This is a genomic window from Streptomyces spiralis (assembly GCF_014654675.1).
Classification (GTDB): Bacteria; Actinomycetota; Actinomycetes; order Streptomycetales; family Streptomycetaceae; genus Streptomyces; species Streptomyces spiralis.
This window is the reverse complement of record NZ_BNBC01000035.1, coordinates 57,672-106,405: the sequence shown is the minus strand read 5'-3', so window position 1 is coordinate 106,405 and position 48,734 is coordinate 57,672. Positions and strand designations below refer to the sequence as shown.

Sequence of the window (48,734 nt, the reverse complement as noted above, 5' to 3'; positions counted from 1 at the left end):
CGCCCGCCGCACCGCCGAAGGCATGTCCAAGAAGGACATCCTCCGCTGCCTCAAACGCTTCATCGCCCGCGAGGTCTACGGGCACCTCACCCATCCCCACCACACGCCGAAACCACTCACACAGACCGCTTGACGGCCTATAGGAGCATCATCAACGACCCTGAACGAGGATGGACTGAAGCGACTCAAGTCGGGAAGCCAGGCTGGCAAGAGCGCCCGTCCCGGCAGGCCACCCCCGTTTAAGGACCGAACTCCTAAAGCGGATGTCACCAAGGTCACCAGGGAATCTTCCGCCCTGCTTCGGTGATGACGAGCGTGAGGCGACCCAGTCGGCTGGTGTTGGCCGTCTCTGGTCAGGTGGGGACGGGTCCGACCGGGCCGTGTCGAAGACGGCGGCCACGGCCCAGAGACGGCCAACTGCCAAAGGGGCGCCACGCAAGTACCGCCCCTCCCTCTCGGTACAGGTCACCTCACCCGATTCGGGTCGCCCAGCCCGTGCTCAGCTCAGCGCGTTGTAGGCGTTCCAGCCTCCACCGATTTTGGTTCGGGCGGCGTAGGGAGCGGACGCACTGCCCGTCCCCTTGTACAGCCACAGCACACCCGAACCGTCTCGGGCCACCAGATCCGCCTTACCGTCACCCGTCAGATCGCCCGCCGAGGTCAGGGAGTTGTACGTGTTCCAGCCTCCACCGATTTTGGTTCGGGCGGCGTAGGGAGCGGACGCACTGCCCGTCCCCTTGTACAGCCACAGCACACCCGAACCGTCTCGGGCCACCAGATCCGCCTTACCGTCACCCGTCAGGTCTGCGCCGGGGCTGGAAATGCGGGCGGGGATGACCCAGGTAGGACGTCCGTCGCCCTGGACGTCGGCACTGGTGATTGCTGTGCCCGGGCCCCCGGCAGCGGTGGCGGAATGGATCGTCAGCCGCATATCCGTGCCGCCGGCGAGGTAGGCCAGCTTGCTGCCATCGGGCGACCAGGACGGGTACATTACCCCGCCGAGGTCGTCCGTGATCTGTGTCTCGTTGCCGCTGGCCAGATCGCGTACGAACACCTGGGGCCCGTCCGACGCCTGCCGGGTGAAGGCGAGCTTGGTACCGTCCGGCGAGTACGCGGGCTGGAGGCCCGAGGTGAGCGGGGTGGGTGTACCGCCCTGGCGCGGGTCGTAGACCTCGATGGTGCCGCCGCGAAGGAAGGCCAGCGTGCCGTTCGGAGCGACCGAGGGCTGGCTGTCGAACACGTACGGCTGGTCGGGCAGCACGTAGCCGAACCCGCTGCCGTCAAGGTTGACCTTCATCAGCCGGAGGCGGTCGTGACCGGGCTTGGACTGGAAGCCCAAGTAGAGCATGTCACTGTTCGGGCCCCAGGCGAGCTGGGTCGCCCACCCGTCGGGGTCCTGCACGTCCATTGCGACAGGCCGCGCTCCGCTGCCGTCGGGGTTGGCGACCCAGATGTCCGCGAATCCGTCCTCGCTGATGAACGCCAGGTGCCGCCCGTCGGGCGAGAAGACCGGGCTGTCGTACTTGGCCTGCGGGAGTCCGTCACCAGTCGGAACCAGGGCCCGGCGGTCGGAACCGTCGGCGTTCATCGATACCAGCGAAAACGTCAGCATGCCGTCGACCGTCGCCGATTCCGAATACACAATGCGCTGCTGCGGCTCCACCGCCTGCGCCCTGGTCGCGGTTCCAGCGACTCCTACCCCTCCCAGTGCTAGCAGGGCCGCGGCGGCGCCCACGCTCACGTACCGGAGTAGAACGATTCTTGCCCGCATGATCCCCCCAGGATCGCCATGCCGGCCGTACCACTGCGCTCCGCGGGGCTCCGGCCGTCTGAGCACCGCACCCTACCCCACAGATCAGACAGCGCTTCCGCCCGTCGCTGGAAAGATCAGGATGCGCCAGCCTTCCGAACGACCCTGCCCCCACCTTGCCGAAGGTCATCCGCTTACCGCTGCCCACGCGGCGCAGCTCGAACCGTGGACCTTGGAGTCACAGCTCATCTCCCAACTCGACCTTCCGCTGAACCTCGACCAGAACCGCCACAACGCGTTCCACAGTTGCCAAAGAGCTACGGGCCCAAGCTCGCCGTCGCGTCCGAGCAGGTCGGTGGCCCGCTCGTGGCCGTCGTCCCGGATGGTGGTGCGGATCTTCTTCCCGCGTCGGGCGCCCTCAAGACCGAGGTCGCGCATCAGCCGGGCGACCGTGCAGCGAGCCACGAGGATGCCCTCGCGGTGCAGTTGCCGCCAGACCTTCCGTACTCGTAGACACCGTAGTTGTCCGTGTGGACGCGGCTGATCTGCGTCTTCAGCTCCGCGTCACGGACCGACCGTGCACTGGGGGCGCGGTTCTTGGCGGCGTAGTAGGTGCTCGTCGCGATCTTCAGTCCGTGGCTGGTCAGGACTTCGCAGATCGGCTCGACTCCGAACACCTTCCGGTGGGCGTCGATGAACGCTACGAGCGCTTCGACGGCCGGTCGAGCTCGGCCGCGAAGAAAGCCGAGGCCGCCTTGAGGATCTCGTTGGCCCGGCGCAGCTCGGCGTTCTCGGCCTTCAGCCGCTTGATCTCCGCGGCCTCCTCCGAGGTCACCCCGGGACGCCGGCCCGCGTCGACCTCAGCTTTGCGGACCCACGTCCGCACCGTCTCGGCTGCACCAATGCCCAGCTTCGCAGCGACCGCCTTCATCGCGGCCCACTCGGTCGGATAGTTCGGGCGGATCTCCGCGACCATGCGCACCGCTCGCTCACGAAGCTCTGCAGGATAAGGGGACGGACGGGCCATGGCTCGATCCTCCCAGGGAATCGAGCCTCCATCAGACCCGGAGCGCTTCAGGCACCGCGCCAGGCTCGGCGGAGGCAGGTTCCGCCCACGAGGTTCCAGAGGAGACCGGCATCCGGGCGGAGGTGGACGAACTCACCGGGGTCTGCAAGAACACGACCCGAGACACCGTGGCCTGGTCTTCCGCTGCAGGCCCTCCAGCGGCACCGCGCGCAGGTCCCACCGAGTCCAGCGCGGTCGAATCGTTTACGCCCGGCGAGGTCAGCAAGCGCATGGCCGAAGTCTTCGCGATCCGATTGCTGGACGCCTTGGACGGCAACGGCCCACACGTCCGAAGCCATGATGGTTGGTTGCGGCATCAATACACTCCTCTCTCGTCGGTAGTGGGGTTTGCTCAAGAGCCGGGGGATGCGGTGTCGGCAGCCATCGAGGTGCAGAGGGTGGGGAGGCTGCCCATTGCTGATCTCTGGGCAGGACGACGTGCTCTGTGGTGGACTGTCGGCCCTGCAGGGGAACTTGTCGTGCTGCTCGTCCATCGGCGTCAGCTCCGACGAAGCCGCTATGTCAAAGGCTGGGCGGGCTGGAAGCCGGAAGTCCCCTTTGACGGCGTGCTGGTCATCCGTCGAGCCGAGGGGTCAGTCCAACGCCGGAGGATCAACGATCTTCGTGTCCGGCCCAGTCACATTGCTCTTCTCCCTGACTCCCGGCTCCTGATAGTGAGCGGTCGCACGAGCAAGGAGGAATCGGGCTCATGGGAGCCAAACGCCGTGGTCTGCTCTTTGGAGGGCGAGCATCAGGGAACCTTCTGCATCGGCGATGACATCCCTGTCCTGATGACCGATCAAAATGAATCGGCCTGGACGCCTACGGTGACGAAGGCATCTACGGAGGCCATCCGGAGTCGGCAGCCGGGCTTGCGGGCTGGAGCACGGACGGCCGCGTCATGTGGGGCCCGGAAGGCCGCCTCCCCGATGCGTCCTTGGAAGGCTGTACCGCCGCTACCGAGGGGGACAGGACATGGCTGGTCTGGTACTCCGGCAGCAGCCGCGGAGGCACGTTCCTGACACGGATCACGCCCTCCACGGGTGAGGTGACCAGCTGGCCCAGCCCTGTACATGATCCGGACCGATTCGCGGTACGCGGCCGTCGAGCAGTTCTGACCAGGCGTGCCCACAATCGGCGGTCGACCGAAGTGGTTCGAGCCGAGCTGGTCGGCGATACGTGGAGCGCGACCGAGCGGCGCTCCATACGAGTGCCAGGGCGGGTGGTCATGCGCTGCGGTCAAGGACGTGACGGATCCCTTTGGCTTCGCGCCGGCGACACCTGGCTTCGTATCGAAGCTTGACAGCACTGGGGCTCGACAAAGGCGTCTCACTCCAGCGGGACAGAACTTTCCCTACTTCATCAAGGCACCCGGCTGCGCTGCGCGCTGCGCCGACGCGCGCCCGCTGAGTAAGCCCGAGGGCAAGAGTCGAGACCCGTGGACGCCACAGCCGCTCAACGACAAGACCATGCCTCCGGCGGGTGTGCTCAGACTCCGGGATGGACGGGTGACGTATGCGAGTGCCGGCACATCATGGCGAGTATCGGAGGCTGCCATCCCGACCAACTTCCCCCCAGGCAGAGCCGAGCAGACGCGGCCCAGAGCGTCATCTGAGGGCGCCCGGTCCGTGCCGCGCGCTCGCCGCCTCAGCTGTGAAAATCACTGTCCGATTGTCGGAACACGGTGATAGAGAGTCCATGTGACAACGACACTTGCGTTCCCCGTTCTGTTGCAACTGATCGACGAACGGTCGAACGCCTTCCGCGCCGCGGTCGCCTCCGCGCCCAGCCTCGACGTACAGGTGCCGACCTGCCCCGAGTGGACGCTGTTCGATCTGGCGCAGCACATCGGCGAGGGGCGCCGCGACTGGGCCGCCACCGTCGCCGCAGGGCCTGCTCCGGCCAAGTCCGCAGCGGAGGGCGCCCCGGCTGCGCCTCGGGAGCGCGAGGCCCTGCTGGCCTGGTTGGCGGAGTCCGTGGAGCAACTGCTGGACGCATTGCGGAAGGCAGGCCCGGATCGCGGTTGCTGGACTTGGTGGGGTGCGTCCCAGTCGCCGCAGACCTGTGGCGCCGTCGCCCGGCACCAGCTCCAGCAGATCACGGTGCACACCTACGATGCCCAGATCACCGTGGGTGCCCCGGAGCCGCTGCCGGCTGATGTGGCACTCGACGGTGTCGAGGAGTTCCTGTCCACCTGCGTCGCAACGACGAGTGCCTGGCCGCACAAGCCCACTGCCTTCGACTTCCACGCCACCGAGGGCCACTCCTGGCGCCTCACGGTCGACGGCGACGGCGCACGCTCCACTCGTATCCCCGCGCCCGGCACGACGCCTGTCGCCGCTGCCGACGAGGGCCCGAACGCGGCTGGCGTCTCCGTTCGCGGCACGGCCAGCGAGCTGGTTCTCTTCGTGTACGACCGTATCCCGGCGGACTCCCTGCGGATCGACGGAGACGCAGGTTTGTTCGACCTGCTCCGCGCGTGGGAGCCGGAGGAGTAGGACGGGTGCTGTAGAGCGGCGAAGTAAGCCTCGTCGCGACTGCATGCGGCGTCTGACACCAGCGGCTGACACCAACAAGCGCGAACCGCAGCGGTCAGCGCCGGGCCTCAGGGAACGATCGACCAAGGCGCAAGGGCCGTTGGCCGACGTTGACAGACCCCCGTGATCGACCTGACAGGGATGAGGCCAGATCTCGAGGCCGACATCCGGCACGGGCGCCGTCCATCAGCGAGGACGGCGCCCGTCAGCTTGACTCACTCATCGAGACCTTTCGGCATGTTGTCCTCGTCGTACTCCCCCTCGCTCACCTCGGGGATCTCGGACAGCAGCCCTCCGGCCACGACCTCCGCCTCGTTGCGCCAGTACAGCCGCGCCATCACCGGCCCGGGATCCTGCTCATGTATCAGCGCGCACCACACCAGCTGGAGCAGATTGTGTCTCCGGGCATCGTGGCTCCTCAAACGACGGGACTCTGTGGGCCCGTTAGTACGTGCCACCGAAAACCCCATGCAGCAACGGCCGCCTCATCACCCCCACAGATCTTCCCGCACCGGCCTCGCAACATAACCGCAGCGCTCTGGGCGGGCTTGGCGTCGCATGACACTCACCGACCGTCCTCGCCGAGCCGTACAGGCGACCGGCCAAGCAGAGGAACCTGCCGTCCTGGCTGGACGGCGGGTGCCTGCGCTACTTCCGGGGTCAGGCCCGCGTGCGGCGGCGCAGGGCCACGACGCCCAGTGACCCGGCTCCGGCCAGAAGGAAGGCGCCGGCTACCGCGGCGATCGTGGACGTCCCGCTGTTTCCGGTCTTGGCCAGCTGCGAGCTCGTCCTGGGCGTGCTGGAGGTCGTGCCTGAGTTTGCGGACGGGGCCTCGGCCGAGATGGACGGCGAGGCGGAGGGGGTCGGGGTCGGGGTCGAGGTCGAGGTCGGGGTGGGGGTGGGCGTGCCCCCGGTGGACCCGGTGGAGCCCGCCGCGCGCACGGTCAAGGTCGCGTGGTTTCCACAGGAGGTGGTACCGCTGAACGGTATCGACCCGCCGTTGACGAACACGCAGGGCTGCACGGTGGCCTTCCCGATGGGCGTGTCCTTGCGGTAGGTCACCCGGACCTTGGCGACCGTGCTGCTGTGCGCGGCAAGGGAGGCGTCCTTGCCGATCACGTCGAACCCGTACACATCGGCCTCGGCGTCCGAGGTGACCGGCGTGAGGGTCTTCCAGGTCCCGGAGCGAAGCACCTGCACGGAGGCGTACCTGTTGGTGATCAGCGTGTCCGTGACATTCTCGTACCTCGACGCGGTGGGGTTGGTCACCGTGGCCTCGAAGCTCACGGCCGGGCCGCCGGCGGTCACGGCAGCGGGAACGCCGGACAGCCCAGTGCTGAGGCCATCGACCTTGATGGTGTCGTGGTCGGTGGCAGGGGCTGCTCCGGAGGCGCCGTAGGAGACGAGAGTGGTCAGCTTCAGCTGCTGGGTGCCGCCGTTGCTGTCACCGTTGTGCGGGGTGCCCATGGGTACCCCGATGCGCAGCTGCACGGTGCGGGAGTGGCCCGCGGCGAGCGGGAAGGTCTCGGGCACCTCGCCGGAGAACTGCTCGTCGGCGTACGTCAGCGGCACTGTCTTCCACGCGGTGCCGCTGAGCCGGTACTGCAGGCTGACGGCGTTCGACGGCAGGCCGGCTCCCCCGTCGATCCGGTAGAGCAGCCGCGCCGACGAGGTGTCGTACGCGCCGGTGTTGGAGACCTTGGTGGTGAAGGCGACCGGCAGGCCGGCCAGTCCGACCTCCGCGGGCGCGGCGGTGGCGGCCGCCAGCGTCGGCGGCTGCGAGGCGTCGGCGGAAGCGGCCGGCGCGAGGCCGAAACCCGCGGCAGCCAGCAGCAGGGCCGTGCCCGAGACCGCAACCGACGAACGGACCTGGTGTGCAAGCGTGTTCAACGTATCCCCCGGTGTGTTTGTCGCGCGGTCTTGCCGCGCTCGATGACGGCGGGCAGTGTGCCGTCGTCACGCCCAATTGGACCCACCGGCCCGGCACCCAGTTGTCCTCTCCCGTGTGACAGTTCTGTCACCGAAGGATCAAGGTCAGCTCCTCCCATTCGGGACCGTACCTACTGGCGCCTCCACGTCGGACCATTTCCTCGACGGCCTGCTCGATGAGGTCGGCCTTCTGCGCCTGCACGCCCCTTTTGATCAGGACGCACGGCCGGCGGACGGAATGGAAGCTGGGGTGAGTGGTGGCGAAAAAAGGTTCGGCTGCGTCCTGCGCGCTGAAACGCCTGATCAGCCGTGGCATCCTCCCCGGGCCCGAGGCCAGCCAGTTCACCCGGCCCAGCCCATGACCCGGCAAGCGACTTGGCAGCGTCGCAGCCCCGCACCAGTCTCACGACCCGAAGACCACTTGAAGAACGACACCGATGAGTCCCAGTCCGGGGAGCGCGGCGACTGCCAGACACAACCAGGAGGCCGCCTTCGCAAGCCGCGTTCCATGCTCCCGCAGGACCGCGAAAGCTATCAACGCGACGCCGACCACGACAGCCGAATAGAAAAGCGCGGCCATGGTTCACCTCCCCAGTCCGCGAGACTCTTTCAGGCTATTGCAGCTCCGTGCCAGCGCCTTAGCCCCGTCCTCCTCGCCCTCCGACATCTGGGCAATGCCTGCGGCGTGTGGGCATCCGCAGAACACCCACGGCAGCGTGCCGGTAGGGCGTGGCGGCGCTTTCTCAGGACGAACCGACCGAGCGCCTCAGCCAGCTGGGCTTGACAGTGATGACTGCCGAGTCAAGGTACACAAGTCGTAGTCATCCAGGTCTCCCATATACACCCAAAGCTTGGGAGATCTGGAACTTCCCCCCGTTTCGTACTCCGCGGACATCTCTGAGTTGGAGAACCGGAGCGTTACTTCAGTTTTGGGCACGGACTCGTTGGGGGGTGTCCAGGTCATCGTTTCCCACGTCCCGTTTCCCGTTTTCGACTGGGCCACAGAGAGCCGGGGGCCGTCGCCCGCCCAGTCTGCGAAGTCACCACAGATCTTCTTGGCGGCAAAGGCGCCGCTCGCAGCGAAGGTGACGCTGCCGCCCGCTTCGTCCCGCCAGGTGCCGACGAGGTGGCCGTCGGTGATGGCTTGAGGTGTGCCCGGCGGCTGCGGGGGATCGTGGATTACGGCGGCGAGGCTGTAGCAGCCAGAGAGCAGGGCACACAACACTCCGCTCACCAGTGAGGTACCGAGCACTCTGCCAAGCCGAGCGATCTCCATCCCGATTCCCCCCGGCGCCCTCGCTGCACTTGCGCCACCGTGCCATGAAAATTGAACGCGTTCAAGATCTGGCTGGCCCAGCACATGGCGTTCGGGCCTTCTCGGCCGTCCAAGGTCAGCCGACGCCGGCCGACAACGACAGAAGCCCACGGCGTCTGAGCTGGTCAGGGCCGTGGACTTTGTCAGGCTCGCTGGTGAGCGAGACCGGTGATCAGTAGATCGGTACGGCAGGCTCGCAAGGTGTCGCACCCGACCGCAGTGACGGCAACCCTGACGGCAACGACGACGGACGGCAGCGGCACCGAGCGACCCGGCGCAGAAGCGGTGGGCGCGACCAGGCAAGCGTCCTCATGGTGCGGTGAACAATGCGGGGAAACCTGGCGCGAGCCAGGGCTTGCGCCCCCAGGAGAGGACCTTTCCGCGGGCGATGGCACCGATGGCGCTGCGCCTGCCCAGTGCGAGCAGGAAGAACGTGATCGGTTCGATCATGATCGTGCAGTCGGGACGGCGCGGGGGCTCGGCGTGCACGGCCACCGCGCCGTTGGTGAACGTCACCGTGAGCCGAGAGAGGCCGCGGACCCTCAGCTCGTAACAGGCACTGTGACCGGCGGCCGCTCGTACATCGACGACACGGGGCATCGCGGTGGTCAGAAACGGCATCGCCAAATCGACCCTGTCACGGTCGATCATGTGTGGTCGACCAAGTGCCGCTGCGATGTCAAAGCCGTGCCCGAGCATGTGTGTCAGCAGGTAGGAGCCAAGAGTCCCCAAGTCCATGGGCCCCAGCGGTGTCACCGTCGGTGTGTCGGCCGACCGCGTGCCGGCCGCCTCGGTGAATGCCCGCGCATGCCGGACGATGCCGCCCGCCAGGACGGATGTGTCGCGTTCGGGGAAGGAAACCAGCGAGGCGGCGTTGGCCGCCGCAAGTCCCCCTGGAGTGCCATCGCCATATATCTGCTCACGCCCTGCGGCAAGTTCAGCCATCAATTCGTTGGCCAGGACCAGATGCGCCGCGGACTCTCCAACCGTCCACTCAGCCCCAGGAATGCGCACCGTGTCATCTGTACACGACCGGAGCAACCCGGCTATCTCCTCGGCTACGGCACAAATAGCTTCAGGCAGCTGCGATCGGGTGGCAGCCTCACGACGAGGGGCGGTCATGGAAGTGAAGGGTGGACCAGCCCTTGGCATCTGTCCAGGTACACCGATCGACATCGGCGGACGACGGAGACCGCAAGCATGTGACCCGCACCAGCGTCGGAGACGCCCGCATCGTCAACGCATGGTCGCGCCAGGCGTCACAGCCCTGGGTATACGGACTGAGTCCGTAAGCGTCGGATCAGGCGAGCGCAGGCATGAAGCCACCTCGCGCCGTGCCCGAGGACAGCAAGGTGGACCAGTCGAGCACCTCGGGAAGCTGGTCCAGAGACAGGACGAGCGCTCCGCCGGCCTGCTCCGCATCCGCGCACCAGTCGTCCATGCCGCTCGATGCGGTGCCATCGTCCGCGCCACCGACCACCGGCGCGGCGAGAGCCGGGACGACCAGTCCGTGGTCGCCGGGTCCGTCCACGACGCACAGAGTGAGCCGAGGGACGATGCTCCACCCTTCGCACAAGGGCACCGCCCCGTCCGGCGCGGTCAGGAGCGGCAGGGCGTCATGGACGGGCGCGTCAGCCAGTAGGAGCACGGGCGTGGCACCACGGACGAACAGAGTGTTCTCGGGATCCAGCAGCACGGGCCCACTCTCGCAGGCCGGGGCACGGGGACTGCAGGTGGGTGCCGAGATGGGCGACGAGGGCCGGTGCTGACATCAGCGCACCTGGACCACGGACCACGGCTCGGGGCCGGCGCGCCAAATCGGGTACCGGCATGACCACTTCCCTGAGCACGTTGCCGACCTTCCTGGCTGTCCAGTGGCCTTGCGGCATGGCCCTCGACACGGATGACCGGCGCGGACGCCCACTGCCGGGATCGGCTCACAGCGCTTTTGCCGGTCAGGTCGGGTCCGGCTCGGCACAAGTGAGCCCCGGACGGAGTGATCACCCGTGACCGGGGTGGATGCGTCGCGTTGAACCGGAAGTGCGGTTGCGGACCCTGCTGCCGCACTCACCGAGTCAGTTAGGAGAACGTGATGTCTCGCATCGCGAAAGCGGCGGCCGTCGCTCTCGGCACCGGTGCCGTGGTGATCGGCGGGGCCGGTCTCGCCATGGCGAACGCCGGCGCTGAAGGGGGGACCTACGGGTCACCCGGTGTGGCCTCCGGCAACACGGTCCAGGTCCCGCTCCACGTGCCGATCAACCTGTGCGGCAACACCGTCGATGTCATCGCCGCGCTCAACCCGGGCTTCGGCAACGCCTGCGCGAACGCCGATCAGCCCGGCAAGGGCGACGACGACGGCAAGCCCGGCAACGGCTACGGCAGCTGACGCCTGACGCCGCACGCCCCCACCCATGAGAAGAGCCCCGGCGTCTCGAGCGCCGGGGCTCTTCTCATGGCTCACGCGTACCGGTAGATCCGGCTCATGTCCTCCAGCTCGTCCGGGGTGACGTCCCACGGCGGCAGCTTCTGGTGGCGGGCGAGGATCCGGCCGTGCTGCGCGTTGCCCGGACCGGGCGGGGTCGCGGGCAGGTAGCGGGCCCCGCGGTGGCGGCGCTGCCAGCGGGTCCACTGCAGGTCGATGAAGGCGTGGTGCAGCCAGAAGACCGGGTCGTTGACGGAGGCGGCGCCGAGCATGACGCCGCCGATCCAGCGGTGCACCCGGTTGTGGTTGAGCCAGGAGGCACTGCCCCGGCCGGTGCCCCATCCCTCCAGCTTGTTGCGGAACCCCTTCGTCACCGTCGAGTCCCAGGGCGCGACGTCGTAGACGGGGTCCGTCAGCGCCCACTCCAGCTCGCTCTTCGTGGGCAGCTGGATCGGGTCGTGGGAGCGGCCGAGGTCCCGGGTGAGGAACGCGCCGTCGGTCACGCCCTCCTTGAGCGTCCAGTTGCCGTGCGCGTAGGCGAACGGGCCGGTCGTCACCTGCTGGTCGGAGCGGCGCCCGGTGCCGCCCAGGAGGTCCTCGCTCCACGGCGCGGAGCGGGCCGTGCGGTCGCTTGTCCAGTCCCAGTACGGAACCGTCACCGAGGAGTCCACCCGGCGCAGCGCCCGCTCCAGTTCCAGCAGGAACTTGCGGTGCCAGGGCAGGAAGGAGGGCGCCATGTGCGCCGGGCGCAGGCCGTTCTCGCCGTCGGCGGTGAAGTACCGGATGTGCGTCCGCACGAAGTCGTCGTACTCGCCGCGCCGTTTGATCGTCAGCAGCGCGTTGACGAACCGTCGCCTCTCCTCACGCGTGAGCTTGCCGACGTCCTTACGCGTGTACGCCACTGTGCGCTCCCCCCATGTGCAGGCGCCGCAGTTCGTCCCCGACGGGCCCGGGGGCCAGGTCGCGCAGCCGCTGGCCGGGGCCCAGCTCGTCGACGGCGCCGCGGGCGGCCTCCAGGGGCGTGCGGTACGACTGGTAGTGGTCGACCACGCTCAGCCAGGTGCCGTCGGCGCGGCGCATCAGGTGCAGCGGTCGGTCGTCCACCGTGACGTGCCACTCCCCTGGCCCGGCGCCGCCGCTGCGGTGCGTCCACGTCACGCGGATGAGGCGGCCCCGGTAGATCTCCTCGAAGGCGGTGTCGCCCGGGCCGTCCCAGGTTCCGGCCACGGGGCGCGCGGGCCGGGAGGCACCGACCAGCGGGGCCATCACGGCGACGGCGGCGGAGGCGAGCAGCCGGCGCGTCACCTGCCGGCGCGTACTGCCCGCCGTGGTCCCTGTGCTCGTCGCCGTCGTGCTCGTTCTCGTCGTGGCCGTTCTCGCCGGGCTCGTTCCCGTACCCGTCTCCACTCGTGCTCCGCCGGTGCCGCCGACCATGGTGCGCTCCTCGTCCGGTTCGGTTGTCCGTAGCCGTAACCGGCGAACGCCCCGTTCGGTCACCGCCGTGCGGCCGAACGTGATCACCCTGGTCACCGTGGTCACCGTGGTGCCAGGCGCCGCGAGCCCGGCATGATCGGCGAGACACCCCCTAGAGGCCCGGGCCCGCCGTGAGGTCGGCGGTGGGAGCGGTTCGCAGCACGGGGCCGAGGACGCCCAGTTCCGGCAGCTTCAGGCCGGGCAGTCCGGCGTTGCCGGGCTTGGGCGCGGTCAGCGGGCCGTCCGCGGCGAGGCCCGGCGCCAGTGCCCGCACGTCGGACACGGGTGCGTCGACGGCGACGTGGTCGAAACCGTCGTCGAGGACGTGCGCGAGCGGGGCGCGCGCGTCCAGACCCGGCAGCCCCCCGTGCACCGGCAGCCGCGGCACCACGTCCTGTGGAAGGAGCCGCCCCCGGACGAAACGCGGTCCCCCCGGCGTGCCCGTCGTCGGTACCGGAAGCTCGCCGCCGACCTTGGGCAGTTTCATGCCGAGCGCGGTCTCGGCGCCGCCCAGCGGCAGCGGGACCGGGACCGCGCCCACCGCCGCTGCCGGGGTGGCGGTGGCGGCGCCGACGGCTGCCGCGACGCCCGCGACGACGACGGCAAGGGTTCCTCGGGTGGTCGACTTCATGACAGGCACGGTCCCTTCCAGGATGGGGAGCACAACGTCCGTACGGCCCAACGATCCCGAGGTGGCCGGCAGCGCAAGAATCCCCCGAGTGCCGCAGTAGTACGACCTACGACGGGCGGCCTCAGTTCTGCAGCGGCAGCCCGCCGAGCAGCGGGGCGTGGGCCTCGTTCAGGCTCTTGGTGGCGCTGTTCACCGTATGGAGCACCGAGTCCTTGTTCTCGGTGTCGAGCGCGTTCGACTGGTGCTTGACCGGCATCACGTCGATGGGGCCCTTGGTGAGGGTGTTCACGGCGCCGTTGAGGCTGGTGGGCGTCAGTTCCGCGGTGTCGTAGGCGAACGCGGGCGCGGCGGCGCCGGCGGCGACCAGGGACCCGGCAATGACGGCGGCAGCCTTCAGGGACTTCATCGTGTTCCTTTCGTTCGGCGACATACGTCACCGGCGGCTATGGGGTCGCCGTGCCTAACGAGTCCCGGGCGGGCCGGAAACCCCGGGGCGGGAGATTGCCGAGTCCTCATATGAGATTTCGCCCGACGCACCGCAGCCGCTGTGCCGGCTGCGGTGGCCGGCACAACGGCTGTTCGAGTTTTCGGGTTCTCGGGTGTGCGCGGGAGGTGTCAGGAGGTGTCCGGGAGGATTACGACGCCGATGCCGGCGCGGCGGGCGCGGCCGCTGCGGCGTCCGACGCCGTCCCTTCCGAAGCCCCCGCGGGAAGCGTGCTGGCGGTGGCGGCCGAGGCGGAGGTGCCGGGGGTGCTCGTCAGGCCGTCGTCCTTGAGCAGGGAGTTCACGAGGTCGAGCAGACCGTCGACCAGGCCGGTGACCGCCGGGAGCACCTGGCCGACGTCTCCGGACGTGAGCGACTTCAGCAGGTCCTCGATCGCCTTCTGTACGGCCGCCAGCGCGTCGCTCGCCGGATCGGCCGCCCGCTGAACGCCCGACGCCGCCTGGGCCGACCGCGCCGACCGGATCATCGCACTCGCCTCGGCGAGGGCGTCCTCCGCCGCGTCGCCGAGCCTCTTGGCGTCGGCCGGTGCCAACCGGCCGTTGTCGCTGGTGAGTACCGCGGTAGCCAGATCGCGGGCCGGGGCGAGCCGGCTGCCTGGTTCGCCGAGCCGGCTGAGGTCGCCCAGGCCGTCGAGCTCGGCGAGGAGCCGGTCGGCGCCCGGGAGCGACGCTCGGGGCGCCGCCGCACGGCTGTGTTCGCCGGCCGAGTCGGCCGCCAGGGCGGCCGGGCCGCTGATCCCGACCAGGAAGGCGGCGCAGAGTGCGGTGGAGGCGATACGCCGTGCGGACAGACCACGCATGAGGGTTCCTTTCGATGAGCGCCAGATCTGAGCTCACCGTGAAAGCGCTTGTCGTGGTCCGCAACCGATCAGCAGGCCTCTCGCCGCCGTCCATGGGCGGCGGCCACCTCTTCCCACCTGGCGCGACGGTGCGACGGGCACTGCTGCGGGCCGGAACGGCCGTTCGAGGGTACGGCCGTCGGCCACCCTCCCGAGGGGAACCGGAGCAATGCCGGGTTCCGGGAGAGCGGCCGACCGAAGGGGAACGCGAGGGCGTCAGGCGCTGAGGCAGGTGTCCCCGAACGCCGGGTTCAGCAGGCCGATGACGTCGACGGTGTCGCCGCACAGGTTGATCGGGAGGTGGACCGGGACCTGGACGGCGTTGCCCGAGGCGACGCCCGGCGAGTTGGCGGCGAAGCCGCCCGCACCACTGTGGGCGGCGGCGATGCCGGCACCGCCGGCGACAGCCGTGGCGGCGACAGAGGTAAGGACCAGGCCCTTGGCGATACGCGACATGGAGAAGTGCTCCTTGGGTTGACACAAAAACACCCGGGCGAACGCCCGGCGCCCTGTCAACGCCTGGCGGCCGTCCGGGTTGTGCCGCCAAAGGGGTGATCTCGGCATGGCACCGGGCTGATATCTCGGACAGATGCGCCTGATTTCACCTGATGCAGTCAGTCTGGTCGCTGGAGTCGAGAACCATGCCCGGCGGCGCGGCCGGACACGCGCGAGCCGCCGCGCCCGGCCCTGGAAGGGGTACTGGGCGCGGCGGCTCGCGTCGATGCGGTTCCGGCCGCTCGCGGTGCCCGCGCACGGGCGCCCGCGGTGCCGTTCCTCTAGCGGTGGGAGCCGGTGGTCCGGCCGCGACGGTAGAGGACGGCGCCGCCCGCGATCAGGGCCGCGCTGGCGGCCGAGGCCGCCAGCATCGCACCGGTGTTCGCGCTGCCGGTCTCGGCCATCTGCGGCGGCTTGCTGGGCTCGGCGGGCGGGGTGTGCACGCGCGGCGGGGTCTCGGTCCCCGTGGGCGGCGGGGGCGTGTACTTGGGCGGGGGCGTGTACTTGGGCGGCGGCGTGGTGCAGTCGCCGGACTGGCCGCCGTACCCGCCCTCGTCGCCGTACCCGCCCTGGTCGTCGCAGTCGTCGCCGTACGACGGGGTCGGCTTCGGGGTCTTCTCCGAGACATTGGCACACTTGTTGCCGAACGCCGGGTTGAGCGCCGCGGCACCGTCGACGGTGTTGCCGCAGGCGTTGACCGGCACCTCGACCGGCACCTCGACGGTGTTGCCGGACAGGACGCCGGCCGAGTTCCGGGAAGTGCCGTCCGCCTGCGAGTCGGCGAAGGCGGAGCCGCCGTACAGGGACAGCACACTCGTCGCGGCGGCCGCCACGAACACTCCCCTGCTCAGGGTCTGTCGCAATCTAGTTGTCTTCCTGCTCGAAGCCGCTCGGGGCGGCTTGAGAAACGTGACGATGTCGCAGGGCCGGCCTCGGGTCGCGGAGTTCGACGTCCGAGGCCGGCCCTGGAACAGCCGTGTGGCTGGTGCGCCCGCGCGGTCAGTCGTTGGCGCAGGCGTTGCCGAACGTCGGGTCCAGCAGGGCGATGACGTCGACGGTGTTGCCGCACACGTTGATCGGGGCGTGGATCGGGATCTGGATGGTGTTGCCCGAGATCACGCCCGCCGAGCCGGCGGCACCGCCCGTGGCCCCGGCGTCGGCGAAGGCGGGCCCCGCCACGCCGAGGGCCAGGACGGCGCCCGTCACCACAGCAAAGCTCTTCTTCATGAAAGGTCCCTTCTCTGGGGTCATTCCCCGATGACGGCCGGAGACCGAGTGGGCGCGACCGGGCGGTCGCGGCACTGAACGAGGAATAGACGCAATGGAAAACAGCAGAACGCATATCGCCCGATAATTCACTCGACTGCGCCGTGTATCCTGTGCCTCGTCCTCGGCTGCTCACGCGAAAAGGCTCTCCGGGAAAAGCCCGGGCAGCCCGCGCCGGAGCGGCGGACGGCCCGGGCCCACCGGAATCGGATCAGCTTCCGTCGGAGTTGGACGACAGGAGCGAGACGTCGCGCGCGACGTTCGCCAGCGCACCGTCCCGCTTGGCCTGGGTGGAGTTGTCGGCGCACTGCTGCTGCTCCTGGTCCGACAGGACCGGGATGTCCTGGGCCACGACGCCGATCAGGGCGGCGACGCCGGCGTCGACGTCCTGAACGCCCACGCACGGCTTGTTGAGCGTCCCCTGGACCAGCGAGAGCTGCGGGCTCATGTTGCCGTTAGTCGCCGAGTTGCCGAACGACGTCGAGGCGCCGGAGCCGTTCGTGATGGCCGGTCCGTTGTCGTTGTCGACAGCAAGCGCCATGGGGGCTGCCGCCACCGACATTCCCACGACAGAAGCGGCGGCCGCCACGGCGACCATTGCCTTCTTGAGCACTACGCGTTCCTTTCCTCGTAGCGACGCATGCCCTACGGCCTCATTCAACATGAGGTTTTCGGTTTGGTTGCGGACATTCACCCGGTTGGCTCGCGCCGCGGTCAAAAGGCCCTGAAAATCAGGAATCCCGGAAAACACACAAACACTTCGCCGTGTCCGCCGTCGGAGTGAACAGGAGAAACCGCTTCGCCACCTGGCAGTTGACCAGGGCACTCCGGTGGACGGGGTTTCCTCAGAAAGGACCGGTCAGTGATCAAGAAGATTGTTGCCACCGCGGCCATCGCCGCTTCCGCGCTCGGTGCCACCGCTGCCGCGGCTCCGCAGGCGCTGGCGCTCGGCAACGACGGCGGGCCGAACGCCGAGAACGCCACGGGTTCGTGGCAGAGCTTCGGCAACTCGACGACGCACGGGAACATGAGCCCGCAGATGGCGCTCATCCAGGGGTCGTTCAACAAGCCGTGCATCGCCGTGAGCGATCTGCCGATCGGCGCCGCCCTGCTCGGTGTGACCGCCCAGGACATCCCGATCCTGTCGGACGACCTGAACCAGCAGTGCGCCGAGAACTCCACCCAGGCCAAGCGCGACGGTGCGCTGGCCCACCTGCTGGAGAACGTGTCGCTGCTGTCCCGGAACTCCGAGAGCTGACCGCGGCAGAAACGACAGCGGGCCGCCGAGTTCCTCGGCGGCCCGTTTCGCGTCGGCTCCCCGCGGCGCCGCGCCGCTCCTACGGCACGCCCACGACACCGCGTCCTTCGCCTACGACACCACGTCCTTGCGGGCGAACCCGCGGAAGGCCAGGGCGAAGAGCACCAGGGCGTAGCTGACGGAGACCGCCGTGCCCTGGATCATCCCCGACCACTCGGGGTGCGGCTGCACGGCGTCGGCCCAGGCGAACTGCCAGTGCGCGGGCAGGAAGTCGCGCCAGTTCCCGAGGGCCGTGACGGCGTCCAGGACGTTGCCGACGATGGTCAGCCCGACCGCGCCGCCCACCGCGCCCAGGGGCGCGTCCGTCTTGGTGGACAGCCAGAACGCCAGTGACGCGGTGACCAGTTGGGACACGAAGACGTACGCCACGACCACCAGCAGCCGCTGGGCGGCGGTGCCCGCGTCGAGCGCTCCGCCGGTGGGTATCTGCAAGGGGCCCCAGCCGTAGGCGGCCGTGCCGACGGCGAGCGCCACCAGTGGCAGCAGCACCATGGCGGCCAGGCTCAGCCCCAGCCCGACGACCAGCTTGGACCACAGCAGCCGGGCTCTGGGCACGGGCGCGGCGAGCAGATAGCGCAGCGAGGACCAGTTGGCCTCCGAGGCGACGGTGTCCCCGCAGAACAGGGCCACCGGGATGACCAGCAGGAAGCCCGCCGACACGAACAGGTTGACCGCGGCGAAGTTGGCGCCGGAGGCGGTGGCCGTGTCCATCAGGGTCACCTGGTTGTTGCGGGCGCCCGGATCGCCGCCGATGGCGAAGGCGACCAGCAGGACGAACGGCAGCACGGCCAGGATGGCGCCCATGATCAGCGTGCGGCGCCGCTTCAGCTGCCGCACCAGCTCCACCCGCAGCGGGAGGGTGCGGCCCGCCCGGTAGCCGGTGGCCGTCTCGACGACGGCGGGCGTGCTCATGCGGAACCTCCGATCAGGGTGAGGAAGGCGTCCTCCAGGCGGCGGTGCGGGCCGACCGAGGCGACCGGCACCTCCAGCCGCACCAGCTCCACGACGAGGCGCTCGGCGGTGCCGCTGGGCTCCAGCCGGACCAGCAGGCCGCCCTCGGTGCGCACGGCGGAGGCGACGCCCGGCAGCGCGGAGACCTTCTCGGCCACGGGCTCGTCCATCGGCACGGCGGTGCCGACCAGTAGGGTGTCCCCGGAGCCGACGATCTCGCCCACCGGGCCCGCCTGCACCAGCCGCCCCCGGTCCATGACGACCAGGTGCGTGCAGGACTGCTCGACCTCGGCGAGCAGATGGCTGGAGACGATCACCGTGCGCCCGCCGGCCGCGTACCGGATCATCACCTCGCGCATCTCGCGGATCTGGGGCGGGTCCAGGCCGTTGGTCGGCTCGTCCAGGATCAGCAGGTCGGGCAGGCCGAGCATGGCCTGGGCGATGGCCAGGCGCTGGCGCATGCCCTGGGAGTAGGTGCGCACCGCGCGGGCCAGCGCGTCCCCGAGCCCGGCGATCCGCAGCGCCTCGTCGAGGTGGGCGTCCTCGGGTGGACGGCCGGTGGCCCGCCAGTACAGCTCGAGGTTCTCCCGGCCGGACAGGTGCGGCAGGAAGCCCGCGCCCTCGACGAAGGCGCCGACCCGGGACAGCACGGGCGCGCCGGGCCGGATCGCGTGGCCGAAGACGCGGATCTCGCCGCTGTCCGGCCGGATCAGGCCCATCAGCATGCGCAGGGTGGTCGTCTTCCCGGCGCCGTTCGGCCCGAGCAGTCCGAGCACCTGGCCCTGCTCCACCCGGAACGACACGTCCCGTACCGCGTACCGGTCCGCCGACCCGGCGTAGCGCTTGCTCAGGCCGGTGATCTGGAGCGGCACGTCGACCAGCTCCGGATCCGGGGCCGGGGCGCCCGTGCGGCGGCGGGCGGTCAGCAGCAGCGCGAGCGCGATCAGCGCGCCCGCGGCCGGCAGCCACCACACCCAGGCGGGCAGGGGCGCCGCGCCGGTGGTCACCGCGGGTGCCGTGGGCACCTTCAGGCCGCTCCTGAGGGAGACGGTGTACGTGGCCGGCGCGGCCGGGGAGGCGTAGCCGAGGTCGGTGGAGGCGAGGACCAGGCGGAGCCGGTGGCCCTTCTGCACCTCGTGGTCGATCGCCGGGAGGGTGAGGGTGACGTCCTTGCCGGCCTTGGCGCCCGTGACCCGTACCGGATCCACCAGCTGGGCGGGCAGCACCGGCCGCGCCCGGCCCGGTCCGACGTCGTAGAGCTTGGCGAAGAGCACGGCGTCCTCGCTGGTGGACGTGGCGCGGACGGTGACGGTCGGCGATCCGGTGATCCGCAGATCGCCGCCGACCGGGGCGGACTCGAAGCTCGCGTACTGCCCGGGGAAGTCCAGTGAGATGCCCACCCCGAGCGCGGAGAGCTGGGCGAGTGAGCCGCCCGAGCCGCCGAGGCCCGGCAGCGAGGACACGGCGGGCGGGTTGGCCCCCGCCGGGTTCTGGAACCGCTGCTCGCGTCCGGTCAGGGCGACGGTCCGCTGCCCGCTGGTCAGTCCCGGGTACGTGCTCGCGCTCGCGCCGCGCAGCAGGGCCGCGCCGTCGGTGGAGTCGACGCCTCCGGTGCGGGTGACGCGGAAGGCGGGGCCGGTGTCGGCGCCCGGGTCCTTCTTGAGGTACCGGTCGAACCAGGCCGTCACGCGTGCCTGGACCCGGTCGGTCTCCAGGTCGCCGCCGTCGTGCCCGCCCGCGATCCAGTCCACGTCGACGGGTGCGCCGTTCGCCCGGACGGCCCGCGCGGCGACGTCGGCCTGGCCGAGCGGGAAGAGCGAGTCGGACTGGCCCTGCACCAGCAGCGTGGGCACCCTGATCCGGCCGGCGACGGCGGACGGCGACCGCTCCGCGAGCATCCGGCGGGCCTCGGCGTCCGGCTTTCCGGACTCGGCGACCCGCTGGTACATCCGGCACAGCTCGGGCTCGAACCGCGCGCAGCCGCCACCGGTGTTGAGGAAGACGCCCGCCCACAGCTTCTTGAAGACGCCGTTCGGGAACAGGGCGTCGGCGAGGTTCCAGTACGTGATCGCCGGGGCGATGGCGTCCACCCGGTGGTCGTACCCGGCGGCGAGCAGGGAGATCGCGCCGCCGTAGGAGGCGCCGGCCACGCCCACGCGCGGGTCGCCGGGCCGGTCGAGGAGGACCTGGGGCTGCCGGGCCAGCCAGTCGATCAGCTTCGAGACGTCGGCGACCTCGCCCCGGGGGTCGTTGAGCCCGATCTTCCCCGTCGACCTGCCGAAGCCGCGCGCGGACCAGGTCAGCACCGCGTACCCGTCCCGGGCGAGGTCCTCGGCCTGCTGCCGTACGTCGTCCTTGCTGCCGCCGAAGCCGTGCCCCAGCAGGACCGCGGGGTGGCGGCCGGTGCCGCCCGGGGTGAAGTACGAGGTGTCCAGCCGCACCCCGCCGCCCATGCTCATGACCCGGTCGGCGCGGTGCACCGGGGGCGGGTCGTCGGAGGCGACCGCCGTCCAGGTGCCGGCGCCGGCAAGCACGGCGACGGCGGCCCCGGCGGCCAGCAGCCGCCGGGGCCTCCGAAGCAGCCCCCGGAATCCGGGCAGTCGAAGATCCATGGGTCCACGGTACGGGCCGCCACCGACAACGGGAGCAGCCCCGGGACCGACCCTGGCCACCTCCCCGGGGAGTACGACCCTGACGCGGCGTACCGCGCCCGCGGTAGCCCGTGGTGGGCCGTGGTAGGAAGCGGCATGGAGATCCGCCGAGCCGGCACCGTCGCCGAACTGGCCGCCGCCGAGCACCTGTTCGACAATCCGGTGCGTCCCGAGTGGGCCGAGCGCTTCCTGACCGCCCCCGGTCACCACCTCTTCCTCGCCTACGAGGACGGTGAGGCCGGCGAGGACGGCGAGCACGCCCCGGGCGCACCCGTCGGCTTCGTCAGCGGGGTCGAGACGGTCCACCCGGACAAGGGCACCGAGATGTTCCTGTACGAGCTCGGGGTCGCCGAGCCCTTCCGCCGCCGCGGCATCGGGCGGGCGCTGGTGCTGCGGCTCGCCGATCTGGGCCGGCAGCTCGGCTGCTACGGGATGTGGGTGGGGATCGACGCCGGGAACGACGTCGCCCTTGCCGCCTACCGCAGCGCGGGGGGCAAGGACGACGGGTCGTGCTCCGTGGTGACGTGGGACCTCACCTGAGCCGGGCGGGGTGCCGGGTCAGGCCCGGGCGTCCTCCGGGATGGAGACCAGCCAGCGGGTGTCGCGGCGCGGGCGCAGGTAGAGCGCCCAGTACAGCGTGGCCACCGCCACGATGCCGCCGGTCCACAGCAGGTAGCTCGTGTCCTGCTGGCTGAGGACGTACGCGAGCACCGCGATGAGCAGGACGGGCATGGCGGGCCACAGGGGCATGCGCCAGGCGGGCGTGTGCTTGTGCGCGCCGCGGCGGGCGAGCAGGGCGGCGACCGCGACGAGGAGGTACATGCCGGTCACGGAGACGCCGGTGACGCCGTAGAGGGTGTCGAGGTTGACGAAGCACAGCACGGCACCGGGGACGCCCACCGCGAGCGTGGCGACCCACGGCGAGCCGAAGCGGCCCAGCTTGGAGAAGACGTTGTTGACGGGCTCGGGCCAGGCCTTGTCGCGGGCGGAGGCGAACAGCACGCGGGAGTTCTGGATGACCATGACGATGCCGGCGTTGATGATCGCCAGGGCCACGCAGAGGCTGACGAAGGTGCCGACCGCGGAGTTGGACCACGCGGTCACCATCGAGCTGAGGTCGCCGCCGGTCAGCTCCTTGAGGTCGGAGGCGCCCATGGTGATGGCGACGACCGGCACCAGGATGATCACCGTGGAGATCGCGAGGGTGGCGAGCACGGTGCGGGCCACGTTGCGGCGCGGGTGCTCCAGCTCCTCGGAGAGGTACACGGCGGTCGAGAAGCCCTGGGTGACGAAGAGGGCGATGGCGAGGCCGGAGACGACGAGCATGGCCGTCACGGTGTCGGTGTGGCCGCCGGAGCCGGCCACCTGCATGGACAGGAGGCTGCCGACGCCCCGGTGGCTGTGCGTGAAGCCCAGCAGGGCGACCACGGCGGCGGCGATGACCTCCAGGACCAGGAAGATGCCGGTGATCCAGGCGTTGGCGCGCAGGTCCAGCAGACCGGCGAGGGTGGCAAGCAGCATCACTCCGGCGCCGGTCATCGCCGGGTCGAGGTGCACGATCGGGGCCAGGTAGTCGGCCGTCCCCATGGCGATCACCGGCGGGACGATCATGACGACCAGCAGGGACAGCACGAAGACCAGCCAGCCCGCCAGCCGCCCGGCCATCGTGGAGACCATGGCGTACTCGCCACCCGCGCTGGGGATCAGCGTGCCCAGCTCGGAGTAGCAGAACGCCACGGCGATACAGAGGAGGGAGCCGATGGCGATCGTCAGGGCGGTCGCGGTGCCGAGCGAACCGAACAGGTCGGGGACGACCACGAAGAGGGTGGAGGCGGGGGTGACGCACGAGAGTGTGAGCAGGGTGCCGCCGACGACGCCGATGGAACGCTTGAGCGTCTGGGGACTGTCGGACGCCTCCATGAGGTCGGTGTCGACAGGGCGGAGCGTGTCGGTCATGCGGCGGTTCCGATCGGCTTGAGCGGGTGAGGGTGGGGGACGGGAGCGCTATCGCCTCCGGCGGATCGTCCTAGCGTCTGTGTGTCGTCCGCTCCCGGCGCTGCATGGAACCCCGGCGAAAACCGCTGCGTCAATGGCCGATCACCTTCGGATTCCGCACTTACGGAACGGAAGGTTCGACATCACTTTCCCAGGCTGCGACGTCCTATTGGCGATACCATCAAGATTGTTTGCTGTGTGACCTTGTTTTCGAAGGTCATTGAGCCACGACTCCTTCACTACCCGTTTCGTCCGAGCTGAACGAGAACCGAAGCGAACGCGTCAAAAAAATGTCAACGCGTCCGGTATCCGGACGGCCTGGGGAGGTCCCGGGGCTGTCACTGCGCCCCGCTAGAGTCGGCGGCCACAGCCGAATCACAGCAACGGGTGGGGACTCATGAAGCTGAAGCACACCGCGGTGTGGGCGGGGTTCACGGCGGCGACGCTGCTCGCCGCCTCCGCGTGCAGCGCGGAGACGACGAAGAAGGCCGCCGAGGCCGCCGACGACGCGCAGGGCCTGATCAAGGCCGCGCTGACCCGGGCGACGGACCGGACGCAGAACCTCGGTTCGGCGGACGTGCGCATGACCACGGACCTGGGCAACGGCGCCGGTCCGGTCACCATGGACGGCACCTACTCCTGGGGCCACGGTTTCGCCTTCGACGTCGACATGGACACCAAGGCCGCCAACATGGGGCAGCTGCACGCCGCCCCGAAGACCCGCACGATCTTCGTGGACGGCGCCTACTACTACGACGTCGACCCGCAGCCCTCCGGCCCGCTCAAGGGCAAGGAGTGGATGAAGATCGACGCGTCGGCGATCTTGGGCGAGAAGGGCGCCCAGGCGCTCGACGGCAGCACCGGCGCGGGCAGCCCCGTGGCCTCCATGAGGGGCCTGAAGTACGCGAACAACGTCGACGACCTCGGCAAGGAGACCGTCGACGGACAGCGGACGCACCACTACAAGGCCGTCATCGACCGGGCGCACATGGGCAAGTTCAAGGAGGTCTACGGCAACCAGGACAACCCCTTCGGCGCCATGACCGGCGGCGCCGACTCCATCACGATGGAGGTCTGGGTCAACGACAAGGACCTGCCGGTGCGCCTGACGGAGGAGCTCGGCAAGGTCACGGTCACCATGGACTTCGAGAAGTTCGGCGCCACGGCGGCCGTCAAGGCTCCGCCCGCCGCGCAGACCGGCGACCTCACCGACGTGGTGAAGGCGCAGAAGCAGCAGCAGGGCTGACCGCACGACGGTGCCCCGCCCTCCGATGGAGGCGCGGGGCACCGTCGTCGGGGCCGGCTCAGTGGTTGCGCGGGAAGCCCAGGTCCACGCCCGCCGGGGCCTCCGACGGGTCCGGCCAGCGGGTGGTGACGACCTTGCCACGGGTGTAGAAGTGGGTGCCGTCGTTGCCGTAGATGTGGTGGTCCCCGAAGAGCGAGTCCTTCCAGCCGCCGAAGGAGTGGTAGCCCACGGGCACCGGGATCGGCACGTTGACGCCGACCATGCCGGCCTCGATCTCCAGCTGGAAGCGGCGGGCGGCGCCGCCGTCGCGGGTGAAGATCGCGGTGCCGTTGCCGAACGGCGAGGCGTTGATCAGGGCGACGCCCTCCTCGTAGGTGTCGGCGCGCAGCACGCACAGCACCGGGCCGAAGATCTCGTCCTGGTACGCCTTGGCGCTGGTCGGCACCTTGTCCAGCAGCGACAGGCCGATCCAGTGGCCGTCCTCGTAGCCCTCCACGGTGTAGCCGGTGCCGTCCAGCACCACTTCGCAGCCCTCGTCGGCGGCGCCCTTCACATAGGAGGCCACCTTGTCGCGGTGCGCCTTGGTGATGAGCGGGCCCATCTCGGAGGCCGGGTCGTCGCCCGGGCCGATCTTGATCTTCTCGGCGCGCTCGCGGATCTTCTCCACCAGCTCGTCGCCGATCGAGCCGACCGCGACGACGGCCGAGATGGCCATGCAGCGCTCGCCCGCCGAGCCGTAGGCGGCGGAGACGGCGGCGTCGGCCGCCGCGTCCAGGTCGGCGTCCGGCAGGACCAGCATGTGGTTCTTGGCGCCGCCGAGGGCCTGGACGCGCTTGCCGTGGGCGGCGGCGGTGGTGTGGATGTAGCGGGCGATCGGGGTGGAGCCGACGAAGGAGACCGCCTTGACGTCCGGGTGCTCCAGGAGGCGGTCGACGGCCACCTTGTCGCCGTGGACGACGTTGAACACGCCGTCCGGCAGGCCCGCCTCGGCCAGCAGTTCGGCGAGCCTGACGGACGCCGACGGGTCCTTCTCGCTCGGCTTCAGCACGAAGGTGTTGCCGCAGGCGATGGCGATCGGGAACATCCACATCGGGACCATCGCCGGGAAGTTGAACGGCGTGATGCCGGCGACCACGCCCAGCGGCTGCCGGATGGAGGCCACGTCCACCCGCGTGGCGACCTGCGTGGACAGCTCGCCCTTGAGCTGCACGGTGATGCCGCATGCCAAATCGACGATCTCCAGGCCGCGCGCGACCTCGCCGAGCGCGTCGGAGTGCACCTTGCCGTGCTCGGCGCTGATCAGCTCGGCGATCTCGTCGCGGTGGGCGTCCAGCAGCGCCCGGAACCGGAACAGGATCGAGGTCCGGTGGGCCAGCGAGCTCTGGCTCCAGGAGGAGAACGCGTCCTTGGCGGCGGCGACAGCCGTGTCCACCTCCTCCACGGAGGCGAACGCGACCTTCGTGGTGACCGCTCCGGTCGCCGGGTCCGTGACCGGCCCGTACGTCCCCGAGGCGCCTTCGGCGGTCTTCCCGCCGATCCAGTGGTTGACGATCTTCGTCATGCCGGGTTACTCCTTCGCAGATGGCGCAGATGGCGTCGTCGGGTCGAGACGTGCCGTTCGTACAGCTCGTGGGCCGTGGCCGCGGGCCCTCGGGTCGCGGTCTCGGCCACGTATCCATCCCACCAGGGGCCGCACCCCGGGCGCGCCCGACAGAGTGTCTGCGGTTGTGGTCGTCGCGTAGACACATGGGGCCGCATGGACACCGTGGGGAGTGTCCGGCGCCCACGGGCGGGGCGGGTCGTGCGGGAGGGGGCGGGTGACCTCCGGCGCGGGGCCGTAGCGGGCGGGGAGTCGGCGCTCGCACTTCGCTCCTGCCAGGGCGAAGCGGCCTCCCGCACCGGAGGCGATCGGTGGCCGGACGGCGCGGGGCCCGGGTGTGTCCACCCAACGTGCTCTGCCCGCCCGGCTCTTGGGACTGCTCGTCCGCTGTGCCGTGATGTATCTGGGTGTACCCGCACCGTACAACCGCCGCCCGTCCAAGACGCGCGCCACTCGCGGGAACGGCCGGCGAATGTGTGTGCGCGGCCGTCGCCCGGGCCACGCCGGACGGCGTACGGAACGCGGTCGGTCACCCGGCCCCGCCTCCTCCCCGCACCGCCCCGGCCTCCAGGGCGGCCTCCACCTCGGCCGGGGTGGGCATCGCGGAGGAGCACTCCAGCCGGGAGGCGACGATCGCGCCGGCGGCGTTGGCGTACCGCATGATGCGCTCCAGATCCCATCCGGCGAGCAGTCCGTGGCACAGCGAGCCGCCGAAGGCGTCGCCCGCGCCGAGCCCGTTGACGACGTCGACCGGGAGCGGCGGCACCTCGGCCGACTCGCCCGCGGCGCTGACGGCGAGGACGCCCTTGGGTCCCTGTTTCACCACGGCCAGTTCCACGCCGGCCTCCAGCAGGGCACGGGCGGCGGCGTGCGGCTCGCGCAGGCCGGTGGCGATCTCCACCTCGTCGAGGTTGCCGACCGCGACGGTGGTGTGCCGCAGGGCCTCGGCGTAGAAGGGGCGGGCGGCCAGCGGGTCGGCCCAGAACATGGGGCGCCAGTCCAGGTCGAAGACGGTGGTGCCGGCCCTGGCCCGGTGGGCGAGCGCGGCCAGGGTCGCCGTGCGGCTGGGCTCCTCGCTCAGACCGGTGCCGGTGACCCAGAAGACGCTCGCGTCGAAGACGGCGTCGAGGTCGAGGTCGTGGGCGTCGATCTCCAGGTCGGGGGCCTTGGGCTGCCGGTAGAAGTACAGCGGGAAGTCGTCCGGCGGGAACACCTCGCAGAAGGTCACCGGCGTGGGCAGCCCGGGCACCGGCGTGACCCAGCGGTCGTCGACGCCGAAGCCGCGCAGCGCCTCGTGCAGATAGACGCCGAACGGGTCGTCGCCGGTACGGGTGATCACCGCCGTACGGCGGCCGAGGCGGGCGGCGGCGACCGCCACGTTGGTCGCCGAGCCGCCCAGGAACTTGCCGAAGGAGGACACGCGGGCGAGCGGCACCCCCGTCTGGAGCGGGTAGAGGTCCACGCCGATCCGTCCCATGGTGATCAGGTCGTACGCCATCGGCTTCCGCGTCCCTTCACTCGACTCCCCCGGTTGTAGTGCCGTACCCGGAAGGCTGTCAATAGTTTGTCCGGACATTCGGACGAGCGAAGGGGGGAGCCCGAGATCGTCAAGGCGTTCCCCGGCCTCAGGTCTGTCACGAACGCAACTGTCCGGTCACACCTGTCTCAGGTCTACGGGCTCTTGGTCACGCCCGGTCGACAGGCGCTCGCCGCGGGCGCTCCGCGTCGTTTCACCGAGCACAGGCTTTGTGATCGCCGACGCGGCGCCCGGCTCCCCCGACGGCCCTCCGGCCGCCGCCGTGGCGCGCGCAGGGAGGTGCAGTCATGACCGACCGAAGGCTCTGGTCGTACAAGGACATCGCGGCGCACATCCGGGTGCAGCCGGACACGGTGCGGTCCTACCGCAAGCACGGTCTGCTGCCGCCGCCCGACCATGTGGAGGGCGGCAGGCCCTACTGGTACGCGGACACCGTCCGCGCCTGGGTCGCCTCCCGGCCGGGCAACCGGGGCCGGGGAGCCGGCTGAGACACGGTCCCGGCGCCCGTCGGCCCCTGCGCCGGCAGGTCCCGGTGCCGGCCGGTCTCAGCGCCAGGGTTCTATGACCGTGACCCCGGCTCCCGGCGCCGTCCCCATCGACGCGAGCGCGTCCGGCACGGCCGCCAGGGGGATCGTCGACGTCACCAGCAGATCGGGGCGCAGGACGCCCGCCTCGACCAGGCGCAGCATCTCCGGGTAGGCGTGCGCGGCCATGCCGTGGCTGCCGAGGAGTTCGAGCTCCAGCGCGATCGCCCGGGCCATGGGGACCGGGGTGGTCCCGGTCGCGGAGGGCAGCAGGCCGACCTGGACGTGCCGGCCGCGGCGGCGCAGGCCGTTCACCGAGGCGGCGCAGGTGGCGGGCGAACCGAGCGCGTCGAGGGAGAGATGGGCGCCGCCGCCGGTGACCTCGCGGATCCGCTCCGCGGTGTCCCGTCCGTCGGAGGCGTCCACACACTCCGTCGCGCCGAACTCGCGGGCCAGTTCCAGGGCCCGCCGCGATATGTCCACCGCCACGACCCGCGCCCCGCAGGCCGCCGCGATCATCACCGCGGACAGGCCCACGCCCCCGCAGCCGTGCACGGCGACCCACTCTCCGGCAGCGAGGCGGCCCTGCTGGACCACCGCGCGGTAGGCCGTGGCGTAGCGGCAGCCGAGCGAGGCGGCCGTGGCGAAGGAGAGCCCGTCGGGCACGGCGACGAGGTTCACATCGGCGTGGTCGAGCGCCACGTACTGGGCGAAGGAGCCCCAGTGGGTGAATCCGGGCTGGCTCTGGCGTTCGCACACCTGCTGGTCGCCCGCCGCGCAGGAGGGGCAGTTGCCGCACGCGCAGACGAAGGGCGCGGTCACGCGGTCGCCGGGGCGCCAGCGGCTCACCCGGTCACCGACCGCCTCGACGACACCCGCGAGTTCGTGACCGGGCACGTGCGGCAGCGTGATGTCGGGGTCGTGGCCCTGCCAGCCGTGCCAGTCGCTGCGGCACAGGCCGGTCGCCTCGACCCGCACCACGACGCCGTGCTCCGCGGGCCGCGGATCGGCCACCTCCCGGACCCGGGCCGGCTCCCCGTACCGCTCGAACACCACAGCCCGCATCCGTCGCCTTCCCATCGCCAGACCACCGCAGAAGATCATCGCCCGGAGATCACGCCGCCGGCGGCGACGGGGATCACCGTCCGGACGGAACGCTACTCGGTGAGCCGCGCCGTTCCTTTGGGTTCATACCCCCTAGGGGTATAGTCTGAAGAGAAGAGGGTCCCCGTGGGCCCCGCAGACCCCACATGCCCGACGTATGCCATGCGCGGGCACACCCGACGAGGAGAGCGACATGACCGCCCAGACCGAGACTCCGGACACCGTCACCACCGTCTACAAGGTGAGCGGGATGAGCTGCGGCCACTGCGAGGGCTCCGTCTCCGCCGAGATCTCCGGACTCCCCGGCGTCAGCTCCGTCAAGGCCGTCGCCTCGACCGGCGACGTCACCGTCACCTCCGCCGCCCCGCTGGACGAGGAGGCGGTGCGGGCCGCCGTGGACGAGGCGGGCTTCGAGCTCGTCGGCCGCGCCTGACCCCGGCGTCCGGGACACACACGTATCTCTCGACACCGGGCCGCATCGACCAGCTGATACTGGCTCCGTGCGGTCCGGTCCGTTCTCTGGAGTACGGACATGACCAGCGTCACCAGCACCACCACCGGCAGCGGCACGGCGGCGTCGGCCGCGTCAGCGGCACCGGCGGCATCCACGAAGACCGGCGTACAGACCAGCGCACAGACTGGCACGCCTGACACCCCGGTGTCCCAGGTGGAGCTGCTCATCGGCGGGATGACCTGCGCCTCCTGCGCGGCCCGCGTGGAGAAGAAGCTCAACCGCATGGACGGCGTCACCGCGACGGTGAACTTCGCGACGGAGAAGGCCAGGGTCATCTACCCCCGGGGGGTACAGGTGTCCGACCTGATCGACACCGTCGTGAAGACGGGGTACACCGCCGAGGAGCCACCGCCGCCGGACCCGGCACCCGCCACGCGGGAGGCCGAGCCGGCGGTCGCCTCGGACTCCGAGGCGACCGCCCTGCGGCAGCGGCTGGTCGTCTCCGCGCTGCTCGCCGTACCGGTGATCCTGCTGTCCATGGTCCCGCCCCTGCAGTTCGACAACTGGCAGTGGCTCGCGCTGACGCTCGCCGCGCCGGTCGTGGTCTGGGGTGGCCTGCCCTTCCACCGGGCGGCCCTCACCAACGCCCGGCACGGCGCCGCCACCATGGACACGCTGGTCTCGGTCGGCACGCTGGCCGCGTTCGGCTGGTCGCTGTGGGCGCTGTTCCTCGGCGACGCGGGCATGCCCGGCATGCACGACGAGTTCCGTCTCACCGTCTCCCGGATGGACGCGGCCTCCACGATCTACCTCGAGGTCGCCTCCGGAGTCGTGGCGTTCATCCTCCTCGGCCGCTATCTGGAGGCACGCTCCAAGCGGCGGGCGGGTGCCGCACTGCGGGCGCTGCTGGAGCTGGGCGCGAAGGACGTGGCCGTGCTCCGGGGCGGCCGGGAGATCCGGGTCCCGGTGTCCGAACTGGCCGTCGGCGACCGCTTCGTCGTCCGGCCCGGCGAGAAGATCGCCACCGACGGCACGGTCGTGGAGGGCGCCTCGGCGGTCGACGCCTCGATGCTGACCGGCGAGTCGGTGCCGGTGGACGTGGCGCCCGGCAGCACGGTCACCGGCGCCACCGTCAACGCCGGCGGCCGGCTGGTCGTCGAGGCCACCCGGGTCGGCGCCGACACCCAGCTCGCGCGGATGGCGAAGCTGGTCGAGGACGCGCAGAACGGCAAGGCACAGGTGCAGCGGCTGGCCGACCGGATCTCGGCGGTGTTCGTGCCGATCGTCCTCCTCATCGCCGTCGGCACCCTGCTGACCTGGCTGTTCACCACCGGTGACGTCACGGCCTCGTTCACCGCCGCCGTCGCGGTGCTGATCATCGCCTGCCCGTGCGCCCTGGGTCTGGCCACGCCGACCGCGCTGATGGTCGGCACGGGCCGGGGCGCCCAGCTCGGCATCCTGATCAAGGGTCCCGAGGTGCTGGAGTCCACCCGCCGCGTCGACACGATCGTGCTGGACAAGACGGGGACGGTCACCACCGGCCGGATGACCCTCCAGGCGGTCCACGCCGAGGAAGGCACCGACGAGAAGGAGCTGCTGCGGCTCGCGGGCGCCCTGGAGCACGCCTCCGAACACCCGGTCGCCCGGGCGATCGCGGCCGGCGCCGAGGAACGCGTCGGCCCGCTGCCCCCCGTCGAGCGGTTCGAGAACGTTCCCGGACGGGGCGTGCGTGGGCATGTGGACGGCCATGACATCGTGGTGGGGCGGCTGATCGAGGAACTCGGGGAACTGCCCGACGAGGTGGCCCGGGCCCGCGGCGAGGCCGAGGCGGAGGGCCGTACGGCCGTCGTGGTCGGCTGGGACGGGATGGCACGCGGTGTCGTGGCCGTGGCGGACACGGTCAAGGAGACCAGCGCCGATGCGGTACGGCAGCTGCGCGCGCTGGGGCTGCGGCCGGTGCTGCTGACCGGCGACAACCGCGCGGTCGCCGAGTCGGTGGCGCGGACGGTCGGGATCGACCCCGGCGACGTGGTCGCCGAGGTACTGCCCGAGGACAAGGTCGCGGCGGTCGAGCGGCTGCGGGCCGAGGGGCGGACCGTGGCCATGGTCGGCGACGGCGTCAACGACGCGGCCGCACTGGCCACCGCCGACCTGGGCCTGGCGATGGGCACCGGCACGGACGCCGCCATCGAGGCGGGCGACCTGACCCTGGTGCGCGGGGACCTGCGGGTGGCCGCGGACGCGATCCGGCTCTCCCGGCGGACGCTGGCCACGATCAAGGGGAACCTGGTGTGGGCGTTCGGCTACAACGTGGCCGCTCTGCCGCTGGCCGCCGCGGGGCTGCTCAACCCGATGATCGCGGGGGCGGCGATGGCGTTCTCCTCGGTGTTCGTGGTGACGAACAGTCTGCGGCTGCGGACGTTCCGTTGAACCGGAAGTACTCGGGACCGAAGTAAGAGTCCCCCTAGAGTCCGACGCACTCCTCACATAAGCTCTTCACAAGGCTCGCGCATCATCTTTACGCTTGGGCCTCGATCGCCATACCAGGCCTCTTGCGCACCTATGGGGACATAGGCAAGAGACACAGATCACAGTGATGTGAACGTAACCATCTAAGGGGTTCGAAGGTCTAAGTTGGCGATGTCAGGAAGGCGTCTTGGGGGGCGCCGACTGACATCTGGGGATGTCTTGGGGGACTTCCTCAGAGATGCGTTGCCGGGGCACGTACACCGGGAAGCTTTGAGCGGCCCTCCCGGGCGTGCGCTGTCCCGGCAGATCGCACGTCCGTGCGGCCGTACACGCGGCCGTACGGCAGTGCTAGGGGGACGGCGAGTTCTGCTCGCCGGGCTCACAGCGGTTCAGGCGCTGGTTCTCACAGACGCCCGGCCGGATCCCGTGGGGGGAATCCGCACCGGGACACGGGAAGGCGCCCTGGCCGCCGGCCCGTGGGGGGACCGGCGCACCGGGGCGCCTTCCGCTTTTGTTTTTGGCTCGGTTCGCCTCCGGGGCGCCACAGCCGGTGTCGAGACGACGACCGCGCTCGGCCCTTCGGACCTCCGTGCTCCCCCACGCTCGAATCCGCTCGCGCGGGGGGACCCCATCGCCCTCGACACCGACGCGCCCCTCCGGCTCACTCGCCGCTGGAGGGGAGAACCTCAGTTGGTCGAGATGTGCAGTGCCGCTCAAGCGGGGAACGGAACCACAGTCACCAAGGAGCACCGCCCGAGCGGCGCCCCTCACCGGCCAGGTGTCAGCGCTCCTCGACCGGAACGAAGTCCCGCTCCACCACACCCGTGGCCGTGCCGACCCGGGGGACACCCCCCGGACCCCCGGCCACCCGAAGCCGCCGGCCACACCCAGGAAACCGGCCCGCCACCGCAGCCGAGGGCAACAGTCACCAAGGAGCACCACCCGAGCGGCGCCCCTCACCGGCCAGGTGTCAGCGCTCCTCGACCGGAACGAAGTCCCGCTCCACCACACCCGTGTAGATCTGGCGCGGGCGGCCGATGCGGGAGCCCGGCTCCTTGATCATCTCGTGCCACTGGGCGATCCAGCCCGGCAGGCGGCCCAGGGCGAACAGGACCGTGAACATCTCGGTCGGGAAGCCCATGGCCCGGTAGATCAGGCCGGTGTAGAAGTCGACGTTCGGGTAGAGCTTGCGCTCGACGAAGTAGTCGTCGGAGAGGGCGTGCTCCTCCAGCTTCAGGGCGATGTCGAGGAGCTCGTCCTCCTTGCCCAGAGCCGAGAGCACGTCGTGCGCGGCGGCCTTGATGATCTTGGCGCGCGGGTCGAAGTTCTTGTAGACCCGGTGGCCGAAGCCCATCAGGCGGACGCCGTCCTCCTTGTTCTTCACCTTGCGGATGAAGGTGTCGACGTCGGAGCCGGAGTCGCGGATGCCCTCCAGCATCTCCAGGACGGACTGGTTGGCGCCGCCGTGCAGCGGGCCCCACAGGGCGTTGATGCCGGCCGAGATGGACGCGAACATGTTGGCCTGCGAGGAGCCGACCAGGCGGACCGTGGAGGTCGAGCAGTTCTGCTCGTGGTCGGCGTGCAGGATCAGCAGCTTGTCCAGCGCGGAGACGACGACCGGGTCCAGCTCGAACTCCTGGGCGGGGACCGAGAAGGTCATGCGCAGGAAGTTCTCGACGTAGCCGAGGTCGTTACGCGGGTAGACGAACGGGTGACCGATCGACTTCTTGTACGCGTAGGCCGCGATCGTCGGAAGCTTGGCGAGCAGCCGGATGGTGGAGAGGTTGCGCTGCGTCTCGTCGAACGGGTTGTGGCTGTCCTGGTAGAAGGTGGACAGCGCGGAGACGACCGACGACAGCATCGCCATCGGGTGGGCGTCGCGCGGGAAGCCCTTGTAGAAGTTCTTGACGTCCTCGTGCAGCAGGGTGTGCCGCGTGATTTCGTTCTTGAAGGAGCTGAGCTCGTCGACGGTCGGCAGCTCACCGTTGATCAGCAGGTAGGCCACCTCCAGGAAGGTGGAGCGCTCGGCCAGCTGCTCGATCGGGTAGCCGCGGTACCGGAGGATGCCCTGCTCGCCGTCGAGGTAGGTGATGGCGGATTTATAGGCCGCGGTGTTGCCGTAGCCGCTGTCGAGTGTCACCAGACCGGTCTGGGTGCGGAGCTTCCCGATGTCGAAGCCCTTGTCGCCGACGGTGCTGTCGACCACCGGGTAGGTGTACTCGCCGCCGTCGTACCGCAGTACTACAGAGTTGTCGCTCACGTCTTCCCTCACCGACGTAGTGCCTCATCTTCGAGGTGCCCTGACTGTCTCTACCATCCCCCATTTGGCTCAGGAGAGTGCACTCGGGGTCGACCATTGGGCCTATTGGCGGCACTCAGTGCCGTCAACCTGCTCATCCTGCCCCCTCGATCCGGTGACGGGAAGTGCTCTGTGACCTTTGCGACTCGTTTGATCGATCATTTTTGTTGGTGCCCGGGCCGACGCCCGGACGGTCGGGGGTCTTCGGGCCGGTCAGGGCCCGGTCCGAACCGGTCAGGATCCCGCGAGCCGGAAGTCCAGGGCCGTGCAGCGCCGGCCCGCCGAGACCGTGCGCACCGCCTGGCCGATCGCCTTGCGCGAACCGACGAGGACGACCAGCTTCTTGGCCCGTGTCACCGCCGTGTACAGCAGGTTTCGCTGCAGCATCATCCAGGCGCCGGTGGTGACAGGGATCACCACGGCGGGATATTCACTTCCCTGTGAACGGTGGATGGTGACCGCGTACGCGTGCGCCAGTTCGTCCAGTTCGTCGAATTCGTACGGAACCTCCTCGTCCTCGTCCGTCAGTACCGTCAGGCGCTGGTCGACCGGGTCGAGCGAGGTGACCACGCCCACGGTGCCGTTGAAGACACCGTTCTTCCCTTTCTCGTAATTGTTGCGGATCTGGGTGACCTTGTCGCCGACGCGGAAAACCCTTCCGCCGAACCGTTTTTCGGGCAGATCGGGCCGGCCGGGGGTGATGGCCTGCTGGAGCAGGCCGTTGAGCGTGCCGGCGCCGGCCGGGCCGCGGTGCATGGGCGCCAGCACCTGCACGTCCCGGCGCGGGTCGAGCCCGAACCGGGACGGGATCCGGCGGGCCGCCACGTCCACGGTGAGCCGGCCCGCCTCCTCGGTGTCGTCCTCGACGAAGAGGAAGAAGTCCTTCATGCCGTCGGTGACCGGGTGCTGCCCGGAGTTGATCCGGTGCGCGTTGGTCACCACGCCCGACTGCTGGGCCTGGCGGAACACCCGCGTCAGGCGCACGGCGGGAACGGGACCGCCGTCGGCCAGCAGGTCCCTGAGGACCTCGCCGGCGCCGACGCTGGGCAACTGGTCGACGTCCCCGACGAACAGCAGATGGGCCCCCGGCGGCACCGCCTTGACCAGCTTGTTGGCCAGCAGCAGGTCCAGCATGGAAGCCTCGTCGACGACCACCAGATCGGCATCCAGCGGTCGGTCCCGGTCGTAGGCCGCGTCCCCTCCGGGCTTGAGCTCCAGCAGACGGTGGACGGTGGAGGCCTCCGCGCCCGTGAGCTCGGACAGGCGCTTGGCGGCCCGCCCGGTGGGCGCGGCCAGCACGACCTTCGCCTTCTTGGCCCGGGCCAGCTCCACGACGGAGCGCACGGTGAACGACTTGCCGCAGCCGGGGCCGCCGGTGAGCACGGCCACCTTCTCGGTCAGCGCCAGCCTCACGGCCGCCTCCTGCTCGGGGGCGAGGTCCGCCCCCGTACGCCCCCTGAGCCAGCCCAGGGCCTTGTCCCAGGCGACGTCCCGGAAGGCCGGCATCCGGTCGGCGTCGGTGCGCAGCAGGCGCAGCAGCTGGGCGGACAGGGAGAGTTCGGCGCGGTGGAAGGGGACCAGGTAGACGGCGGTGACCGGTTCGCCGCCGTCGGCGGCGGGGACCTTCTCGCGCACGACACCGGGGTCCTCGCCGTCCTCGCCCGGCTCCGCCAGTTCGGCCAGGCACTCGATGACCAGACCGGTGTCGACCTGGAGCAGCTTGACGGCGTCCGCGATCAGCCGCTCCTCCGGCAGGAAGCAGTGCCCCTGGTCGGCGGACTGCGACAGCGCGTACTGCAGGCCCGCCTTGACGCGCTCCGGGCTGTCGTGCGGGATGCCGACGGACCGGGCGATCCGGTCGGCGGTGAGGAAGCCGATGCCCCAGACGTCGGCGGCCAGCCGGTAGGGCTGGTTCTTCACCACGGAGATGGAGGCGTCGCCGTACTTCTTGTAGATGCGCACCGCGATCGACGTGGAGACCTCGACGGTCTGGAGGAAGAGCATGACCTCCTTGATCGCCTTCTGCTCCTCCCAGGCGTCGGCGATCTTCTTCGTCCGCTTGGGGCCGAGGCCGGGGACCTCGATGAGCCGCCCCGGCTCCTCCTCGATGATCTTCAGGGTGTCCAGGCCGAAGTGCTGGGTGATGCGGTCGGCGAAGACCGGGCCGATGCCCTTGACCAGACCCGAGCCAAGGTAGCGGCGGATGCCCTGGACGGTGGCCGGCAGGACCGTCGTGTAGTTCTCGACCAGGAACTGCTTGCCGTACTGCGGGTGGGAGCCCCAGCGGCCCTCCATGCGCAGGGACTCGCCGACCTGGGCGCCGAGCAGCGCGCCGACCACCGTGAGCAGATCGCCGCCGCCGCGGCCGGTGTCGACCCGGGCGACCGTGTAGCCGTTGTCCTCGTTGACGTACGTGACGCGCTCCAGCACGGCTTCGAGCACGGCCGTCCGCCGCTCCCCCGCCCCCGCCGCCCGGGCACCGGCTGCCTGATTGGACATGATCCGACGTTACCGCCCGGGTACGACAGCGCGGTCCGCCTGTGGACGACGGGCACCCCCGGCGGTGGACGACGAGCGCCCCGCCTGTGGACAACTTCATCACGATCCGGTCTCAGGGGCTTGTTTCCGACCGTGTAATCGTTTCCAATCCTCCGTGTAATCGATTCCACGAGGAGGTGGAACGACGATGGCGAGCATCAAGGACGTCGCCGCCGAGGCGGGCCTGTCCGTCGCCACGGTCTCGCGCGTCCTGAACGACCACCCGTCGGTGAGCCCCGAGGCGCGCACCCGTGTGCTGGCCGCCGTCGCGACGCTGGGCTACCGCCCGAACGCCGTCGCCCGGTCCCTGCGCACCGACACCACCCGCACCCTCGGCCTGGTCATCAGCGACGTACTCAACCCGTACTTCACCGAACTGGCCCGCTCCGTCGAGGAGGAGGCCCGCGCGCTCGGCTACAGCGTGATCATCGGCAACGCCGACGAGCGGCCCGACCTCCAGGACCACCACGTCCGCACCCTCCTCGACCGCCGGATCGACGGCCTGCTGGTCTCCCCCACCGACGGCGGCTCCCCGCTGATGCTGGACGCCGCGCGCGCGGGGACCCCGATGGTGTTCGTCGACCGCTGGATCAAGGGCGTGGACGTGCCGGTCGTCCGGGCGGACGGGCAGTCGGCCGTGCGGGACCTGGTCGCGCACCTGTACGCGCTCGGGCACCGGCGGCTGGCGATCATCGCGGGGCCCGCGGCCACCACCACCGGCCGCGAGCGCGTGGACGTCTTCCGCGCGGCGCTGGCCGACTACGACATCCCCCTCCCCGACGCCTACACCGGCCAGGGCGACTTCCAGGCCGAGAGCGGCCGGCGGGTCACCGAGGGCTTCCTCGACCTGCCCGAGCCGCCCGAGGTCGTCTTCGCCGCCGACAACCTGATGGCGCTCGGCGCGCTGGACGCGATCCGCGCGCGCGGGCTGCGGGTGCCCGACGACATCGCGCTCGCCGCGTTCGACGACATCCCGTGGTTCGTGCACACCGATCCGCCGATCACCGCCGTCGCCCAGCCCACCGGCGCACTGGGGCGTGCCGCCGTACGGGCCCTGGTCGACCGCATCGAGGGCCGCACCCCCCGGTCCGTCACCCTCCCCGCCCGTCTCGTCGTACGCCGCTCGTGCGGCGAGCCCCCCGCAACGAACAGGAGCAAGCCGTGAGCAACCCGGACGAGTTGCTGCGCATCGAGGGCATCCGCAAGACCTTCCCGGGCGTGATCGCGCTGGACGGCGTCGACTTCGACCTGCGCCGCGGTGAGGTGCACGTGCTGCTCGGTGAGAACGGCGCGGGCAAGAGCACCCTGATCAAGATGCTCTCCGGCGCCTACACCCCCGACGCCGGACGGATCCTGGTCGGCGGCGAGGAGGTGCGCATCCAGGGCGCCCAGGACTCCGAACGCCTCGGGATCGCCACCATCTACCAGGAGTTCAACCTGGTCCCCGATCTGACGGTCGCCGAGAACATCTTCCTGGGCCGCCAGCCGCGCCGCTACGGGATGATCGACCGCAAGCGCATGGAGGCCGACGCCGCCGTCCTCCTGGAGCGCGTCGGCGTGAACGTGTCGCCCCGCGCGCGTGTACGGGACCTCGGCATCGCCCGCCTTCAGATGGTGGAGATCGCCAAGGCGCTCAGCCTCGACGCCCGCGTGCTGATCATGGACGAGCCGACCGCCGTGCTCACCTCCGAGGAGGTCGACAAGCTCTTCTCGATCGTGCGCGCACTGCGCGCGGACGGCGTCGGGGTCGTGTTCATCACGCACCACCTGGAGGAGATCGCCGCCCTCGGCGACCGGGTCACGGTCATCCGCGACGGCCGCAGCGTGGGCCAGGTGCCCGCGTCCACGCCCGAGGACGAGCTCGTACGGCTCATGGTGGGCCGCTCCATCGAGCAGCAGTACCCGCGCGAGCGCCCCGAGACCGGTCCCGCGCTGCTGACCGTCGAGGGACTCACCCGGGACGGCGTCTTCCACGACGTCAGCTTCCAGGTGCACGCCGGCGAGGTCGTCGGCATCGCGGGCCTGGTGGGCGCCGGCCGTACGGAGGTGGTCCGCGCGGTGTTCGGCGCCGACCCCTACGACAAGGGAGCCGTGAAGGTCGCGGGCGCCCGGCTCAGGCGCCACGACGTGACCGCGGCCATGGCGGCCGGGATCGGGCTCGTGCCCGAGGACCGCAAGGGCCAGGGCCTGGTCCTGGACGCCTCCGTCGAGGAGAACCTCGGGCTCGTCACCCTCCGGTCGGCCACCCGCGCGGGCCTCGTCGACCTCAAGGGTCAGCACGAGGCGGCCGAGCGGATCGCCGGGCAGCTGGGCGTCCGGATGGCCGGCCTCGGCCAGCACGTGCGCACCCTGTCCGGCGGCAACCAGCAGAAGGTCGTCATCGGCAAGTGGCTGCTGGCCGACACCAAGGTGCTCATCCTCGACGAGCCGACGCGCGGCATCGACGTCGGCGCCAAGGTCGAGATCTACCAGCTCATCAACGAACTGACGGCCGCCGGAGCCGCCGTCCTGATGATCTCCAGCGATCTGCCCGAGGTGCTCGGCATGAGCGACCGGGTGCTGGTGATGGCCCAGGGCCGGATCGCGGGCGAACTCCCCGCCGACCAGGCCACCCAGGACGCCGTGATGGCCCTCGCCGTCAGCACCCCCACGACCACCACGACCCCCACCACGTCCACGACCGGAACGGAGACCTCCCGTGGCCACTGACACGCTCAAGAGCACGACGGGCGCGGGTGGCGCCTCGGGCGGCCTGCGCCGCCTGCTGCTCGACAACGGCGCGCTCACCGCGCTCATCGTCCTCGTCATCGCGCTGTCGGCGCTGTCCGGCGACTTCCTGACGACGGACAACCTGCTCAACATCGGCGTCCAGGCGGCCGTGACCGCCATCCTCGCCTTCGGTGTCACCTTCGTCATCGTCTCCGCGGGCATCGACCTGTCCGTCGGTTCGGTGGCGGCGCTGTCGGCCACCGTGCTGGCCTGGAGCGCCACCTCGGCCGGGATCCCGGTCGCCCTCGCCGTCGTCCTGGCCGTCGCCACCGGCATCGCCTGCGGCCTGGTCAACGGCATCCTGATCTCCTACGGCAAGCTGCCGCCGTTCATCGCGACGCTGGCCATGCTGTCGGTGGGCCGCGGCCTGTCCCTGGTCATCTCCCAGGGCTCCCCGATCGCTCTGCCCGACTCCGTCTCGCACCTCGGTGACACCCTCGGCGGCTGGCTGCCGGTGCCCGTGCTGGTCATGCTCGTCATGGGCCTGATCACGGCGTTCGTGCTGGGCCGGACCTACATCGGCCGCTCGATGTACGCGATCGGCGGCAACGAGGAGGCGGCCCGCCTGTCGGGTCTGAAGGTCAAGAAGCAGAAGCTCGCGATCTACGCGCTGTCCGGTCTGTTCGCCGCCGCCGCGGGCATCGTGCTCGCCGCCCGGCTGTCCTCCGCTCAGCCGCAGGCCGCCAACGGCTACGAGCTGGACGCGATCGCCGCGGTCGTCATCGGCGGCGCCTCGCTGGCGGGCGGCACCGGCAAGGCCTCGGGGACGCTCATCGGCGCGCTGATCCTCGCGGTGCTGCGCAACGGCCTCAACCTGCTGTCGGTGTCCGCCTTCTGGCAGCAGGTCGTCATCGGTGTCGTGATCGCGCTGGCCGTGCTGCTGGACACCGTGCGCCGCAAGGCCGGGGCGACCGCGCCGGCCGCGGGCACGGGCAGCGGCGGCGGCAAGGGCAAGCAGGCGGCGACGTACGGGCTGGCGGCCGCGGTCACCGTGGCAGTGGTGGCCGCGACCTCCCTGCTGCACACCGGCTCCGGCTCCACCACCCCGAAGATGGGCCTGTCCCTGTCCACGCTGAACAACCCGTTCTTCGTGCAGATCAGGTCCGGCGCGCAGGCCGAGGCCAAGAAGCTCGGCATCGACCTGACCGTCACCGACGCCCAGAACGACGCCTCCCAGCAGGCCAACCAGCTCCAGAACTTCACCAGTTCGGACCTCGGCGCGATCATCGTCAACCCGGTGGACTCCGACGCCGCGAGCAACTCGGTCAAGGCCGCTGACAAGGCGAGCATCCCGGTGATCGCCGTCGACCGAGGCGTCAACAACGCGAAGACGGACGCCCTGGTCGCCTCCGACAACGTGGCCGGCGGCGAGCTGGCGGCCAAGACCATCGGCGAGAAGCTCGGCGGCAAGGGGAAGATCGTGATCCTCCAGGGCCAGGCGGGCACCTCCGCCGCCCGCGAGCGCGCCGCCGGCTTCGCCCAGGGCCTCAAGGCCTACCCGGGCATCAAGGTCGTGGCCCAGCAGCCCGCCGACTTCGACCGCACCAAGGGCCTGGACGTGATGTCCAACCTGCTGCAGGCCCACCCCGACGTGCAGGGCGTGATCGCCGCCAACGACGAGATGGCGCTCGGCGCGGTCAAGGCGCTGGGCTCGAAGGCCGGCAAGTCGGTGCAGGTCGTCGGTTTCGACGGCACCCCGGACGGCCTGACCGCCGTGAAGAACGGCACGCTCTACGCCTCCGTGGCACAGCAGCCGAGCCAGCTGGGCCGGATCGCCGTGGACAACGCGCTGAAGGCGGTCCAGGGCAAGAAGGTCGAGTCGACGGTGAAGGTGCCGGTGAAGGTGGTAACGAAGGAGAACGTGGCCGGCTTCAGCGGCTGACCCGGCGGCCCGCCCCCGGCGCGGGGGCGGGCCCTGTGTGAGGAGACACATGTACGACTACGACCTCCTGGTCGTGGGGTCGGCCAACGCCGACCTGGTGATCGGCGTCGAGCGGCGGCCCGCGGCCGGGGAGACGGTGCTCGGCTCGGACCTGGCCGTCCACCCCGGCGGCAAGGGCGCCAACCAGGCGGTGGCCGCCGCCCGTCTCGGGGCCCGTACGGCCCTGCTGGCCCGGGTCGGCGACGACGCGCACGGCCGGCTGCTGCTCGACTCGCAGCGCGCGGCCGGTGTCGACCCGGTCGGCGTGCTGGTCGGCGGCGCGCCGACCGGTGTCGCGCTGATCACGGTGGACCCGTCCGGGGACAACAGCATCGTGGTCTCGCCGGGCGCCAACGGCCGGCTCACACCCGAGGACGTCCGGGCGGCGGCCGGGCTGCTGCGGGCCTCCCGGGTGGTCTCGGCGCAGCTGGAGATCCCGCTGGAGACGGTGGTGGAGGCGGTACGGAACCTGGCGCCCGGCAGCCGTTTCGTCCTGAACCCCTCGCCGCCGCGCCCGCTGCCCGAGGAACTGCTCCGGGCCTGCGATCCGCTGATCGTCAACGAGCACGAGGCGAAGGTGATCCTGGGCGGCGAGGAGGCGGGCGACAGCCCGGAGGACTGGGCGCGGGCCCTGCTCGCCCACGGCCCGCGTTCGGTGGTCGTCACCCTGGGCGCCGAGGGCGCGCTGGTGGCGTCCGCCGAGGGCGCGACCCGGGTGCCGTCCGTGAAGGTGGAGGCCGTGGACACCACGGGCGCGGGCGACGCGTTCACCGCCGCCCTGGCCTGGCGGCTGGGCTCCGGGGCGTCCCTGGCGGAGGCGGCGGCCTACGCGGCCCGGGTCGGCGCGGCGGCCGTGACCAAACGGGGCGCGCAGGAGTCGTACCCGACGGCGGAGGAGGTCGACGCCCTGTGCTGTGCTGACCCGGGGGCCACCGCATCCGACGGCCGCTTCGCGGCGGGCCGGACCCCCGGCCAGGAGTCGGGCAGCGCACCCGACGCTTCCGGGCGAGGTGGATCGCTGTGAAGAAGGCGGGCATCCTCAACCGTCACCTCTCGGGCGCGCTGGCCGAACTCGGCCACACCGACGAGGTGCTGGTGTGCGACGCGGGCATGCCGATACCGGACGGGCCACGCGTGGTGGACCTGGCGTTCCGCGCCGGGGTCCCGTCGTTCGCGGAGGTCCTGGACGGCCTGCTGGCGGAGCTGGTGGTGGAGGGAGCCACGGCGGCCGAGGAGGTGCGTGGCACCAACCGCGCACTGCTGGAAGGCCGCTTCCCGGACCTCGCCCTGGTCCCGCACGAACGGCTGAAGGAGCTGTCCCGCGGCGCGCGCCTGGTCGTACGCACCGGCGAGGCCCGGCCGTACGCGAACGTGCTGCTGCGGTGCGGGGTGTTCTTCTGAGCCGTCCGGTCACCGGATGACCGGACAATACGAGGGGGCCTGGTCCGTGGACCGGGCCCCCTCGGCTTTCCCCTCCTGCTTCCCCCACCTGCATCGGAATCCCTCTGTGATCCCCCCAGATCCCATCGAGGAGTTCCGATGACAGGTACGACACCCGACGTGCCGGAAGGGTTGCACCGTCGTCGGGATTATTTTTCCGGGGTCCGGGTCCGGGTCACCGGCGTCCGGGTCCGAGTCCGGGTCAGGGTCACCGGCCCGCGTACGCGGCAGGCCGGATCGCGTGCTCCACGAAGCGCTCCGCCGTCTCGGCCAGCACCTCGCGGCCGTCCCGGGCCCACAGTCCCTCGTTGAACAGCTCGACCTCGATGTGGCCCGTGTAGCCGGCCGCCTCCACGTACCCCTTCCACTGCCTCATGTCGATGGCGCCGTCGCCGATCTGACCGCGGCCGTTGAGGACGCCGACGGGGAGGGGGGTGGTCCAGTCGGCGAGCTGGAAGGTGTGGATGCGGCCGCCGGCGCCCGCGCGGGCGATCTGCTCGGGGGCCCGGTCGTCCCACCAGATGTGGTAGGTGTCCACGGTCACGCCGACCTGGTCGGCGGGGAAGCGTTCGGCGAGGTCGAGCGCCTGGGCGAGGGTGGAGACCACGCAGCGGTCGGCCGCGTACATGGGGTGCAGCGGCTCGATGGCGAGGCGCACGCCGCGCTCGGCCGCGTAGGGGCCGAGGACGGCGAGGGCGTCCGCGATGCGCTCGCGGGCCCCGTGCAGGTCCTTGCTGCCGGCGGGGAGTCCGCCGGAGACCAGCACCAGGGTGTCCGTGCCGAGCGTGGCGGCCTCGTCGATCGCCGCGCGGTTGTCGTCCAGCGCCCCGACCCGCTCGACCGGGTCGATCGCCGTGAGGAAGCCGCCCCGGCACAGGGTGGTGACGGTCAGGCCCGCGTCCCGCACGAGCTTGGCGGCGGCCTCCACGCCGTACGCCTGTACCGGCTCGCGCCACAGGCCCACGCCTCCGACGCCCAGCTCGCGGCAGGCCTCGGCCAGTTCGGGCAGCGGCAGCTGCTTCACCGTCATCTGGTTGATGGAGAAACGGGACAGCTCCTGGTCGTTCATGCGTTCACTCCGTACAGCGACAGCAGGTTCCTCATCCGGTCCTCGGCGAGCCCGGGGTCCGGGAACAGGCCGAGGCCGTCGGCGAGTTCGTAGGCGCGGACCAGGTGCGGCAGGGAGCGGGCCGACTGCAGGCCGCCGACCATCGTGAAGTGCGACTGGTGTCCGGCGAGCCAGGCCAGGAGGACCACGCCCGTCTTGTAGAAGCGAGTGGGGGCCTGGAAGAGATGGCGGGAGAGTTCGACGGTCGGGTCGAGCAGCGCCCGGAAGCCGGCCGTGTCGCCGGTGTCCAGGGTCCGGACCGCCTCGGCCGCCAGGGGACCCAGCGGGTCGAAGATGCCCAGCAGCGCGTGGCTGAAGCCCTGCTCGTCGCCGGCGATCAGCTCGGGGTAGTTGAAGTCGTCGCCGGTGTAGCAGCGCACGCCCTGCGGCAGGCGGCGGCGCAGCTCGACCTCGCGCCGGGCGTCCAGCAGGGAGATCTTCACGCCGTCGACCTTGTCCGGGTGGGCGGCGATGACCTCCAGGAAGGTGTCGGTGGCCGCGTCCAGGTCGGCCGAGCCCCAGTAGCCCTCCAGGGCCGGGTCGAACATGGGACCGAGCCAGTGCAGGATCACCGGTTCGGCGGCCTGGCGCAGCAGGTGGCCGTAGACCTCCAGGTAGTCGTCCGGGCCCTGGGCCGTGGCGGCGAGGGCGCGCGAGGCCATCAGGATCGCCTGGGCGCCCGCCTCCTCGACGACGGCGAGCTGCTCCTCGTAGGCGGCCCGGACCTCCTTGACCGTGCCCGTGGCGAGCTGGTCGGTGCCGACGCCGCAGGCGATGCGCCCGCCGACGGCGCGGGCCTCCGCCGCCGACCGGCGGATCAGCTCGGCCGCGCCCGCCCAGTCCAGGCCCATGCCGCGCTGAGCGGTGTCCATGGCCTCGGCCACGCCGAGTCCGTGGCTCCACAGATGGCGGCGGAAGGCGAGGGTGGCGTCCCAGTCGACGGCGGCGGGCGCGTCGGGGCCGGCGTCGGCGAACGGGTCGGCGACGACGTGCGCCGCGGAGAAGACCGTACGGGAGGTGAGCGGGGTGCCCGGCGAGATCTCCAGCGGCCGGGTGCGGGGCTCGTAGGTCCGCAGCCCGCCCTGGAAGTCGGGGAGTCGGATGGTCACAGCGCGATCTCCGGTACCTCGATGCGGCGGCCCTCGGACGCGGACTTGAGGCCCAGCTCGGCGAGCTGGACACCGCGGGCGCCGGCGAGCAGGTCCCAGTGGTAGGGGGCGTCGGCGAAGACGTGCCTGAGGAACAGCTCCCACTGGGCCTTGAAGCCGTTGTCGAACTCGGTGTTGTCGGGCACCTCCTGCCACTGGTCGCGGAAGGCCTCGGTGGCGGGGATGTCCGGGTTCCACACCGGCTTGGGGGTGGCCGAGCGGTGCTGGACGCGGCACTTGCGCAGGCCCGCGACGGCGGATCCCTCGGTGCCGTCCACCTGGAACTCCACCAGCTCGTCGCGGTTGACGCGGGCCGCCCAGGAGGAGTTGATCTGGGCGATCGTGCCGCCGTCGAGCTCGAAGATGCCGTAGGCGGCGTCGTCGGCGGTGGCGTCGTAGGGCTTGCCGTTCTCGTCCCAGCGCTGCGGGATGTGGGTGGCGATGAGCGTCTGGACGGACGTCACGCGGCCGAACAGCTCGTGCAGGACGTACTCCCAGTGCGGGAACATGTCCACGACGATGCCGCCGCCGTCCTCGGCGCGGTAGTTCCAGGAGGGGCGCTGGGCCTCCTGCCAGTCGCCCTCGAAGACCCAGTAGCCGAACTCGCCGCGCACGGACAGGATCCGGCCGAAGAAGCCGCCGTCGATCAGGCGCTTGAGCTTCATGAGGCCCGGCAGGAAGATCTTGTCCTGGACGACGCCGTGCTTGATGCCCTTCTCGTGCGCGAGCCGGGCGAGTTCGAGGGCGCCGTCCAGGCCCGTGGCGGACGGCTTCTCGGTGTAGACGTGCTTGCCGGCGGCGATCGCCTTGCGGATCGCCTCCTCGCGGGCCGAGGTGACCTGGGCGTCGAAGTAGATGTCGACGGACGGGTCGGCGAGGACGGCGTCCAGGTCCGTCGAGTAGTGCTCCAGGCCGTGCTTCTCCGCGAGTGCCTCGAGCGCGTGCTCGCGCCGGCCGACCAAGACCGGTTCCGGCCACAGCACGGTGCCGTCGCCGAGGTCGAGTCCGCCCTGCTCGCGCAGGGCGAGGATCGAGCGGACCAGGTGCTGGCGGTAGCCCATGCGCCCGGTCACGCCGTTCATGGCGATCCGCACCGTCTTGCGTGTCACGTCAGTCCCTCCGTACGCCGTCGCGTGCCGCAGGGCCCCAGCGGTCTCCCTGGCAAACCTGGCAGCAAGCGCTTTCTATCCACTGAGAAGCTAACCTCTCCGCAGTGGTGGGGACAAGAGCCCGCGCGGACCGTCTTGTTCGAGGGGGCGAACAGGCGGTTGTATACGCCCGACGAGTTGCGCGACCGGAGGACGACGAGATGACGGTGACCCTGGCGGACGTGGCGGCCCGCGCCCAGGTCTCGCCCGCGACGGTGTCGCGCGTGCTGAACGGCAACTACCCGGTGGCCGCCTCCACCCGGGAGCGCGTCCTGAAGGCCGTCGACGAGCTGGACTACGTGCTCAACGGGCCCGCGAGTTCCCTCGCCGCGGCCACCTCCGACCTGGTCGGCATCCTGGTGAACGACATCGCCGACCCGTTCTTCGGGATCATCGCGAGCGCGATCCAGTCCGAGATCGGCGGCCCCGGAGGCCGGGCGGGCGGGGAGAGGCTGGCGGTGGTCTGCAACACGGGCGGCTCACCGGAACGCGAGCTGACCTACCTGACCCTGCTGCAACGGCAGCGGGCCGCCGCCGTCGTCCTGACCGGCGGGGCCGTGGAGGAGGGGCCGCAGGCGGCGGCCATCGCGGCGAAGCTGCGCAAGCTGGCCGACGCCGGCACCCGGGTGGTGCTGTGCGGCCGGCCCCCCGCGCCGGACACCCGGGCCATCGCCCTGACCTTCGACAACCGCGGTGGGGCACGGCAGCTGACCGAGCACCTCATCGGCCTGGGCCACCGGCGCCTCGGCTACATCGCGGGACCGGAGGAGCGGACGACCACCCGCCACCGCCTGGAGGGACACCGCGAGGCGCTGGCGGCGGCCGGCGTCGAGGAGGACCCGCGCTGGACGGTGCACGGCCGCTACGACCGCCGCTCCGGCTACGAGGCCACGCTGGAACTCCTGCGCCGCGACCCCACGCTCACGGCGGTCGTCGCCGCCAACGACTCCGTGGCGCTGGGCGCGTGCGCCGCCCTGCGCGAGTCCGGGATGCGCATCCCGGAGGACGTCTCGGTGGCGGGCTTCGACGACCTGCCGTTCAGCGTCGACGCGGTCCCCTCCCTCACCACCGTCCGCCTCCCTCTCGCGGACGCGGGCGCCCGGGCCGGCCGCATCGCCATGAGCCGCGAGGACCCCCCACCCGGCGGAATCGCGACGATCCGGGGCGAGCTGATGGTGCGGGGGTCGTCGGGGGTTCCGCGGGGCTGACCGACGGCGCAGGGCCGCGTCCCCGTCGAGTGGGTGGGTGCGGGATCTGTGCGGGGTCCGCCGGGAAAGCCCCAGGTCGGGTGAGCACCGACGTGGCACAAATCCTCCATTCGCCTCCCGTCGTGGACGTGTGGGCCGGGTGGGCGCGGGTAGGGTCGCGGGGTATGAAGCTGGCGTTCTCCACGCTCGGGGTTCCCGGGCTGCCCGTGCCGGATGTGGTGCGGCTGGCCGCCTCGTGCGGGTATCACGGTGTCGAACTGCGCGCCCATCCCGAGGAACCCGTGCATCCGGGGATCGGGCCCGCGGAGCGGGCCGAGGTGGCCGGGGCCTTTTCGGCCGGCGGGGTGGAGATCCTGGGGGTCGCGGGGTACGCGCGGGTCGCCGCGCCCGGTGACGACGACGCCGTACTGCAGGACATCCGCGAACTGGTGCGACTGGCGGGGGATTTGGGCGCGTCCTTCGTCCGGGTCTTTCCGGGGGGCGAGCCGGGGCGGCCGCGCGAGGAGGGGGACGCCGTCGCCGCGCGGCGGATGGCCACGGCCGCCGAGTACGCCGCCGAGCTCGGGGTCCGCGTCCTGCTGGAGACGCACGACTCGCACCGCACCGGCGCCGACGCCCTCCGCGTCCTCGGCCCGGTCGGTCATCGCGCCGCCGGGGCCCTGTGGGACGTGATGCACACCTGGCTGGGCGGCGAGCAGCCCTCGGACACCTTTGCCGCCCTCTCCCCGTATCTCGGATACGTGCAGGTCAAGGACATCGCGTCGGCCGAGGACACGACACCGCTGCCCCTGGGTGCGGGGGTGCTGCCCCTCGCCGAGTGCGTGGACGTGCTCTCCCGCGGCGGCTGGGACGGCTGGCTGTGCTGGGAGTACGAGAAGCGGTGGTACGAGGCGGCGGCCCCGCTGCCCGAGCTGCTCGGCCCCGGCCGGGAGCATCTGGCCCGGCTGCTCAACGAGTCGGCGTAGCCTCGTCCCGCCCGGTCCTGCGCACGGCCTTGCGCACCCTCGCCTCCAGGTGCGCCCTGGCCTGCGGCCAGTCCGCCGCCGTGATCGAGAAGATCGCGGAGTCCCGCAGCCGGT

Annotated in this window: 45 protein-coding genes and 3 pseudogenes (1 of these 48 only partly in view); 18 read left to right on the top strand and 30 right to left on the bottom strand. The window is 70.9% G+C overall.

The features are described 5' to 3' along the window. Positions 1-133 (top strand): annotated as a pseudogene (locus tag IE318_RS46875) (IS110 family transposase); the annotation flags it as partial. Positions 134-499: 366 nt separating this feature from the next. On the opposite strand, the gene IE318_RS30345 reads toward IE318_RS46875, so the two are convergent. Beyond that, positions 500-1,663 carry an FG-GAP-like repeat-containing protein gene (locus IE318_RS30345; protein WP_189905463.1) on the bottom strand — a complete coding sequence of 388 codons (1,164 nt, stop codon included), beginning with the start codon at positions 1,661-1,663 and terminating at the stop codon, positions 500-502. Between the two features lie 351 nt (positions 1,664-2,014). Continuing rightward, a pseudogene (locus IE318_RS45345) lies at positions 2,015-2,777 on the bottom strand (IS3 family transposase); the annotation flags it as partial. A gap of 71 nt (positions 2,778-2,848) precedes the next feature. Here IE318_RS45345 and IE318_RS45340 point away from each other — a divergent pair. Together IE318_RS45340 and IE318_RS30325 are read left to right on the top strand one after the other, a co-directional pair. Then, positions 2,849-3,121 (top strand): annotated as a pseudogene (locus IE318_RS45340) (NUDIX hydrolase); the annotation flags it as partial. A gap of 1,395 nt (positions 3,122-4,516) precedes the next feature. Further along, positions 4,517-5,314 carry a maleylpyruvate isomerase family mycothiol-dependent enzyme gene (locus tag IE318_RS30325; RefSeq protein WP_189905457.1) on the top strand — a complete coding sequence of 266 codons (798 nt, stop codon included), beginning with the start codon at positions 4,517-4,519 and terminating at the stop codon, positions 5,312-5,314. 254 nt (positions 5,315-5,568) lie between these two features. Here IE318_RS30325 and IE318_RS30320 read toward each other — a convergent pair whose 3' ends face one another. The 7 genes from IE318_RS30320 to IE318_RS30290 all read right to left on the bottom strand — a co-directional run bounded on the left by IE318_RS30320 (position 5,569) and on the right by IE318_RS30290 (position 10,293). Then, positions 5,569-5,775 (bottom strand): hypothetical protein, encoded by a 207-nt coding sequence (locus tag IE318_RS30320; RefSeq protein ID WP_189905477.1) that lies wholly within the window; start codon positions 5,773-5,775, stop codon positions 5,569-5,571. A gap of 238 nt (positions 5,776-6,013) precedes the next feature. Continuing rightward, positions 6,014-7,243 carry a hypothetical protein gene (locus tag IE318_RS30315; protein ID WP_189905455.1) on the bottom strand — a complete coding sequence of 410 codons (1,230 nt, stop codon included), beginning with the start codon at positions 7,241-7,243 and terminating at the stop codon, positions 6,014-6,016. 127 nt (positions 7,244-7,370) lie between these two features. Then, complete coding sequence (locus tag IE318_RS30310; RefSeq protein ID WP_189905453.1) at positions 7,371-7,628, bottom strand: hypothetical protein; 258 nt, start codon at positions 7,626-7,628, stop codon at positions 7,371-7,373. A gap of 57 nt (positions 7,629-7,685) precedes the next feature. Then, on the bottom strand, positions 7,686-7,862 hold the full coding sequence (locus tag IE318_RS30305; protein ID WP_189905451.1) for a hypothetical protein: 177 nt from the start codon (positions 7,860-7,862) through the stop codon (positions 7,686-7,688). A gap of 186 nt (positions 7,863-8,048) precedes the next feature. Further along, the gene (locus tag IE318_RS30300; RefSeq protein WP_189905450.1) at positions 8,049-8,558 is read right to left on the bottom strand and encodes a hypothetical protein; all 510 of its coding nucleotides are present in this window, start codon (positions 8,556-8,558) and stop codon (positions 8,049-8,051) included. A 348-nt stretch (positions 8,559-8,906) separates the two neighbouring features. Beyond that, positions 8,907-9,719: a maleylpyruvate isomerase family mycothiol-dependent enzyme gene (locus IE318_RS30295; RefSeq protein ID WP_189905449.1), complete on the bottom strand. Its 813-nt coding sequence runs from the start codon at positions 9,717-9,719 to the stop codon at positions 8,907-8,909. 178 nt (positions 9,720-9,897) lie between these two features. Next, entirely contained in the window at positions 9,898-10,293 is a 396-nt protein-coding gene (locus tag IE318_RS30290; RefSeq protein ID WP_189905448.1) for a hypothetical protein, read from the bottom strand. Between the two features lie 396 nt (positions 10,294-10,689). Between IE318_RS30290 and IE318_RS30285 the strand changes: the two genes are divergently transcribed. Further along, positions 10,690-10,983 carry a chaplin gene (locus IE318_RS30285; protein WP_189905447.1) on the top strand — a complete coding sequence of 98 codons (294 nt, stop codon included), beginning with the start codon at positions 10,690-10,692 and terminating at the stop codon, positions 10,981-10,983. Positions 10,984-11,054: 71 nt separating this feature from the next. Here the strand turns inward: IE318_RS30285 and IE318_RS30280 are convergent, their stop codons facing one another. Both IE318_RS30280 and IE318_RS30275 read right to left on the bottom strand, forming a co-directional pair. Further along, entirely contained in the window at positions 11,055-11,921 is an 867-nt protein-coding gene (locus IE318_RS30280) for a tyrosinase family protein (RefSeq protein WP_189905446.1), read from the bottom strand. Further along, positions 11,905-12,324, bottom strand: a complete 420-nt coding sequence (locus IE318_RS30275) for a tyrosinase family oxidase copper chaperone (RefSeq protein ID WP_373311318.1) — start codon at positions 12,322-12,324, stop codon at positions 11,905-11,907. The genes IE318_RS30280 and IE318_RS30275 overlap by 17 nt, the downstream gene beginning before the upstream one ends. 22 nt (positions 12,325-12,346) lie before the next feature. Here IE318_RS30275 and IE318_RS30270 point away from each other — a divergent pair, with 22 nt between their 5' ends. After that, entirely contained in the window at positions 12,347-12,589 is a 243-nt protein-coding gene (locus tag IE318_RS30270) for a hypothetical protein (RefSeq protein WP_189905475.1), read from the top strand. Positions 12,590-12,604: 15 nt separating this feature from the next. Here IE318_RS30270 and IE318_RS30265 read toward each other — a convergent pair whose 3' ends face one another. The 7 genes from IE318_RS30265 to IE318_RS30235 all read right to left on the bottom strand — a co-directional run bounded on the left by IE318_RS30265 (position 12,605) and on the right by IE318_RS30235 (position 16,840). Beyond that, positions 12,605-13,123 carry a hypothetical protein gene (locus IE318_RS30265; protein ID WP_189905445.1) on the bottom strand — a complete coding sequence of 173 codons (519 nt, stop codon included), beginning with the start codon at positions 13,121-13,123 and terminating at the stop codon, positions 12,605-12,607. 121 nt (positions 13,124-13,244) lie between these two features. Further along, positions 13,245-13,529 carry a hypothetical protein gene (locus tag IE318_RS30260; protein WP_030171010.1) on the bottom strand — a complete coding sequence of 95 codons (285 nt, stop codon included), beginning with the start codon at positions 13,527-13,529 and terminating at the stop codon, positions 13,245-13,247. 229 nt (positions 13,530-13,758) lie between these two features. Next, positions 13,759-14,427: a hypothetical protein gene (locus IE318_RS30255; RefSeq protein ID WP_189905444.1), complete on the bottom strand. Its 669-nt coding sequence runs from the start codon at positions 14,425-14,427 to the stop codon at positions 13,759-13,761. A 255-nt stretch (positions 14,428-14,682) separates the two neighbouring features. Continuing rightward, entirely contained in the window at positions 14,683-14,922 is a 240-nt protein-coding gene (locus IE318_RS30250) for a chaplin (RefSeq protein WP_030171004.1), read from the bottom strand. A 320-nt stretch (positions 14,923-15,242) separates the two neighbouring features. Then, positions 15,243-15,824: a chaplin gene (locus IE318_RS30245; protein ID WP_229903833.1), complete on the bottom strand. Its 582-nt coding sequence runs from the start codon at positions 15,822-15,824 to the stop codon at positions 15,243-15,245. A gap of 136 nt (positions 15,825-15,960) precedes the next feature. After that, positions 15,961-16,188 (bottom strand): chaplin, encoded by a 228-nt coding sequence (locus IE318_RS30240; protein WP_189905443.1) that lies wholly within the window; start codon positions 16,186-16,188, stop codon positions 15,961-15,963. Between the two features lie 250 nt (positions 16,189-16,438). Next, a complete protein-coding gene (locus IE318_RS30235) occupies positions 16,439-16,840 on the bottom strand; it encodes a rodlin (RefSeq protein WP_189905441.1) in 402 nt (133 codons plus the stop codon). Between the two features lie 249 nt (positions 16,841-17,089). On the opposite strand from IE318_RS30235, the gene IE318_RS30230 reads away from it, so the two are divergent. After that, a complete protein-coding gene (locus IE318_RS30230) occupies positions 17,090-17,485 on the top strand; it encodes a rodlin (protein ID WP_030170990.1) in 396 nt (131 codons plus the stop codon). A gap of 111 nt (positions 17,486-17,596) precedes the next feature. Here the strand turns inward: IE318_RS30230 and IE318_RS30225 are convergent, their stop codons facing one another. Both IE318_RS30225 and IE318_RS30220 read right to left on the bottom strand, forming a co-directional pair. Next, the gene (locus IE318_RS30225; RefSeq protein ID WP_030170986.1) at positions 17,597-18,457 is read right to left on the bottom strand and encodes an ABC transporter permease; all 861 of its coding nucleotides are present in this window, start codon (positions 18,455-18,457) and stop codon (positions 17,597-17,599) included. Continuing rightward, entirely contained in the window at positions 18,454-21,108 is a 2,655-nt protein-coding gene (locus IE318_RS30220) for a CocE/NonD family hydrolase (RefSeq protein ID WP_189905439.1), read from the bottom strand. Before IE318_RS30220 ends, IE318_RS30225 begins: the two co-directional genes overlap by 4 nt. Before the next feature lie 135 nt (positions 21,109-21,243). Between IE318_RS30220 and IE318_RS30215 the strand changes: the two genes are divergently transcribed. Then, a complete protein-coding gene (locus tag IE318_RS30215) occupies positions 21,244-21,687 on the top strand; it encodes a GNAT family N-acetyltransferase (RefSeq protein WP_189905437.1) in 444 nt (147 codons plus the stop codon). Positions 21,688-21,705: 18 nt separating this feature from the next. Here IE318_RS30215 and IE318_RS30210 read toward each other — a convergent pair whose 3' ends face one another. Next, positions 21,706-23,103: an APC family permease gene (locus tag IE318_RS30210; RefSeq protein WP_189905435.1), complete on the bottom strand. Its 1,398-nt coding sequence runs from the start codon at positions 23,101-23,103 to the stop codon at positions 21,706-21,708. A gap of 436 nt (positions 23,104-23,539) precedes the next feature. On the opposite strand from IE318_RS30210, the gene IE318_RS30205 reads away from it, so the two are divergent. Continuing rightward, entirely contained in the window at positions 23,540-24,388 is an 849-nt protein-coding gene (locus IE318_RS30205; protein WP_189905433.1) for an SCO4651 family lipoprotein, read from the top strand. 58 nt (positions 24,389-24,446) lie between these two features. On the opposite strand, the gene mmsA is transcribed toward IE318_RS30205, so the two are convergent. Then, complete coding sequence (gene mmsA, locus IE318_RS30200) at positions 24,447-25,949, bottom strand: CoA-acylating methylmalonate-semialdehyde dehydrogenase (RefSeq protein ID WP_189905431.1); 1,503 nt, start codon at positions 25,947-25,949, stop codon at positions 24,447-24,449. Between the two features lie 568 nt (positions 25,950-26,517). After that, a complete protein-coding gene (iolC, locus tag IE318_RS30195) occupies positions 26,518-27,486 on the bottom strand; it encodes a 5-dehydro-2-deoxygluconokinase (protein WP_030170970.1) in 969 nt (322 codons plus the stop codon). Positions 27,487-27,812: 326 nt separating this feature from the next. Between iolC and IE318_RS30190 the strand changes: the two genes are divergently transcribed. After that, complete coding sequence (locus IE318_RS30190; protein WP_189905428.1) at positions 27,813-28,013, top strand: helix-turn-helix transcriptional regulator; 201 nt, start codon at positions 27,813-27,815, stop codon at positions 28,011-28,013. Between the two features lie 57 nt (positions 28,014-28,070). Here IE318_RS30190 and IE318_RS30185 read toward each other — a convergent pair whose 3' ends face one another. Next, the gene (locus IE318_RS30185) at positions 28,071-29,114 is read right to left on the bottom strand and encodes a zinc-dependent alcohol dehydrogenase family protein (RefSeq protein ID WP_189905427.1); all 1,044 of its coding nucleotides are present in this window, start codon (positions 29,112-29,114) and stop codon (positions 28,071-28,073) included. Positions 29,115-29,346: 232 nt separating this feature from the next. Here IE318_RS30185 and IE318_RS30180 point away from each other — a divergent pair, with 232 nt between their 5' ends. Then, on the top strand, positions 29,347-29,586 hold the full coding sequence (locus IE318_RS30180) for a heavy-metal-associated domain-containing protein (protein WP_030170958.1): 240 nt from the start codon (positions 29,347-29,349) through the stop codon (positions 29,584-29,586). Between the two features lie 99 nt (positions 29,587-29,685). Then, on the top strand, positions 29,686-32,037 hold the full coding sequence (locus tag IE318_RS30175) for a heavy metal translocating P-type ATPase (RefSeq protein WP_229903832.1): 2,352 nt from the start codon (positions 29,686-29,688) through the stop codon (positions 32,035-32,037). Between the two features lie 1,009 nt (positions 32,038-33,046). Here IE318_RS30175 and IE318_RS30170 read toward each other — a convergent pair. Together IE318_RS30170 and recD2 are read right to left on the bottom strand one after the other, a co-directional pair. Beyond that, positions 33,047-34,336, bottom strand: coding sequence for a citrate synthase (locus tag IE318_RS30170; protein WP_030170952.1), 1,290 nt, complete (start codon positions 34,334-34,336; stop codon positions 33,047-33,049). A 273-nt stretch (positions 34,337-34,609) separates the two neighbouring features. After that, the gene (gene recD2 / locus IE318_RS30165) at positions 34,610-36,874 is read right to left on the bottom strand and encodes an SF1B family DNA helicase RecD2 (protein ID WP_189905425.1); all 2,265 of its coding nucleotides are present in this window, start codon (positions 36,872-36,874) and stop codon (positions 34,610-34,612) included. A gap of 187 nt (positions 36,875-37,061) precedes the next feature. On the opposite strand from recD2, the gene IE318_RS30160 reads away from it, so the two are divergent. From IE318_RS30160 to rbsD, 5 genes are read left to right on the top strand one after another with little or no spacing between them, the layout of a single operon-like run. Continuing rightward, positions 37,062-38,078, top strand: a complete 1,017-nt coding sequence (locus IE318_RS30160) for a LacI family DNA-binding transcriptional regulator (protein ID WP_189905423.1) — start codon at positions 37,062-37,064, stop codon at positions 38,076-38,078. Further along, positions 38,075-39,622, top strand: coding sequence for a sugar ABC transporter ATP-binding protein (locus IE318_RS30155; RefSeq protein WP_189905421.1), 1,548 nt, complete (start codon positions 38,075-38,077; stop codon positions 39,620-39,622). Before IE318_RS30160 ends, IE318_RS30155 begins: the two co-directional genes overlap by 4 nt. Continuing rightward, the gene (locus IE318_RS30150; protein ID WP_189905419.1) at positions 39,612-41,564 is read left to right on the top strand and encodes an ABC transporter permease/substrate-binding protein; all 1,953 of its coding nucleotides are present in this window, start codon (positions 39,612-39,614) and stop codon (positions 41,562-41,564) included. Before IE318_RS30155 ends, IE318_RS30150 begins: the two co-directional genes overlap by 11 nt. Positions 41,565-41,613: 49 nt before the next feature. Beyond that, positions 41,614-42,627, top strand: a complete 1,014-nt coding sequence (locus IE318_RS30145) for a ribokinase (RefSeq protein WP_189905417.1) — start codon at positions 41,614-41,616, stop codon at positions 42,625-42,627. After that, positions 42,624-43,004 (top strand): D-ribose pyranase, encoded by a 381-nt coding sequence (rbsD, locus tag IE318_RS30140; RefSeq protein WP_189905415.1) that lies wholly within the window; start codon positions 42,624-42,626, stop codon positions 43,002-43,004. Before IE318_RS30145 ends, rbsD begins: the two co-directional genes overlap by 4 nt. A gap of 247 nt (positions 43,005-43,251) precedes the next feature. Here the strand turns inward: rbsD and IE318_RS30135 are convergent, their stop codons facing one another. Genes IE318_RS30135 through IE318_RS30125 form a run of 3 tightly spaced genes read right to left on the bottom strand, consistent with a single transcriptional unit; the run spans position 43,252 to position 46,408 of the window. Beyond that, positions 43,252-44,112: a sugar phosphate isomerase/epimerase family protein gene (locus IE318_RS30135; protein WP_189905413.1), complete on the bottom strand. Its 861-nt coding sequence runs from the start codon at positions 44,110-44,112 to the stop codon at positions 43,252-43,254. Continuing rightward, positions 44,109-45,260: a dihydrodipicolinate synthase family protein gene (locus IE318_RS30130; RefSeq protein ID WP_189905411.1), complete on the bottom strand. Its 1,152-nt coding sequence runs from the start codon at positions 45,258-45,260 to the stop codon at positions 44,109-44,111. Before IE318_RS30130 ends, IE318_RS30135 begins: the two co-directional genes overlap by 4 nt. Continuing rightward, positions 45,257-46,408, bottom strand: coding sequence for a Gfo/Idh/MocA family protein (locus IE318_RS30125; RefSeq protein WP_189905410.1), 1,152 nt, complete (start codon positions 46,406-46,408; stop codon positions 45,257-45,259). Before IE318_RS30125 ends, IE318_RS30130 begins: the two co-directional genes overlap by 4 nt. Before the next feature lie 200 nt (positions 46,409-46,608). Between IE318_RS30125 and IE318_RS30120 the strand changes: the two genes are divergently transcribed. Together IE318_RS30120 and IE318_RS30115 are read left to right on the top strand one after the other, a co-directional pair. Beyond that, positions 46,609-47,655: a LacI family DNA-binding transcriptional regulator gene (locus IE318_RS30120; protein WP_189905408.1), complete on the top strand. Its 1,047-nt coding sequence runs from the start codon at positions 46,609-46,611 to the stop codon at positions 47,653-47,655. Positions 47,656-47,819: 164 nt separating this feature from the next. Continuing rightward, a complete protein-coding gene (locus IE318_RS30115; protein WP_189905407.1) occupies positions 47,820-48,620 on the top strand; it encodes a sugar phosphate isomerase/epimerase family protein in 801 nt (266 codons plus the stop codon). Here IE318_RS30115 and IE318_RS30110 read toward each other — a convergent pair. Further along, positions 48,604-48,734, bottom strand: partial view of a GNAT family N-acetyltransferase gene (locus IE318_RS30110; protein ID WP_189905406.1) — the 3' portion only. It continues 526 nt past the right edge of the window; only the last 131 of its 657 coding nucleotides appear in the window; the start codon falls outside the window, past its right edge; it ends in the stop codon at positions 48,604-48,606. The genes IE318_RS30115 and IE318_RS30110 overlap by 17 nt on opposite strands.

What these genes read in the sequence shown, in the direction of transcription:
- IE318_RS30190 (WP_189905428.1), top strand. Translation starts at nt 27,813, where the DNA reads ATGACCGACCGAAGGCTCTGGTCGTACAAGGACATCGCGGCGCACATC.
- IE318_RS30185 (WP_189905427.1), bottom strand. Translation starts at nt 29,114, where the DNA reads ATGCGGGCTGTGGTGTTCGAGCGGTACGGGGAGCCGGCCCGGGTCCGG.
- IE318_RS30175 (WP_229903832.1), top strand. Translation starts at nt 29,686, where the DNA reads ATGACCAGCGTCACCAGCACCACCACCGGCAGCGGCACGGCGGCGTCG.
- IE318_RS30255 (WP_189905444.1), bottom strand. Translation starts at nt 14,427, where the DNA reads ATGCGTGGTCTGTCCGCACGGCGTATCGCCTCCACCGCACTCTGCGCC.
- IE318_RS30210 (WP_189905435.1), bottom strand. Translation starts at nt 23,103, where the DNA reads ATGACCGACACGCTCCGCCCTGTCGACACCGACCTCATGGAGGCGTCC.
- IE318_RS30120 (WP_189905408.1), top strand. Translation starts at nt 46,609, where the DNA reads ATGACGGTGACCCTGGCGGACGTGGCGGCCCGCGCCCAGGTCTCGCCC.
- IE318_RS30205 (WP_189905433.1), top strand. Translation starts at nt 23,540, where the DNA reads ATGAAGCTGAAGCACACCGCGGTGTGGGCGGGGTTCACGGCGGCGACG.
- IE318_RS30295 (WP_189905449.1), bottom strand. Translation starts at nt 9,719, where the DNA reads ATGACCGCCCCTCGTCGTGAGGCTGCCACCCGATCGCAGCTGCCTGAA.
- IE318_RS30300 (WP_189905450.1), bottom strand. Translation starts at nt 8,558, where the DNA reads ATGGAGATCGCTCGGCTTGGCAGAGTGCTCGGTACCTCACTGGTGAGC.
- IE318_RS30305 (WP_189905451.1), bottom strand. Translation starts at nt 7,862, where the DNA reads ATGGCCGCGCTTTTCTATTCGGCTGTCGTGGTCGGCGTCGCGTTGATA.
- IE318_RS30145 (WP_189905417.1), top strand. Translation starts at nt 41,614, where the DNA reads ATGTACGACTACGACCTCCTGGTCGTGGGGTCGGCCAACGCCGACCTG.
- iolC (WP_030170970.1), bottom strand. Translation starts at nt 27,486, where the DNA reads ATGGCGTACGACCTGATCACCATGGGACGGATCGGCGTGGACCTCTAC.
- IE318_RS30180 (WP_030170958.1), top strand. Translation starts at nt 29,347, where the DNA reads ATGACCGCCCAGACCGAGACTCCGGACACCGTCACCACCGTCTACAAG.
- IE318_RS30250 (WP_030171004.1), bottom strand. Translation starts at nt 14,922, where the DNA reads ATGTCGCGTATCGCCAAGGGCCTGGTCCTTACCTCTGTCGCCGCCACG.
- recD2 (WP_189905425.1), bottom strand. Translation starts at nt 36,874, where the DNA reads ATGTCCAATCAGGCAGCCGGTGCCCGGGCGGCGGGGGCGGGGGAGCGG.
- IE318_RS30225 (WP_030170986.1), bottom strand. Translation starts at nt 18,457, where the DNA reads ATGAGCACGCCCGCCGTCGTCGAGACGGCCACCGGCTACCGGGCGGGC.
- IE318_RS30265 (WP_189905445.1), bottom strand. Translation starts at nt 13,123, where the DNA reads ATGAAGTCGACCACCCGAGGAACCCTTGCCGTCGTCGTCGCGGGCGTC.
- IE318_RS30115 (WP_189905407.1), top strand. Translation starts at nt 47,820, where the DNA reads ATGAAGCTGGCGTTCTCCACGCTCGGGGTTCCCGGGCTGCCCGTGCCG.
- IE318_RS30215 (WP_189905437.1), top strand. Translation starts at nt 21,244, where the DNA reads ATGGAGATCCGCCGAGCCGGCACCGTCGCCGAACTGGCCGCCGCCGAG.
- IE318_RS30260 (WP_030171010.1), bottom strand. Translation starts at nt 13,529, where the DNA reads ATGAAGTCCCTGAAGGCTGCCGCCGTCATTGCCGGGTCCCTGGTCGCC.
- IE318_RS30285 (WP_189905447.1), top strand. Translation starts at nt 10,690, where the DNA reads ATGTCTCGCATCGCGAAAGCGGCGGCCGTCGCTCTCGGCACCGGTGCC.
- IE318_RS30220 (WP_189905439.1), bottom strand. Translation starts at nt 21,108, where the DNA reads ATGGATCTTCGACTGCCCGGATTCCGGGGGCTGCTTCGGAGGCCCCGG.
- IE318_RS30160 (WP_189905423.1), top strand. Translation starts at nt 37,062, where the DNA reads ATGGCGAGCATCAAGGACGTCGCCGCCGAGGCGGGCCTGTCCGTCGCC.
- IE318_RS30240 (WP_189905443.1), bottom strand. Translation starts at nt 16,188, where the DNA reads ATGAAGAAGAGCTTTGCTGTGGTGACGGGCGCCGTCCTGGCCCTCGGC.
- IE318_RS30135 (WP_189905413.1), bottom strand. Translation starts at nt 44,112, where the DNA reads ATGAACGACCAGGAGCTGTCCCGTTTCTCCATCAACCAGATGACGGTG.
- mmsA (WP_189905431.1), bottom strand. Translation starts at nt 25,949, where the DNA reads ATGACGAAGATCGTCAACCACTGGATCGGCGGGAAGACCGCCGAAGGC.